At 61.7% G+C, this 57,671-nt stretch carries 50 protein-coding genes, 1 tRNA gene and 2 pseudogenes (1 of these 53 running past the window's edge); 26 read left to right on the forward strand and 27 right to left on the reverse strand.

Annotated elements, in window-relative coordinates; genetic code table 11:
• Positions 1 to 522: 522 nt before the first annotated feature.
• The 3 genes from I554_RS0109510 to I554_RS0109520 all read left to right on the forward strand — a co-directional run bounded on the left by I554_RS0109510 (position 523) and on the right by I554_RS0109520 (position 4,263).
• Positions 523 to 1,008: a (2Fe-2S)-binding protein gene (locus I554_RS0109510; RefSeq protein ID WP_024576641.1), complete on the forward strand. Its 486-nt coding sequence runs from the start codon at positions 523 to 525 to the stop codon at positions 1,006 to 1,008.
• A gap of 82 nt (positions 1,009 to 1,090) precedes the next feature.
• A complete protein-coding gene (locus I554_RS0109515; protein WP_024576642.1) occupies positions 1,091 to 3,445 on the forward strand; it encodes a xanthine dehydrogenase family protein molybdopterin-binding subunit in 2,355 nt (784 codons plus the stop codon).
• Positions 3,446 to 3,462: 17 nt separating this feature from the next.
• Positions 3,463 to 4,263, forward strand: coding sequence for a xanthine dehydrogenase family protein subunit M (locus I554_RS0109520; RefSeq protein ID WP_024576643.1), 801 nt, complete (start codon positions 3,463 to 3,465; stop codon positions 4,261 to 4,263).
• A 67-nt stretch (positions 4,264 to 4,330) separates the two neighbouring features.
• Here the strand turns inward: I554_RS0109520 and I554_RS0109525 are convergent, their stop codons facing one another.
• Entirely contained in the window at positions 4,331 to 4,747 is a 417-nt protein-coding gene (locus I554_RS0109525; protein ID WP_024576644.1) for a DUF1236 domain-containing protein, read from the reverse strand.
• A 251-nt stretch (positions 4,748 to 4,998) separates the two neighbouring features.
• Here I554_RS0109525 and I554_RS0109530 point away from each other — a divergent pair, with 251 nt between their 5' ends.
• Positions 4,999 to 6,993, forward strand: a complete 1,995-nt coding sequence (locus tag I554_RS0109530) for a DEAD/DEAH box helicase (RefSeq protein WP_024576645.1) — start codon at positions 4,999 to 5,001, stop codon at positions 6,991 to 6,993.
• Positions 6,994 to 7,083: 90 nt separating this feature from the next.
• Here the strand turns inward: I554_RS0109530 and I554_RS0109535 are convergent, their stop codons facing one another.
• Positions 7,084 to 8,022 (reverse strand): NAD(P)H-binding protein, encoded by a 939-nt coding sequence (locus I554_RS0109535; RefSeq protein ID WP_024576646.1) that lies wholly within the window; start codon positions 8,020 to 8,022, stop codon positions 7,084 to 7,086.
• Positions 8,023 to 8,069: 47 nt separating this feature from the next.
• Complete coding sequence (locus I554_RS0109540; protein WP_024576647.1) at positions 8,070 to 8,306, reverse strand: DUF2798 domain-containing protein; 237 nt, start codon at positions 8,304 to 8,306, stop codon at positions 8,070 to 8,072.
• 72 nt (positions 8,307 to 8,378) lie between these two features.
• Between I554_RS0109540 and I554_RS25965 the strand changes: the two genes are divergently transcribed.
• A complete protein-coding gene (locus tag I554_RS25965; protein WP_081710758.1) occupies positions 8,379 to 8,930 on the forward strand; it encodes a TetR family transcriptional regulator in 552 nt (183 codons plus the stop codon).
• Between the two features lie 21 nt (positions 8,931 to 8,951).
• Here I554_RS25965 and I554_RS26850 read toward each other — a convergent pair.
• Both I554_RS26850 and I554_RS0109555 read right to left on the reverse strand, forming a co-directional pair.
• Positions 8,952 to 9,095, reverse strand: a pseudogene (locus I554_RS26850) (chromate transporter); the annotation flags it as partial.
• A 392-nt stretch (positions 9,096 to 9,487) separates the two neighbouring features.
• Positions 9,488 to 10,210 (reverse strand): Crp/Fnr family transcriptional regulator, encoded by a 723-nt coding sequence (locus tag I554_RS0109555; protein ID WP_024576649.1) that lies wholly within the window; start codon positions 10,208 to 10,210, stop codon positions 9,488 to 9,490.
• A 327-nt stretch (positions 10,211 to 10,537) separates the two neighbouring features.
• On the opposite strand from I554_RS0109555, the gene I554_RS0109560 reads away from it, so the two are divergent.
• Positions 10,538 to 13,693: an adenylate/guanylate cyclase domain-containing protein gene (locus I554_RS0109560; RefSeq protein WP_024576650.1), complete on the forward strand. Its 3,156-nt coding sequence runs from the start codon at positions 10,538 to 10,540 to the stop codon at positions 13,691 to 13,693.
• 35 nt (positions 13,694 to 13,728) lie between these two features.
• Here I554_RS0109560 and I554_RS0109565 read toward each other — a convergent pair whose 3' ends face one another.
• Genes I554_RS0109565 through I554_RS0109575 form a run of 3 tightly spaced genes read right to left on the reverse strand, consistent with a single transcriptional unit; the run spans position 13,729 to position 18,694 of the window.
• Positions 13,729 to 15,177, reverse strand: coding sequence for a Dyp-type peroxidase domain-containing protein (locus tag I554_RS0109565; protein WP_024576651.1), 1,449 nt, complete (start codon positions 15,175 to 15,177; stop codon positions 13,729 to 13,731).
• A gap of 14 nt (positions 15,178 to 15,191) precedes the next feature.
• Positions 15,192 to 17,219, reverse strand: a complete 2,028-nt coding sequence (locus I554_RS25970) for a hypothetical protein (RefSeq protein ID WP_024576652.1) — start codon at positions 17,217 to 17,219, stop codon at positions 15,192 to 15,194.
• Entirely contained in the window at positions 17,216 to 18,694 is a 1,479-nt protein-coding gene (locus I554_RS0109575) for a cytochrome P450 (protein ID WP_024576653.1), read from the reverse strand. Before I554_RS0109575 ends, I554_RS25970 begins: the two co-directional genes overlap by 4 nt.
• A 421-nt stretch (positions 18,695 to 19,115) precedes the next feature.
• Between I554_RS0109575 and I554_RS0109580 the strand changes: the two genes are divergently transcribed.
• Complete coding sequence (locus I554_RS0109580) at positions 19,116 to 19,385, forward strand: hypothetical protein (protein ID WP_024576654.1); 270 nt, start codon at positions 19,116 to 19,118, stop codon at positions 19,383 to 19,385.
• Between the two features lie 105 nt (positions 19,386 to 19,490).
• On the opposite strand, the gene I554_RS0109585 is transcribed toward I554_RS0109580, so the two are convergent.
• Both I554_RS0109585 and I554_RS0109590 read right to left on the reverse strand, forming a co-directional pair.
• A tRNA-Ser gene (locus I554_RS0109585) sits at positions 19,491 to 19,580 on the reverse strand.
• 211 nt (positions 19,581 to 19,791) lie between these two features.
• Complete coding sequence (locus I554_RS0109590) at positions 19,792 to 20,868, reverse strand: ROK family protein (protein ID WP_024576655.1); 1,077 nt, start codon at positions 20,866 to 20,868, stop codon at positions 19,792 to 19,794.
• A 334-nt stretch (positions 20,869 to 21,202) separates the two neighbouring features.
• On the opposite strand from I554_RS0109590, the gene rplU reads away from it, so the two are divergent.
• The 3 genes from rplU (at position 21,203) to I554_RS0109605 (ending at position 22,742) form a co-directional block, all read left to right on the forward strand.
• Positions 21,203 to 21,694, forward strand: coding sequence for a 50S ribosomal protein L21 (gene rplU, locus I554_RS0109595; RefSeq protein ID WP_024576656.1), 492 nt, complete (start codon positions 21,203 to 21,205; stop codon positions 21,692 to 21,694).
• Between the two features lie 56 nt (positions 21,695 to 21,750).
• On the forward strand, positions 21,751 to 22,020 hold the full coding sequence (rpmA, locus tag I554_RS0109600; RefSeq protein ID WP_006023191.1) for a 50S ribosomal protein L27: 270 nt from the start codon (positions 21,751 to 21,753) through the stop codon (positions 22,018 to 22,020).
• Between the two features lie 134 nt (positions 22,021 to 22,154).
• Positions 22,155 to 22,742, forward strand: a complete 588-nt coding sequence (locus tag I554_RS0109605) for a GNAT family N-acetyltransferase (RefSeq protein WP_024576657.1) — start codon at positions 22,155 to 22,157, stop codon at positions 22,740 to 22,742.
• A 45-nt stretch (positions 22,743 to 22,787) separates the two neighbouring features.
• Here I554_RS0109605 and I554_RS25515 read toward each other — a convergent pair.
• Positions 22,788 to 23,715 (reverse strand): annotated as a pseudogene (locus I554_RS25515) (DMT family transporter).
• Positions 23,712 to 24,626: a DMT family transporter gene (locus tag I554_RS0109615; RefSeq protein ID WP_024576658.1), complete on the reverse strand. Its 915-nt coding sequence runs from the start codon at positions 24,624 to 24,626 to the stop codon at positions 23,712 to 23,714. Before I554_RS0109615 ends, I554_RS25515 begins: the two are co-directional and overlap by 4 nt.
• A 224-nt stretch (positions 24,627 to 24,850) precedes the next feature.
• Here I554_RS0109615 and obgE point away from each other — a divergent pair, with 224 nt between their 5' ends.
• The 10 genes from obgE to I554_RS0109665 all read left to right on the forward strand — a co-directional run bounded on the left by obgE (position 24,851) and on the right by I554_RS0109665 (position 35,043).
• Positions 24,851 to 25,927 (forward strand): GTPase ObgE, encoded by a 1,077-nt coding sequence (gene obgE / locus I554_RS0109620; RefSeq protein ID WP_024576659.1) that lies wholly within the window; start codon positions 24,851 to 24,853, stop codon positions 25,925 to 25,927.
• 48 nt (positions 25,928 to 25,975) lie between these two features.
• Positions 25,976 to 27,121 (forward strand): glutamate 5-kinase, encoded by a 1,146-nt coding sequence (gene proB, locus I554_RS0109625; RefSeq protein ID WP_024576660.1) that lies wholly within the window; start codon positions 25,976 to 25,978, stop codon positions 27,119 to 27,121.
• A 159-nt stretch (positions 27,122 to 27,280) separates the two neighbouring features.
• Positions 27,281 to 28,573 carry a glutamate-5-semialdehyde dehydrogenase gene (locus I554_RS0109630; protein WP_024576661.1) on the forward strand — a complete coding sequence of 431 codons (1,293 nt, stop codon included), beginning with the start codon at positions 27,281 to 27,283 and terminating at the stop codon, positions 28,571 to 28,573.
• 44 nt (positions 28,574 to 28,617) lie between these two features.
• A complete protein-coding gene (locus tag I554_RS0109635; protein WP_034461818.1) occupies positions 28,618 to 29,238 on the forward strand; it encodes a nicotinate-nucleotide adenylyltransferase in 621 nt (206 codons plus the stop codon).
• A 161-nt stretch (positions 29,239 to 29,399) separates the two neighbouring features.
• On the forward strand, positions 29,400 to 29,795 hold the full coding sequence (rsfS, locus tag I554_RS0109640; RefSeq protein ID WP_024576663.1) for a ribosome silencing factor: 396 nt from the start codon (positions 29,400 to 29,402) through the stop codon (positions 29,793 to 29,795).
• Positions 29,796 to 29,850: 55 nt separating this feature from the next.
• Entirely contained in the window at positions 29,851 to 30,333 is a 483-nt protein-coding gene (rlmH, locus tag I554_RS0109645; RefSeq protein WP_024576664.1) for a 23S rRNA (pseudouridine(1915)-N(3))-methyltransferase RlmH, read from the forward strand.
• Between the two features lie 133 nt (positions 30,334 to 30,466).
• Complete coding sequence (locus I554_RS0109650) at positions 30,467 to 31,765, forward strand: peptidoglycan DD-metalloendopeptidase family protein (RefSeq protein ID WP_051358590.1); 1,299 nt, start codon at positions 30,467 to 30,469, stop codon at positions 31,763 to 31,765.
• Positions 31,762 to 33,105, forward strand: coding sequence for a S41 family peptidase (locus I554_RS0109655; RefSeq protein WP_024576665.1), 1,344 nt, complete (start codon positions 31,762 to 31,764; stop codon positions 33,103 to 33,105). The genes I554_RS0109650 and I554_RS0109655 overlap by 4 nt, the downstream gene beginning before the upstream one ends.
• A gap of 144 nt (positions 33,106 to 33,249) precedes the next feature.
• The gene (locus I554_RS0109660) at positions 33,250 to 34,443 is read left to right on the forward strand and encodes a divergent polysaccharide deacetylase family protein (protein WP_024576666.1); all 1,194 of its coding nucleotides are present in this window, start codon (positions 33,250 to 33,252) and stop codon (positions 34,441 to 34,443) included.
• A gap of 99 nt (positions 34,444 to 34,542) precedes the next feature.
• Positions 34,543 to 35,043: an RNA pyrophosphohydrolase gene (locus tag I554_RS0109665; protein ID WP_024576667.1), complete on the forward strand. Its 501-nt coding sequence runs from the start codon at positions 34,543 to 34,545 to the stop codon at positions 35,041 to 35,043.
• 65 nt (positions 35,044 to 35,108) lie between these two features.
• Here the strand turns inward: I554_RS0109665 and I554_RS0109670 are convergent, their stop codons facing one another.
• The 5 genes from I554_RS0109670 to I554_RS0109690 all read right to left on the reverse strand — a co-directional run bounded on the left by I554_RS0109670 (position 35,109) and on the right by I554_RS0109690 (position 40,053).
• Positions 35,109 to 35,519 (reverse strand): F0F1 ATP synthase subunit epsilon, encoded by a 411-nt coding sequence (locus I554_RS0109670; RefSeq protein WP_024576668.1) that lies wholly within the window; start codon positions 35,517 to 35,519, stop codon positions 35,109 to 35,111.
• Between the two features lie 5 nt (positions 35,520 to 35,524).
• Positions 35,525 to 36,955 carry a F0F1 ATP synthase subunit beta gene (gene atpD / locus I554_RS0109675; RefSeq protein WP_024576669.1) on the reverse strand — a complete coding sequence of 477 codons (1,431 nt, stop codon included), beginning with the start codon at positions 36,953 to 36,955 and terminating at the stop codon, positions 35,525 to 35,527.
• Positions 36,956 to 36,995: 40 nt separating this feature from the next.
• Complete coding sequence (locus I554_RS0109680) at positions 36,996 to 37,871, reverse strand: F0F1 ATP synthase subunit gamma (protein WP_024576670.1); 876 nt, start codon at positions 37,869 to 37,871, stop codon at positions 36,996 to 36,998.
• 89 nt (positions 37,872 to 37,960) lie between these two features.
• Positions 37,961 to 39,493 carry a F0F1 ATP synthase subunit alpha gene (gene atpA / locus I554_RS0109685; RefSeq protein ID WP_024576671.1) on the reverse strand — a complete coding sequence of 511 codons (1,533 nt, stop codon included), beginning with the start codon at positions 39,491 to 39,493 and terminating at the stop codon, positions 37,961 to 37,963.
• Positions 39,493 to 40,053, reverse strand: a complete 561-nt coding sequence (locus I554_RS0109690; protein WP_024576672.1) for a F0F1 ATP synthase subunit delta — start codon at positions 40,051 to 40,053, stop codon at positions 39,493 to 39,495. The genes atpA and I554_RS0109690 overlap by 1 nt, the downstream gene beginning before the upstream one ends.
• Positions 40,054 to 40,235: 182 nt before the next feature.
• On the opposite strand from I554_RS0109690, the gene I554_RS26855 reads away from it, so the two are divergent.
• From I554_RS26855 to I554_RS0109705, 3 genes are all read left to right on the forward strand, one after another.
• A complete protein-coding gene (locus tag I554_RS26855; protein ID WP_152527624.1) occupies positions 40,236 to 40,619 on the forward strand; it encodes a hypothetical protein in 384 nt (127 codons plus the stop codon).
• A gap of 18 nt (positions 40,620 to 40,637) precedes the next feature.
• Entirely contained in the window at positions 40,638 to 41,705 is a 1,068-nt protein-coding gene (locus I554_RS0109700) for a methyl-accepting chemotaxis protein (protein ID WP_024576673.1), read from the forward strand.
• A 372-nt stretch (positions 41,706 to 42,077) separates the two neighbouring features.
• Positions 42,078 to 42,518, forward strand: coding sequence for a septal ring lytic transglycosylase RlpA family protein (locus I554_RS0109705; protein WP_024576674.1), 441 nt, complete (start codon positions 42,078 to 42,080; stop codon positions 42,516 to 42,518).
• Positions 42,519 to 42,596: 78 nt separating this feature from the next.
• Here the strand turns inward: I554_RS0109705 and I554_RS0109710 are convergent, their stop codons facing one another.
• Positions 42,597 to 44,771, reverse strand: coding sequence for a primosomal protein N' (locus tag I554_RS0109710; protein ID WP_024576675.1), 2,175 nt, complete (start codon positions 44,769 to 44,771; stop codon positions 42,597 to 42,599).
• A 174-nt stretch (positions 44,772 to 44,945) separates the two neighbouring features.
• Between I554_RS0109710 and I554_RS0109715 the strand changes: the two genes are divergently transcribed.
• From I554_RS0109715 to I554_RS0109725, 3 genes are all read left to right on the forward strand, one after another.
• Positions 44,946 to 45,857 (forward strand): tyrosine recombinase XerC, encoded by a 912-nt coding sequence (locus tag I554_RS0109715; RefSeq protein ID WP_152527629.1) that lies wholly within the window; start codon positions 44,946 to 44,948, stop codon positions 45,855 to 45,857.
• Between the two features lie 96 nt (positions 45,858 to 45,953).
• On the forward strand, positions 45,954 to 46,544 hold the full coding sequence (locus tag I554_RS0109720) for a DUF4337 domain-containing protein (protein WP_024576677.1): 591 nt from the start codon (positions 45,954 to 45,956) through the stop codon (positions 46,542 to 46,544).
• A 19-nt stretch (positions 46,545 to 46,563) separates the two neighbouring features.
• The gene (locus tag I554_RS0109725) at positions 46,564 to 47,415 is read left to right on the forward strand and encodes an NAD-dependent epimerase/dehydratase family protein (protein WP_024576678.1); all 852 of its coding nucleotides are present in this window, start codon (positions 46,564 to 46,566) and stop codon (positions 47,413 to 47,415) included.
• Between the two features lie 7 nt (positions 47,416 to 47,422).
• Here the strand turns inward: I554_RS0109725 and I554_RS0109730 are convergent, their stop codons facing one another.
• The 9 genes from I554_RS0109730 to mdh all read right to left on the reverse strand — a co-directional run.
• On the reverse strand, positions 47,423 to 47,950 hold the full coding sequence (locus tag I554_RS0109730) for a hypothetical protein (RefSeq protein ID WP_029659479.1): 528 nt from the start codon (positions 47,948 to 47,950) through the stop codon (positions 47,423 to 47,425).
• A gap of 44 nt (positions 47,951 to 47,994) precedes the next feature.
• Positions 47,995 to 49,398, reverse strand: a complete 1,404-nt coding sequence (gene lpdA / locus I554_RS0109735) for a dihydrolipoyl dehydrogenase (RefSeq protein WP_024576680.1) — start codon at positions 49,396 to 49,398, stop codon at positions 47,995 to 47,997.
• A gap of 32 nt (positions 49,399 to 49,430) precedes the next feature.
• Positions 49,431 to 50,174: an SDR family oxidoreductase gene (locus I554_RS0109740; protein ID WP_029659480.1), complete on the reverse strand. Its 744-nt coding sequence runs from the start codon at positions 50,172 to 50,174 to the stop codon at positions 49,431 to 49,433.
• A 24-nt stretch (positions 50,175 to 50,198) separates the two neighbouring features.
• Entirely contained in the window at positions 50,199 to 50,840 is a 642-nt protein-coding gene (locus I554_RS0109745) for a LysE family translocator (RefSeq protein WP_024576682.1), read from the reverse strand.
• Positions 50,841 to 50,844: 4 nt separating this feature from the next.
• A complete protein-coding gene (odhB, locus tag I554_RS0109750; RefSeq protein WP_024576683.1) occupies positions 50,845 to 52,089 on the reverse strand; it encodes a 2-oxoglutarate dehydrogenase complex dihydrolipoyllysine-residue succinyltransferase in 1,245 nt (414 codons plus the stop codon).
• 101 nt (positions 52,090 to 52,190) lie between these two features.
• The gene (locus I554_RS0109755; protein WP_024576684.1) at positions 52,191 to 55,142 is read right to left on the reverse strand and encodes a 2-oxoglutarate dehydrogenase E1 component; all 2,952 of its coding nucleotides are present in this window, start codon (positions 55,140 to 55,142) and stop codon (positions 52,191 to 52,193) included.
• A gap of 136 nt (positions 55,143 to 55,278) precedes the next feature.
• Entirely contained in the window at positions 55,279 to 56,163 is an 885-nt protein-coding gene (sucD, locus tag I554_RS0109760; RefSeq protein ID WP_024576685.1) for a succinate--CoA ligase subunit alpha, read from the reverse strand.
• 4 nt (positions 56,164 to 56,167) lie between these two features.
• Positions 56,168 to 57,364 carry an ADP-forming succinate--CoA ligase subunit beta gene (gene sucC / locus I554_RS0109765; protein WP_024576686.1) on the reverse strand — a complete coding sequence of 399 codons (1,197 nt, stop codon included), beginning with the start codon at positions 57,362 to 57,364 and terminating at the stop codon, positions 56,168 to 56,170.
• 102 nt (positions 57,365 to 57,466) lie between these two features.
• Positions 57,467 to 57,671, reverse strand: the 3' portion of a protein-coding gene (gene mdh, locus I554_RS0109770; RefSeq protein ID WP_024576687.1) for a malate dehydrogenase. The gene runs 764 nt beyond the window's last position; 205 of the gene's 969 nt are visible here — the last part of the coding sequence; its start codon lies off the right edge, out of view — the gene reads right to left on this strand; the stop codon is at positions 57,467 to 57,469.

Consider the following 57,671-nt stretch of genomic DNA (forward strand, 5'->3'; position numbering starts at 1 on the left):
TGGAGCGCCGCAAGGCGATGCGCTTTCGGAAGACCATCGCCTCGCACGCGATGCCGGAAGCGAAACGATACAAAGGTGCGCCTTGCGGCGCTCCATGCCCCTCGTTTTGAGGGCGCGAACGAGGCAGGCCTCGCGCGCGCTGAGGGGGGCAAAACCAAAGCTCACCTCGCGCTGTTAGAGCGCGAGAGCGATGACGCGCGCCTTTCGTTGGCGCGAATGGGGCAGGCCCCACGCGCGCCTGCTGTTTGAAAATTGAATCTGGAAAATGACGATGAGCCGCTGAAGGCTGGTGAGAGATTGGGCATGCCATCGCAATCCCAAGTCCGCCATCACCGGACAATTCCTTTCGCATCTGCGAGATCAACACCGAGAGACATCGCGCATCGAACGCGACGCGCTTCACGCTCAGATGATCGTGCGATGACACCCGCGACGAAAATCGACGTTGCAAAGTTTTGCGCGCCGGTTGTTAATTAGAACAATTACAAAAAACGTTTTCTGGAAATCACTGGGGAGGTGCTTGTGTCTACAATCAAATTAACGGTCAACGGCAAGGCGGTCTCTGCCGATGTCGAGGATCGGACTCTGCTGGTCCATCTGCTGCGCGATCATCTCGGTCTCACCGGCACACATGTCGGATGCGACACCAGCCAGTGCGGCGCCTGCATCGTCCATATTGACGGACGCGCGGTGAAGTCCTGCACCACCCTGGTCGGCCAGGCCAATGGCGCCAATGTCACCACCATCGAAGGCATCTCGAAAGGCGACACCCTGCATCCGATGCAGGCCGCTTTCCGCGACAATCATGGCCTCCAGTGCGGCTACTGCACGCCGGGCATGATCATGTCGGCGATCGACATCGTGCAGCGCCATCCCGGCGGCCTCGACGAGGAAACCGTTCGTCATGAGCTCGAAGGCAACATCTGCCGCTGCACCGGATACCACAACATCGTCAAGTCGGTGCTCGACGCCGCCGGGCGCATGAAGGTTGCCGCCGCCGCGGAATGATCCGCGACGACTCAATAATCAGATGTGCAACTGCCCGCGCTGCTCGCGCGACCAAGGCAGCCCTTATGGAAAGGTCGGGATTATGAGTGTTGAAGGTATCGGCGCACGAGTCACGCGCAAGGAAGACAAGCGTTTCATCACCGGCAAGGGCAAATACACCGACGACGTCCGCCTTCATGGCATGACTTACGCGTCGTTCGTCCGCAGCCCGCACGCCCACGCGAAGATCAAAAGCATCAATGTCGACGCCGCCAAGGCCATGCCGGGTGTTGTTGACGTGTTGACCGGCCAGCAGCTTGTCGATGACAAGATCGGCAATCTGATCTGCGGCTGGATGATCCATTCCAAGGACGGCTCGCCTATGAAAATGGGTGCATGGCCGGCGATGGCGCAGGAAACGGTACGCTTCGTCGGAAACGCCGTCGCAGTCGTCATCGCAGAAACCCGCAATCAGGCGCGCGACGCGGCCGAGGCCGTCGAGGTGGATTACGAAGTTCTGCCGGCAGCCGCGGACATCCGCTCCGCCATCGCATCCGGCGCGCCGCAGCTTCACCCCGAAGCTCCCGGCAACGTCATCTATGACTGGAGCATCGGCGACGAAGCCGCCACCAACGATGCGTTCAAGAAAGCCGCCAACGTGGTGGCCATGGATATCACCAACAACCGGTTGGTGCCGAACGCGATGGAGCCGCGAGCGGCGGTTGCCGAATACGACTCGGCGGAAGAACATTTCACGCTCTATACGACATCGCAAAATCCGCACGTCGCCCGCCTCGTGCTGTCGGCGTTCTATAATGTCGCGGCCGAGAACAAGCTGCGCGTGATCGCGCCTGATGTCGGCGGCGGCTTCGGCTCCAAGATCTTCATCTATCCGGAAGAAATGGTGGCGCTGTGGGCCTCCAAGCGCACCGGCCGCCCGGTAAAATGGACATCCGACCGCACCGAGGCGTTCCTGACCGACGCACACGGACGCGATCACATCACCAAGGCCGAGATGGCCTTCGACAAGGACAACAAGATCATCGGCCTGCGGGTGAAAACCCACGCCAATCTCGGCGCTTACATGTCGCTGTTCTCGTCGTCGGTGCCGACCTATCTCTACGCCACGCTGCTCTCGGGCCAGTACAACATTCCGAACATCTATGCCGAGGTAGTCAGCGTCTACACCAACACCACGCCGGTCGATGCCTATCGCGGCGCGGGCCGTCCCGAAGCCAGCTTCGTGATGGAACGGTTGATGGAAACCGCGGCGCGGCAGCTCAAGGTCGATCCGGCCGAACTGCGGCGCAGGAATTTCATCACCAGCTTCCCGCATCAGACGCCGGTGATCATGGCCTATGACGCCGGCGACTTTAACGCGTCGCTCGACGCCGCGCTGAAAGCCATCGATTATGCCGGCTTCCCTGCACGCAAGGAGAAGGCGAAGAAGGAAGGCAAGCTGCGCGGCATCGGCTTCTCGTGTTACATCGAAGCCTGCGGCATCGCGCCCTCCAAAGCCGTCGGCAGCCTTGGCGCTGGCGTCGGGCTGTGGGAATCCTGCGAGGTGCGGGTCAACCCGGTCGGCACCATCGAAATCCTCACCGGCTCGCACAGCCATGGTCAGGGCCACGAGACGACGTTTGCCCAGGTGGTCGCGGACCGTCTCGGCATTCCGATCGGTCAGGTCTCCATCCTCCACGGCGACACCGACAAGGTGCAGTTCGGCATGGGCACTTACGGCTCACGCTCGGGCGCGGTCGGCATGTCCGCCATCGTGAAGGCGATGGAGAAGGTCGAGGCCAAGGCGAAGAAGATCGTCGCGCACCAGTTGGAAGCCTCCGAGAACGACATTGTCATCGAGAACGGTGAATTCAAAGTCACCGGCACCGACAAGGCGATCGCGCTGCCGATGGTCGCGCTCGCCGCCTACACCGCGCACAACCTGCCGGATGGCATGGAGCCCGGTCTGAAAGAGACCGCGTTCTACGATCCGACCAACTTCACCTTCCCCGCGGGCGCCTATGTCTGCGAGGTCGATGTCGATCCCGGCACCGGCAAGACCGATATCGTCAACTTCGTCGCCGCCGATGACTTTGGGCGCCTGATCAATCCGATGATCGTCGAAGGACAGGTTCACGGCGGCATCGCACAGGGCGTCGGACAGGCAATGCTCGAAGGCGCGGTCTACGACAAGAGCGGTCAGCTCGTGACGGCATCGTTCATGGACTACGCCATGCCGCGCGCCGACGACCTGCCCTCGTTCAAGATCTCGCACACAATGACGCCGTGCCCGAGCAACCCGCTCGGCATCAAGGGATGCGGCGAAGCCGGCGCGATCGGCTCAACGCCCGCGGTGATCAATGCGATCACCGACGCCATCGGAACCAACAAGCTTGAAATGCCAGCCTCGCCATCGCGGGTATGGCACGCGATCCATCAGCAACAGGCCGCAGAGTAAGGACGGGGAGACGCATCATGTACGAGACAACCTATCACCGTCCTTCAAGCGTCGATGACGCCGTGGCCCTTTTCAAGAAGGGCTCCGATTCGAAGTATCTCGCCGGCGGCCACACCTTGCTGCCGGTGATGAAGCAGCGCCTGGCCCAGCCGTCGGATGTGATCGACCTCGCCCGCATTCCGGGACTGACAGGCGTATCGGCCACCGCCGATGCGCTCGTCATCAAGGCGGCGACAACGTACTACGACATCCTCTCAAGTGCGGACGCCAAGAAGGCGATCCCCGCCATCGTGCATCTGACCTCGGTGCTCGGCGATCCCGCCGTGCGTTATCGCGGCACCATCGGCGGTTCGATCGCCAACAACGATCCGGCGGCGGATTTCCCCGCAGCCCTCGTGGCGCTCGACGCCACGGTGAAAACCAACAAGCGCAGCATCAAGGCGGATGATTTCTTCCAGGGCCTGTTCACCACCGCGCTGGAAGACGGCGAGATCATCACCGAGGTCTCGTTCCCGATTCCGGCGAAAGCGGCCTACGCAAAAATGCGTCACCCGGCTTCACGCTTCGCGCTCACCGGGGTCTTCGTCGCTAAAACGAAAGCAGGGGACGTGCGCGTTGCCGCCACCGGCGCTTCGCAAAACGGCGTGATGCGCGTCCCTGCCATCGAGGCGGCACTGAAAGCCAACTGGTCCCCCGGCGCCATCGACGGCGTGACGATTTCGGCTGACGGGCTGATGGAAGACATCCACGGTTCGGCCACTTACCGCGCCAACCTCATCAAGGTGATGGCGCAGCGCGCAGTTGCTGCGGCGGGCTGACAAGTCCGTCTGCAAAATAAAGGCCGCCCTGCGGGGCGGCCTTTCTGTTTTTACGAGAGATGGGAGCTTACTCGACGATCTGAACCACGCGACGGGTCCGCGGATCGACCAGCACCGTGCGGTCGTTCACCACCGTGTAGCGATAATCGCGGACGCCATACTCTTCTGGAATGTCGTAGTAGGTCACGCCTTCCTCTGGAAGAACGACACCGACGGCGAGATCGTTCTGATACCGATAGGATGGGCGACGCTGCTCGACCACGTAACTATGGAAGCGCGGGCGCTGATCGACGCCGAGAACGCCGGCCACGCCGCCGACAACACCACCAACGGTCCCGCCGACAATCGCCCCGACCGGCCCGCCCACGCGTTCGCCCTCGCGAGCCCCGCGTTCGACGCCGCCCGGAACACCCTGCGCCGAGGCTGCGGCCGGAATGAGCGCGCTCGCAGAAATCATCGCCAAAGCAATTATGGTTCTCTTCATGTCTAAAACTCCCGGTTAAGAATTCTCGGGAAGCACAAGTAGCTGGCAGCCTGATAGTTCCTGCCACGGTGGCCAGATCGCGGAATGGCCTTATTCTGATGGCAACCACCGCACTTATTGATGGCTCTTTGATCAAAACTGGCCTAAAGCACCCCCAATTCATCGATTTCTTTGAAACTGCCGGATGCGCGCACCGTGCGTGCATTGAGGCGTTTCTCATTCATGGCGACAACGCCAGCCAAGGTCTCAACGTGAAATCCCTGTCCGCAAGTCCCCCGCTCGCCCGCGCCCTGGCCGAGCGCAATTACAACGATGCAACGCCGGTTCAGACCGCCGTCCTCGCCGCCGATGCCATTGGCCGCGACCTTCTGGTGTCTGCGCAAACCGGCTCGGGCAAGACTGTCGCCTACGGGCTCGCGATCGCCAACGACATGATGGGCGATGCCGAACAACTGCCGCGGGCAAGTGCGCCACTCGCGTTGATCGTCGCACCGACACGCGAACTGGCGTTGCAGGTTCACCGTGAACTGGAATGGCTTTACGCCTATGCCGGTGCGCGCGTCGTCTCCTGTGTCGGCGGCATGGACCCGCAGCGCGAGAAACGCGAGCTGGAAGCAGGTGCGCATATCGTGGTCGGTACGCCGGGGCGGCTGTGCGATCACATCCGCCGCAAGCGCCTCGACGTCTCCGAACTGAAAGCCGTCGTGCTCGACGAAGCCGACGAGATGCTCGATCTCGGCTTTCGCGAGGACATGGAGTTCATCCTCGAGACCACGCCGGACACACGGCGGACGCTGCTGTTCTCCGCGACCCTGCCGCGCACGATTCTCTCCATCACCAAGCAATATCAGAACAACCCCTTCCGCATCGAAGTGGCTGGCGGCGACGGCGGCCACGCCGATATTGAATATCGCGCGATCCGTATCGCGCCGGGCGACGTCGAACATGCCGTCGTCAATGTGCTTCGGTTTTTCGAGTCCCCCAGCGCGATCGTGTTCTGCAACACCCGCAACGCGGTAAACCATTTGCAGGCCGCGCTGCTTGAGCGCGGTTTCTCCGTGGTCGCGCTGTCCGGTGAACTGACCCAGAACGAGCGAACCAAGGCACTGCAATCCCTGCGCGACGGACGCGCGCGGGTCTGCGTCGCCACGGACGTTGCGGCGCGCGGCCTCGACCTGCCCAGTTTAGGCCTCGTCATTCATGCCGACCTGCCGAACGATCCCGAAGTGCTGCAGCATCGGTCGGGCCGCACCGGACGCGCAGGCAAGAAGGGCATCAGCGTGATGCTGGTGATCCCCGCACGCAAACGACGCGCCGAATTGCTGCTGAACATGGCGGGCATCGATGCGGTATGGGGCACTTCTCCCACCGTGGAGGAAATCCGCGCGCTCGACCAGCAGCGTATGCTGCAGGACGCGCTGTTTGGTGAAGCGACCACCGAAGACGATCTCGTTCTGGCGCGCGCACTGCTCGCCGAGCGTTCGGCTGAAGACATTGCAGCGGCGTTGGCGCGGCTCTATCGCTCGCGCCTGCCCTCGCCCGAAGACATTCTCGATCCCGGCCAAGGCGGGGCGCGCTCGCGCGAGGATCGCGGCGCAAGGCGCGACAGCCGCGAGTCGCGCGGCGACGACCGCGCACCGCGCGCGAAGTCGAAATCACGGGGCGAGATGCCGGAAGGCAGCGTGTGGTTCCGCGCCGCCATCGGTCGCAACAAGAATGCCGAGGCGCGCTGGCTTCTGCCGATGATCTGCCGCCGCGGTGGAATCGGCAAACAGGACATCGGCGCCATTCGCATCTTCGACGGCAGCACCGAATTCGAGATTTCAGCAACCGCGGCCGATGAATTCGCCGCGAAGATCAAGCGCCCCGACAAGGAAGACAATATCCGCATCGAGGCGCTTCCGAACGGACCACAGGGCGACAGCGGCACGTTTGAAAAACGTCCGCGCAAGCCGCCGCACAAGGACAAGGATCTCGGCGCCAAGCCGCGCCGTAATGACGAGCCTCGTTACGACGCGAAACCTCGTTACGACGACAAGCCGCGCTTTGAGGACAGACCCCGCTACGACAAACCCAGGCACAGCGGAAAACCTCAGCGGGACGATGCCCGCCGGTTCGAGAGTCCGCCTCCGCGCGGCAAAGGCCCGAAGCCTGGCAAGAAAGCCGACCGCCAGGATTGGCCCGATGTCGAGAGGCCGACGTTCAACAAAAAGCCGAAGAAAAAGAAACACCGCAAGGGCGCGTAAAACTTGACGCTTGCGATCATCCATCTCGCGCATCACTGACGGGCTCGTCCAGGAAGCCCGTCAGGTAAGGCGCCACGCTCGCTGAGAGTTTCACGAATGCGCAGGTTCCCGCGGTTTGAACTCAGCCGCATGGAGCTTCACGAAGTCGCGCATGCTCGTCGGTGGCTTGCCGGTGAGCTTGCGCATGGTGTCCGTCATGCGATCGTAACGTCCCTGCCGGGTCAACTCGACCATCGCCGAAAGATGGCTGACGACGTGCTCAGGAAACCGCGCCTGCCGAAGACCTTCGCTCCACGCCGGGAGCGGGACGTCGCGATATCGGATAGGCCTGCCGAGCGCCTCTGAAAAAATGCGCGCATAATGGTCCAGATCGGCCGATTCCGGCCCTGTCAGATCGTAGATCTGTCCGATATGCGGTGCGGGGTCGTCGAGGATTGCTGCCACCGCGCTTGCCACATCGACTGCAGAGATCGGCGAAATCTTGCCGCCTCCCATCGGCAGCATCAATGCGTCCGAGGTCCGCACGCTAACGCCGGCAAGGACAAGAAAGAAGCCTTCGAAAAAGACTGTCGGCCGCACCGTGACAACCGGCAGTCCCGACCAGGACAGAGCCTGCTCCGCGAGCCAATGCAGCTTGTGCTGAGGGCTCTCGGTGCTCTCGTTGATACTCATTTGCGAGACCGTCATCTGCGACATGTTCACGAAAGCCTCGACGCCGTGGTGGCGCGCCACCGCAGCGGTGTTGATCGTGGCTTCCAGGTAGGCCGCCGAGACAGACATTCCGAAATAGATCCGCCCGCAACCTTCGATGGCGCGGTGCATCGAGTCGAGGTTTGTCAGGTCGCCTTTTACGACCTCTGCACCGAGCCGCCGCAGGACGTCGGCGCGCTCGTCCTCACGGCGAACCAGGGCGCGCACCTTGTGCCCCTTTGCGAGCAGGAATTCGGTGACGTTGCGGCCGACGCCGCCTATGGCGCCGGCTGCGCCGGTCACGAGGATTGGTTTGTTGAGTTTGTATTTCGTCGTCATGATGCTGACCTTGGATTACGTTCAAAAATGCGAACTGGGGCGATACGTTAGCGCGTCGGCACTCCGGCCTGCCGCATGACGAAGCGCTGGATCGGTGGGATGAGGATCATCAACATCGGTACGATTGCGACGTAGCTCGTTGCCGCGGCCTTCAGCCAACGGAACGCGAAATCGGGCTGGAAGCCATAGTTCAAGGCGAGACCGATGAACGACATGCTGGTCGAGGTGATCAGGCCGGTGATCAGGGAGATCGTGGGTCCGATCAGTTTGGGGGGAAGGGCCATTTGCCTGCTCCTGGGGATGGGTTATTATTTAAACGACGTATAACTTATACAATGTAAAAGCAATAGGACCCGATGCCACGAACCGCCGATCCGGAGCTACCTCACAAAATCTTGAGGGCCGCCGACGCCCTGTGGCAGTCAGGCGGCGAGGAAGCGGTAACGATCCGCGGCGTGGCGGCGAAAGCGGCGACCACGACGCCGACGGTCTATAGCCATTTCGCCGACCGGGAGGCGCTGCTGAAGGCATTGCGCACGCTCGCCTTTCAGCGCTTCTCGGCCTATCTCGCAAAATCGCGCGACTTCCGGGACGCGTGCGTGCGACATCTCGAATTCGGCACCAGCCACCCTCGCGATTATGAATTGCTCTACGGGCGCGGCTGGATGGAGCGTGTCACAACAGATGCGCAGGGGGCAGAGATCAAACGATACACCGCCCATCTCGTGCGCGCCGGCGTGGATGAAAGCAGGGCCGCGAACGTCGCGTATCCTGTCATGATGATGCTGCACGGCGTGGTGATGCATCGGCTCCTGAACAAGAAGCCGAGCCCCTTGGGCCGGACGATTGCTGCGGCCTGTCTAGAAGCCTGCATGACGCTGCTCGAAAGCGCGCGGCAGCGGAAATAATCGAGGCCTTCTTTGCCGGGTTTATCCAAGCACCCCGGCGAAGTGAAGCGCAACGCCTGCCGCCGCGCAGGCGGCAAGGGTCTGCAACAGACCGGCATTGAAGCGGAATATCGCAACCGCCGCGGCGACGGAAAGTGCAAGCGCCCATGGGTCGACGCTGGTGAGCGGCAATCTGTGACTTGGTTCACATACCGCCACAGGGATTGGGGTTACTGAGTTGCCTTTCGTTAAAGGAGGCAACCATGCACACCCCGACAGGAGAACTGACCCATTCCGGGTTGGGCAGTCGACGGAACTGGACGGCATGCTGGAGATGGTCTGTTTCAGTCCTGGCCCTCGAATTCGCCTTGGTCATGGCCCTGATCGGATTCGCGGTAAGCTCGCGCTCAACCTCGCCTGTAAAGGCATCCTCGCAAGTCGAACAGGCGCAACAGACCCCGGCTGCTGCCCGCAAGGCATGCCCACTGGGTCACGCCCAGAAAACACGAAGTCTATGATGGCCGATCGCTGACCGATCCAGCCTCTTCTCGTTGACGCCTGTCCTAAGCTCCAGCGCGTCAATCCTGCGACCGTTCCGCCATACCCTTCAACGAATCGACGTCGATAACGGTGATCGATCCCCGCTGAAGGCGGACCAGCTTCCGGTCAGCCCATTCGTGCAGTTGCTTGTTGACGCTTTCTCTCGACATACCGAGCATCTCGCCAATTTCTTGCTGCGTGATGGTGATTTTTCTGTCCAGCGCAGCGCCCGGCCTGTCGATCAGCCGGATGAGCGCCTTGGCGAGCCTGCCTGACAGGTCGGGAAATATGACTTGCTCCACATGCTCGCTGATCCAGCGCAAGCGGACACAGAGCAGTTCTATCACCTTTGTTGCCAGCACCGGCTGGCTGGCCAGCAAGGCCAGAAAGTCCCTCCGATCAATGACAAACAACTCGCAGTCCGCGTTCGCAATCGCATCGGCGGTCCTGGCAAGACCATCGAGAACCGCGATCTCCCCAAACATCTCCCCTGCATCAACCATATTGAAAATGGCGCCGCGGCCGTCGGCGGACGAGACGCCGATTTTCACCGTGCCGCTGATAATGAAAAAGAGACTTTGGCCACGATCCCCTTTTGCAAAAATTGTCGCGCCACGTTTGAACGTTCTCTTTTTGGCATAGTGGCACAGTTGATCCAGCGCCTCAGTGCCGAGGTCGCGAAACAGCGGATGGTTGCGCAGGACCCTCGTCTTGTCGGCGGCGGATCGGGCTGTTGCTGGCGTGTCGTCGTCCTGAAGCATCGGCGTATGGCCTGGTTACAAAATGAATAAATTTCTTCCGTTCGGCGAACCTCGCGGTCGCCGAAATGGAGCAATGCAAGCTTCGTTGAAATTTCAACCAAATGCAGCTTCGAAGCTACGCCCTCTATACCACAATCGCGGTATCCCCTTGGCCTCCGGCCCATTTTTTGGGCGTCCGAAACCAGCCAAGGGGCGGGTTCATCTTGCTATTGCCGAAGGAACCCTTAAACCTAGCGTGGGCTCAAAAACTGCGGGGCTGCCATGATTACAGGGCAGCGTGGCTTGATCGGCGGCACGGATCATCGCTGTAGCTACTGCGGTTTCGTTATGGAACCGACAGCCCGGTTTTGCGGCGGCTGTGGACGCCCAAAAGCCCGCTCCAGCGACACGGCGTCGCACGCGCTTTCCTTCCTGCAATCGAACATACCCACAGACCTTGCCGATCGCATCCTGCGCTCGGGCGGAGCGATGCTCGGTGAGCGCAAGCACGTCACGGTCGTTTTTGCAGATGTCCGCGATTCAACGGCCCTGATCGATCATCTCGATCCCGAGGAGGCGCTACAGGTTCTCGGCCCCGTCCTTAAAACCTTGATGGATGCAGTCCACCATCACGATGGCTTCGTGAACCAGACACTCGGCGACGGGATCATGGCGCTGTTCGGCGCTCCAATCGCGCGGGAAGACCACGCCGTGCAGGCGTGCAGCGCGGCGCTCGCGATGCGGACCGCCGTCGGCGAACTCAATCAAAGGACCGGACGGGATATCGCCATCCGTATCGGCATGAATTCCGGTGAAGTCGTCATCCATTCGATCGGCAACAACCTGGCGATGAACTATGACGCAGTCGGAAAGAGCGTCCATCTGGCTGCACGAATGGAAGAGCTTGCTGCACCAGGCAAGATTCTGCTGACCGCGGCGACCCATGACCTTGCGAAGGGCTTTGTAACGGTTCAGCCGCAGGGATTTGTGGATGTAAAAGGCGTCTCCGAAGCGGTTGAAGTTTTCGAACTCACGGCCATACGGATCAGAACACGATGGCAGGTCCGGTCTGCACGCGGTCTCAGCGTTCTCGTGGGCCGCCAGAACGAGCTGCGCAGCCTGAGAGGCGCGCTTGAGAGTGCCGCAGCCGGAAATGGACAGTCGGTGAGCATTGTTGGCGCAGCCGGACTGGGAAAGTCCCGTCTGATACACGATTTTATCCGGAATGTTTCCGACGAATGGACCGTTCTTGAGACCGCCTGCCCCTCGCAGCGAACGAGTTCAAGCTATTACCCCATCGGCCTGTTGATCAGAGCGATGTTCGGGGTTGGCATCGATGACAGTCCCGAGACCGTCATTGGCCGCGTCAGGGAAGGCATTGGACGGCTGGGCAACAATCTGTCGGGTTTTCTCCCTCCTATTCTCTCGTTGCTGGATCTCAACGCAGACGATGAAGAGTGGAAGAAACTGGAGCCGTCCGAGCGGCGGCTCAAGACCATGGAAGCCGTCAGATCGCTGGTTATTCACTACACGCGGTCGAATCCCTCTGTCATTCTGGTCGAAGATCTTCACTGGGCCGACGCCGAGACGAAGCTCATCCTGCAAAATCTGGCCGGGGCGCTGGACGGGACACGGGCCCTCCTTATCGGAACGCAGCGTCCCGAGGGCGGATCGCTGGATCGCGGCACGACCTGCCTCGACCTGTCACCGCTTGACGACGAAACTTCTCACCAGCTGATGGACTGGCTGATGGGAGACGACAGCAGCCTCAGCCCGTTAAAGCGGAGAATACTGGCGCAGTCCCAGGGTAACCCGCTGTTCATGGAAGAACTGGTCCAGACGCTCAAGGAAACGGGATTTCTTCGGGGTCAGCCGGGCAACTATCAGGCCGTCAAACGGAGCGGCCGCGCGGAAATTCCACAAACCATTCATTCGGTGCTCGCGGCCCGCATTGACCTTCTGGACGGATTTCCAAAGTCGCTGCTCCAGACGTCAGCCGTCATCGGCATGGAGATTTCCGTCGCCCTGCTCTCGGAAATGCTGGACGTCACCCCTGCAGAAATTTCCGGCGAACTTCGAACGCTGGAGGCTGCCGATTTTCTCCGGAAGATCAGAAGCACCACGTCGGCCGATTATTCATTCAAACACGAACTCACACGTGAAGTTGTATATGGCACGATGCTGCTGGGCCTTCGACGCTCGCTTCACGCCAAAGCCATCGACATCATTGAAACGCGATTTCCCGATCGCCTTGACGAGTACATCGATCGGCTTGCCGACCATGCGTTCAAAGCCGAGCTTTGGGAAAAGGCCGTCCCTTATCAGCTGCGCAGTTGCCGGCGCGCCGTCAAACGCGGTGCCAATCAGGACGCTATCAGCATCTACGAGCGCGGCCTGGAAACCCTGTCACATCTGGCGGACTCTTCCGCCAAGATCAAAGCCGAAATCGATTTCCGCCTGACGCTGGTGATTGCGCTCGAACCGCTCGGCAAGCATCGCCAGATCGCAGACGTCTTGCGCGAGGCGAGCCGTCTGGCCGACGCTTCGGGAGACCCCCTGCGCACAACCGCGGTCAACTGTCAGCTTGCCGTAGCGTTGTGGCGACTCGGAGAGCACGCGCCCGCGATGGCGGCCGCCGAAATGGCAAGCCGCATCGCGGACAAGATCGGCGATCCATCGCTCCAGTTTGCTTCACTTCTCATTGTCGGCATTGTTCATCACGAACTCGGCAATTTCGCCACATCAATCGAGATGCACGAGAAATGCATTGCGATCGAAACCCCCGAGCTTGACCAGAAGCGCGCCGGCTGGGCTGCCTATCCCAGTGTCCTTCTGCGAACCTTCATGGCGGATTCCCTGATTGAACTTGGCGACCTTCCCCGCGCGGAAAGTGTGGCGGAGGACGCCAGCAGGCGCGCCGAAATCCTGGATCACGCCTATTCTCGTGCCAACATTAATCATGTGCTCGGCCGGTTGCGAACATCTCAGGGACGGCATGCCGAGGCGCTCCCCCTATTGCGCGAAAGCTGGCAGACCTGTCTCGATCTCGAAATGGTCCAGATGTATCCGGTGTTCGCAGCCCGCATGGGTGAGGCTCATCTTGCAACGGGCGACATCGAGACCGCCCTCAATATCCTGTCGATCCCTGAACGGCTCGACGTGCCGCTGGCGGAGCATTCGTTCGGCTGGCGCTATCTTTTCATCGCACAAGGCCGGGCCCTGCTCGCTGCGGGCCGTCTTGCGGAGGCGCAGGCTGCAGCCGAGCGCGCCCTGGCGCTTGCAGAACAGCGCGGAGAACCGCCGCAGCAGGCCTATGCGACACATCTGCTCGGTGAAATCGCGCGCGCCGGCAATCCGCAGAATCGCACCTTGGCAAACACCTACTTCAAGCGTGCGCTCATGTTCGCAGAAAAATGCGGCATGAAAGCCATGATGGCTGCCTGTCGCCATGCGATGGAGAACACAGCCGATCGAAACAAAGAGCCCAGCATCGCGGACAGATAGAACGCTTCGCACTCTCCGGCCTGCTTCGGCTGAATCTACCTTGCCAGCGCGCGAACGGCTTCAATCCCCGGCAGGAAAAAGTAGGCGCCACCGCGGACCCGGACGAACGGGCGCGAACGATCGATATGGTGGTTGTTCGGCCGATCCTGAATGCTGGCTACGTCCCCGGGGCAACTGAAATGTCCAAGCGGATCTGTACCGGCGTAAAGACCACCGAAGTGCGTGTTGTTAAGCCATGAATGCTGGATCATCTCGAATTGCCCGGCAATATCCGCGTTGAGGGCGATGAATGACATTCCACGCGCCGCCTCCCCGTTTGCACCGTCTTCGGAAAGTCTTTCTCCATAGGGCCTGCCGCGCCTGATGATACGATGCATCTTTGAAAGTCGCAGGGCTGTATCTGCATCCGGACCGATCGTGTCTCGCGGATTCGCGCGGCGGATGTGAGCGCCGATCGGGCATGCCATCCCGAAGCGATCTTCGAAGTGGTAGAGAAAATCATTGCGCGGCGACGCACCCGCCCGCCGCTCGATCGGAACCAAGGGATGGCCCTGGCGCGTTCGCCCGACAAGCTGCGAGGCAATCATTTCCTGCGCCGGCTCATCGGTTCGCCCATAAACGCGCTCAGCCGTCTTCGCGACGAACTCATTGAAAGCCGGCACGTCCTGCTCCAGCTGCCGGAACACGAGGTATGTTCCGTTATGCCGAATGTCTACGCTCCCTTCAGCCTTCACACCGGAAACGTCGAAGATGCTGGAGCGGCGCTCGTTCTTGTAACCAAGGACGAATTCACCGGGCTTGACGAGAAGAATCCGCCTCTCCTCCGGAGTCAGCCTTTTGTTGTGGTCGTTATCGCTGGTTCGCTTCCTTCCGTTTCTTGTCGTCCTCGGAGAGCCCTCAATCAGCGGCTGTGAAATGCCGTCTGTAAATCCAAAGTGCTCCTTGCGATCGTCGTAGATCCGGCCGCCGATGATCAGCGGCTTGCCATTCCGCCGCACTGCCGGCGCAGCAACGTCCCCCATGGCCTCGATCTCGGCATCGACGAACGATCGCAGCTTCGTTTCGTCGGCCGCGTAGAGCAACAGCATTCCGTCGATGCTCTGACTCTCTTTCCAGCCGCCCCATTCCCAAAATTCAGGCGAACTGTCGCCTGTATCTCCGAGAACATTCGACCGGCGTGGAAACTTCGTTTCCGCAGTCGGCTTCGGGGCCATCCCTTCGAGAAACTCGAGAGAGAAGTCATTCAGCACCTTCTCACTGACGCGAAGATGCTCCAGGCCATGCGCCGTCAGCGCAAGGTTGATCGCCTGTTGACCTCCGCTCGCCGTCGCGCGCGTGAGCCGATCTGACAGCCGCCGGAGCCATTTCTTCGCGACTCCAATCTCGCCCGGCACGAAGTGCCAGAAGACGTAAGCGGAAAACGGCAGTTTCGGATAACCGCTCAGCACCAGCCTCTGAACGTCATCCCATTCAACCTTCTCCATGGCAGCGACCCATATCAGAGGCTCCGGAATATCGTGTCGGTCTCGCTGTAGTTCAGCGGCTTGAACAGCGATTGTCTCAGCTCGGTGTTGGCATTGACATTGATGACACTGAGCGTGGGATACGCGCTGTACCAGGCAATCGTCTCAACCTGGCTTTGACGGACATAGGCCTTGAAAGGCTGCTCGGCTTGCGCGCCTCTCCAGAAGAGAAATTTCGACGCGGGGAACCCGTAGGATTTTCCGTCCGCTGTGACAAACGTGTTCGACCAGATGGCATTGAGGCCCTTGACCGCCGCCAGATCGATGAACTCGTTGAGATAGCTTTCCCACGCTCCGCCATAATTATCGAGAAACAGGAGCCGCTTGCCGCCGTCAATCATCACCCACCGTGCCGACAGGATCGTCGGTATGCCGCCGAGCTCGCCGCGATTGAACCAGAAACGCGACAGCAGATTGATGGCAAACAGCGCGAGGCGCAGCAGCCAGCATCGAATGAAGCCCGGCTTCACAGACGTGATGCTGGCCAGATGATTCTGATACCGGTTGATACCACCTTCCTCGCGGACATACTTCCGGGCGTTCTCCCGGGCACGCGCGATGAGTCCGGCCGGCTCGGAAAAATTGCGCCTATCCCTGATCTCAAGCGTTCGTATGAGCCCGAAGATAAAAAGCCCAATGACATAATAGGCCAGGATGCCGATGAGGCCGTAAGCCACGGTGACAAGCACGGCAAAAACGATCGACCGCGCGATTGTCGCGATCTGCTCGCTGACGGCAAACGGCAGGTGACGCGCGATGAGCAGAACGCCAACCGCGATCACGATAACCATCGCGAATCTGTCCAGATCAAGCAGCAGCCGCCGGACATTCTCACGAACGGCATCATATGGCCGAAGCTGAACGGCAAGCTTCAGGGATGTTGCCCAGTAGTTCAGAACCGCCAGGAGCAACACGACAATGACGAGACGGCCAATCGCCGCCCAGAGACCGGGCTGCACTGCGCCGCCAGATCGAACCGCGGTCATTCCCGAAATGACGGCCAGCACAACAGAGCCAGCAAGAAAGACGATCAGCGCGTATCTGACGATCACCGCGATCTGCAACGGAAAGCGGTTGATAAAGAGCTGATCGTGAGGATTCCTGGTCCAACTGGTCAGGAAGAGCTCAAAGATGCGGACGATCAGCCACACGCCAGTCAACGCAATCAGGGTATGAAGGATCGCGGGCTCGATCGTGATGTGGCTGGCAATCCACGGGAACCACGACACCATAAAGTTGCCGATGCTTGCCCCGATGCGGCTCACATGCTCGAACGCCCGAACGATATGGCCGTGCAGCACAAACGGCCCCCAGGAGAACAGCGCACCTACAGCGATGCCGGTCGCGCAGACCACAACCAATGCCGCAATGACGGCGGCAGCAACGATCAGCGGACGCTGCCGTATCTCCCAAGGCGTCGGCGCAATTTGTTCGGCCCAGCGATTGTCGTCCTGCCCGCGAATGACATGGCGTCGCACCTCGTCGAGAAGTCCCACCGAGCGCGCGGGGATGGCATCACCCGGCCGGCATCGTTTTGAAAGGAACGTGACAATATCGCGACGGAGAAGACTCTCGCCCTGAATTTGCGCCACCGTGCGACCCGGACTGCCGCTAAAGAAAGTGTTCGCGCCGACATCATGGTTCACAAGATATTCTGCAATCAGGAGAGGCGCGGCGAGCCCGGAAACCGGATAGTCCGAACAATGCCGATAGGTCTCATGCATGCCTTGCGGCGCGATCTTCAGCAACTCATTCAGAAAGTCCTCTCTGGACCCGTCGAAGGTCGCCTCGAATACGAGGCTGGGAGCGAATTCGCCGTCGGCATCGAGGATGACAAAACTGCAGAAGTGCAGGCTTGCGATCTTGTCGAACCGGAACAACGGTCTGCACTCCATCAGGTCGCCGGAAAGGCGCGGCTCGGCGTTGTCGCGCAGATGCTGACGGCACGCGTCCACGCGGCCGGGGTCGAGCGGCGTGATGATCGTTGTGTAGTTCGGGCTCACCGTTTCTGCGCCCCGGTGGTTTGCGTGTTGAATGTGAGGACGAATGAGTATGGCGCCGGCCCTTCGTAGCGGATCTGGCCATCGGAACCGGGCGCGCGCGCGAGGCCGGGCAGACGGAGCAATGCCCGCGCCATCTCCATGAGAGCGCTCTCGGCAACGTATCTGCCGAAGCAGCGGCGCTCGCCGTCGCCAAAATGAATGTAATTCTTCAGCGGCCGCTGCGGATCGAACCGCGACGGGTCTGAAAATGCATCGGGATCGAACATGGCGGCCAGTGGCGCCGCCAGAACGCGTGCGCCCGCCGGCACGATGCGCACGCGCCTGGTTCCGTTTGCGACGATTGTTTCGCGTGGACAATCGCGCACGAGCAGGGGCAGCATCGGCCGGAACCGGAGCGCCTCATAAATGTAGTGTGTCAGCGCCTCGCGGGACTTCGCCACACGCTCCGCCGCGAAACGCCGATCACTGTCCGATGCTCCGCTCGCGAGGCGCTGTTCTTCCGCTTCCGCATGATCGAGCGCGATGGCCAGCTTCTGCGCTTGCCGCAAGGCATCGGGCCGGGCCACGAGCTGATCGACCATCTGCGAGGTCCCGCGAACCACCGTTGCAAGACCGGTCGCAACCAGACCGGTCAGGTATCGCCGTATCCAGTCTTCATCGAACCACTTTGGCGTGCCGCCGGCATGCAGCAGCGCCGTCAGGCGCGTCAGCAGATTGTCGGGAAGTTCGCCTTGGCGTGACGCGCTGATTGCCGACCTGACAACCGCAATCTGCTCCAGCAGCTGCTGCGTCAGGGCAGCCATATCGTCGCGCGATTCGATCCACGGATTTGAACCGACCGGAGGATTGACCATGATAATCCCGGCCAGGTTACGCGTGGCGCGCGCCATGCGGCGCTTGTCGTTTTTCAGCGGAGCAACGCCGAAATAGTCGGCGGCAATGCGAATGACCGCGGGCTCCGCAAGCTCGGCGACCATGTCGATCCGGCCGTTATTGGCAGCGGTTATCCGCTCGCGGCATTCTTCAGCGACCACTTTCCTGATTGTCTGCGGATCGATCTCCCGCCTGACCACACTCTGAAGCAACCCCCGCTCGCGCGCGTGTTGCTCGCGCCAGTCAACCGTCATCAGAAACGGACCCCACGGCATCCCCGGATCGATCACCTCGCCCAGTGTGAAGTCATCGAAGCGCCCGAGAACCTCTCGAACATCGCTCATCTTGGTGAGAACGACGAGCTTGCCGAAGATCGAAATCGGACGCACACGGCGCAGCAGCGTGAAGACAAGCTTGAGAAGCCAGAGATGGCAAAAGATGTAGGAGCTGAACCGGTAGCTCGCCCTTTGCCGGGCAAGCGAGATTCTTTGCAACAATCGGGTCAGTACGCCGCCATCGGTCGCCCGCCTTTCGCGGCGAGGAGCCGCAGAGGAATGGCGATGTGGACCTTCGATCATTGAATCAGGAACGTGCGTGCTCATGACGACATCCCGCAATTATCGCTGGCAATGAACGCGCTAAAAATCTGGATCGGCAATCGATTGGTCTGCGCAGTCGACAGCAAGATATCATCTCCACCAGAGGACGACCAACACTTAGAGATTGATCCGTGAGAAGCAGATGGCACGGTTTCCGGAGGGCAAAAACATCGGCGTACACTCTGCAAATCTTCAATGACGCCAACACCTTGGGGGATATCGGCGCGCGGCGCTCCGATAGAGCTCGATTGCCTCTCGCTCTTGAAAAATAGCCGCTCGGGGTGGCTGTCGAATGTGAGCTCGCTCACATTCGCCGCGCAGTTTCTGCCGCGGCGAGATGATGGAATTTTGCGATCTGTGGGTCAGGTCACAGACAGATTCGCACCCTTGTTGAAGGGTTCATGGCAGCCAATAGGAGGCTGCCATGAAAAACAGGCTCAGCTACAGCACCCGCCGCTTCGTCTTCATCGTTGGCGCATTTTGCGCTTATGGATTACTGGCCGGCGGCCTGATCATTCTCAACGCGAACAACCCGCACGCCAAAGGCGAAGCCACTTTCGATACCGCGACCATGGATTTTCCGTCATCGAACGCGGCGCCGGCTGCAAGGGCGGCGATAGCCGCGCTTCCCATTCAGGAGCTTCACCGCAAGACGACAAACCTTCCCGTTGAAGTTTTTGCCGATCCGAACTGACGCCAGCTGCCGCCGGATGCACCGTGCGACACTCGCCCTATGCATCCGCGCGCAGGCGGGGGACCTTGAGTCGCAAAGCCGGGAGTTCTGGCGTTCAGGGAATTTTGGCGGAGAGGGAGGGATTCGAACCCCCGATAGGCTTGCACCTATGCCGCATTTCGAGTGCGGTGCATTCGACCACTCTGCCACCTCTCCAGGTACCAAAACGGCGGTTTCCGCCGGGTCGCGGGCCGAGTTCTATGCGAGGATGCCCGTCCAGACAAGGCGCTGTCGGTCTTTTCAGGCCTGAGAATGACGGGCAGTCATGCCCGCAGGGCGGATCTTCGGTCTTGCCCGATTAACGCCACCGGCCGCGAGGGCAATCTTGCCGCCTCAGCCCTCTTTTCTAAACAACGCCGTCCCCATCTCAGCCTTTCTTCTTCTCTCTCGGGTTGCGCATGGTGAAGCGGGCATTGCCGAGACCGGTGCCGATGGTGAGGATTCCCCAGCGCATATAATCCTGCATAAAGGGAATTTCGCTCAAGCCCTGCACCACGCCGTCGTTGTGCATCAGGACAGCGGTGTCGTGATCGCCGATGCTGGGGATCAGGTCGATCAGGCTAGCGGGCAGATTGAACTTGCTGCTTTCCCAGTTCCCCGGCAGATTCTGCGCGCCCTTTTCGATCGACCCGTCGGCATCGATCGCACCGGGACACGAGACGCCGATAAAAGGCGCCAGTTTCAGGCCCTCATTCTCTGCCTGTTTCAGCAGCCCTTTCAGCATTCCGGCCAGCTTTTTCACCGCTCCCTCTCGGGTCGGCTCATCATCGGCATGACGCCAGAGTTCGGATTTCCAGACCGAGGCTTTCGACAGATCCGGTGCCTTCTTCTGGCGGGTTTCAACCACGCCGCAACGGATGTTGGTGCCGCCAATATCGACCGCGAGAAGGCTGTCGTGACCCTCGAAAATCCATGACGGTGCCAGATGCGCACAACCGATCAGCGCCGCTTCATCGGGATGGAAGCGAATCGGAATCAGGCTGACCTTCGCACCTTCCGCCTTGAGAATGATGTCCGCCCGCGCGATCGCCAATTCGCCGATCCGGCTCTGCCGGAAGCCGCCACCGACAATGATCGCTTCCGTCTTGCCCCATGCCTTGGTTTTGAGGAAGCGCCCCGTGACATAGGCCAGTTCCTGGGCAAACTCCTCAATGGCGCTGTGGATCAGCGCCGAGGCTTCGACATCCTCGCCGAACAGAATGTCGTCGAGCTTTTTCTTGCTAATGTCTTCGGTGGATTTGGCGCCCAGCGGGTCGTCACCGTTTTTCTTCAGGGGCTTGCGCCATTTGTCGAGAATATCCTGAAAAGCGCCCTTGCTGGCGCGGTCGCCCAGAAATCCGTCCTCATCCTTGAGCTCAATGTTGTAGCTGTCGATGTCCACGGACGGCAGGCGCGCCGCCCCATGTTTACCAATGCCGGCGATCGTCAGCGTGTCTTCAGCCATATCCGGAAGCCCCTTAACTGTTGCGAGGTATAACGACCGGGGAACCGGATTGTTTCGGGGGCGGGTTGCCGCAGCGCTCGCGGAGGCCCAAAACGCCGGAAAATCGAGCCAAATGGCTCAGAAAAGGCCCTTTTTCGGGCTGCTTTTTCTTGACTCGTGGTCTTCTGCGGCTATAACACCCGCAACCCGGCGCGGGATTTCTCGCGCCGTTTGTTTTTGCGCGGCCGCAGCCTCGACGTTGTAGCGACGCAGACAATTGAACCCATAGCGACTGAACAAGAAGCCGGGCCGGATTTCATCCGAGCATCGGAATCGAACACGAAGGAAAAAAACGATGTTCGCAGTCATCAAAACCGGCGGCCGGCAGTTCCGTGTCGTTCCTGATGATGTGCTCGAGATTGGCAAGATCGCCGGCGATGTCGGAACGATCGTGCAACTTGGCGAAGTAATGGTGGTGGGCGGCGACACGCCGGTCCTCGGCGCGCCGTTCGTGAGTGGCGCATCCGTGGCGGCCGAAGTGCTGGACCACAAGCGCGGCCCGAAGGTGATTTCCTTCAAGAAGCGCCGCCGCAAGAATTCGAAGCGCAAGCGCGGCTATCGCGACGAAATCACGGTGATCCGCGTCACCGAGATTCTGACCGACGGCAAGGCTCCGAGCGTGGGTCCGCGCCCGAAGAAGGAAAAGAAGGTCGAAGCACCATCCGCCGAGGGTGATGCTCCCGCCAAGGCTGCGAAGAAGGCTCCGGCCAAAAAGGCAGCTCCGAAAGCTGCCGCAAAGGCCCCCGCCAAAAAGGCAGCACCGAAGGCAAAGAGCGACAAAAAGTGAAATGATTCCGTCAAGGAATCGGTCTATACACTAGACGCAAGTTTGGAGACGGAGCGATGGCTCACAAAAAAGCAGGCGGTTCTTCGCGCAACGGACGCGACTCAGCTGGCAAGCGCCTTGGCGTCAAGGCGTTCGGCGGCGAACACGTGATTCCGGGCAATATCATTGCCCGTCAGCGCGGCACGACCTGGCATCCCGGCCTTAACGTCGGCATGGGCACGGACCATACCCTTTTCGCCAAGATCGAAGGCAAGGTCGAATTCCGCGCCAAAGCCAACGGCCGCACCTTCGTCTCGGTTATTCCGATGGCGGAAGCGGCTGAATAAACGGTAGACACATCGCGTCTGCCGGGTCTCGTTGAACCGGCAGAGCGCCAGAAGGCTCGAAAGGGGAGACGGGTAAACCGGCCTCCCCTTTTCGTTTGCGCCCGTTGGGGACGGGCACATGAAGGAGCCTTGTCATGTTGCTGGAAAAGCCAACGCCCATCTTGCTGGAATCAAGAGCCGTCGTCCTCGAGACCGATCGGCTGGTGTTGCGTCAGCCGACGCTCGCGGACGTAAAAGCCATTGCGCATGTCGTGGGTGACAAGCGTGTGGCCGTTAATCTGCGCCGCGTGCCGCATCCCTATTCGCTGGACGATGCCATCAGCTTCGTGAACACCGTCGCAGGCACTGTCGATACCGTTTTCCTTGTCGAGCGCGAGCGTACCGCGGTCGGGCTTGTCGGCCTGAGTTGGGAAGACGAGAACGCGCCGGAACTGGGTTACTGTTTTGGCGTCGATCACTGGGGCAAGGGCTTTGCCACGGAAGCCGCGCGCGCCGTGATCGATTACGCCTTCGAGGAATTTGCCATCGACGAACTGCTGGCTGGCGCGCGCGTGCTGAACCCGGCCTCGCGTCACGTGCTGGAGAAGTGCGGCTTCCAGTGGACCGGCGTCGAACTGCACCGCTTCCTCGCGCTCGGATCGTCGACACCGGTCGATCGCTTCAAGCTCGAGCGCGGCGTGTGGTCGTCGATCAAGAGCTGGCGCAACTCGACGCGGCGGTGAGCCGACAAGGCATGATCCTCTCCGGAGCGCCGGGAGGATCATGCACTAAACCACCGTGGGCGGATTGGGCTCAGGCTCGCGATGCATGACCGCGCGCTCGCGCAGGAAGATATAGATTCCCGCACAGGCGACGATGGTCGCCCCTATTATCGTGTTCGGTGACGGCACATCGCCGAACACCAGAAATCCCAGCACAACCGCCCACACGATCATCGTGTACTGAAACGGCGCCACCACACTGGCAGGCGCCAGAATCAGCGACCGGTTGAGGCACAGCACGGCAACCACATTTGACCGTGCCGCTGATCAGCAACAGAACAACGATCAGCCATGTCGGCGGAAGGAAGATGAACGCGGACATGACTCCGCCGAAGACAAACGAGCCCACCACCTGGGTCATGGCCAGAAGAAAGTTGGACGTGCCGCGCACATAACGCGTCACGATCATGAACACCGACTGGCACAGACAACCCGCCAGCGCGATCAAGGCCGGCCAGGAAATGGCTGCGCCAGTGGGGCGCAGCGCGATGATGACCCCCACGAACCCCACGACAACGGCCGTCCAGCGCCGCCAGCCGACCTGCTCACGCAGAAAAATCGCGGAGAAGGCTGTAACGAAAATCGGCGCGGCCAGATAGCAGGTGGTGGCGTCCGCCAGCGGGATGTACTTGATGGCCGTGAAGAACAGCATACCGTCGGCAACGGACATCGCCATGCGCAGCACCTGCAAACCGGGCCGCGGCACATGGCGCATCGCCGCGAAATTGTCGCGGGCAAGAAACGGCATCAGCGTTGCGATGGCAGCAAACCCGCGGATGAAGAACAGCTGCGCCGGCGGATAGGTCGCAACCATCACCTTGCTGAAGACATTCACCAGCGAGAAAATCGTGATGGCCGCGAGCATGAATAGAATGCCCGCCAGCCTGGATGATCGCGGCGCGGCCCTTCGCAGGCTTTGCAATGAAAGGCTCATCCGGGCGGAGGCACCACGACCGGCTCCTCACGAACCAGGTCGCGTTCGCGCAGGAAGATGTAGAGGCCGGCCAGGATGATGACCGCAGCACCCACCAGCATCGCCACCGAGGGCACATCACCGAACACGACATAGCCGAAGATCACCGCCCAGATGATCATCGTGTACTGATAGGGTACGACGACGCTGGCCGGAGCGAGCTTGAGCGAACGGTTGACCCCGAGCGCAGCCACGATGGAAATGCAGCCTGCCAATGCGAAAAGGCCAAGATCCGGCAGGGTCGGCGTGATCCAGCCGAACGGCGCCACGATCACGCCGAACAGAAGCGTTCCGCAGAACTGCGCCGTTGTCAGCACGACATCGGGCGTGCCGCGCAGCGAGCGCGTAATAATCATGAGCGCTGCGAACGACGAACTGCCCGCCAGCGCGATCATCGCCGGCCAGCTGAAGGCTTGCGTGGACGGACGCAGCGCGATGATGACGCCGATGAAGCCGACGACGATGGCGCTCCAGCGCCGCCAGCCGACCTTTTCGCCGAGGAAGATCGCCGAGGCGGCAGTCACAAAAATAGGCGCTGCGAGATAGTAGGTGATGACATCCGCAAGCGGCAGATAGACCGACGCCGCGAAGAATGCCGCAACTTCCAGAGTCGAAAGCACCACTCGGATGACTTGCAGTCCGGGCCTCTGAATGGTCCGGAAGGCGTTGCGGTGACGCCAGATCACCGGCGACAGCAGGATGAGACTCGCCACCGCGCGCAGCAGCAGCAGTTGGCCGACCGTGTAGGTCGCAACAATGAACTTGCCGATGGCGTCGCCGAACGAAAACATCCAGACGGCCAGCAGCATCAGCGCGATGCCTGCAAGCGCGGCCGAGCGGTTGCCGGCCTCTGCCGAGAGTTTTGCGAACATGGCTGCGTCGCCGAGCGTGAATGGGACCAAAATGCGGCTGGACGGGTTGTTTAGGAGGCCAGGACGTTTACCGCAACCGCCGCAAATGCAGCCTTTGGTGCGATATTACGCATGAATCGGTTGCCGCTCGCGCACCCATGGCGCATACATTGGCGCACACGCCCGGAACGCGATTGAACGCGGCAAACCGGGCCTTTTGCCGATCAAGGCGCAATGGAAAACCAATGAAGTTTCTCGACGAAGCCAAGGTCTATATCCGCTCCGGTGACGGCGGAAACGGCTGCGTGGCATTTCGTCGCGAGAAGTTCATCGAGTTTGGCGGCCCGTCGGGCGGCAATGGCGGACGCGGCGGCGATGTCATTGTCGAAGTCGCGGACGGCCTCAACACGCTGATCGATTATCGCTACCAGCAGCACTTCAAGGCGCCGAAGGGCGGCCACGGCATGGGCTCAGACCGTCACGGCGCGGGCGGCAAGGACATCGTGCTCAAGGTGCCGCTCGGCACGCAAATCTTCGACGAGGACCGCGAGACGCTGATCCACGACTTCACCGAGGTCGGCGAAAAATTCGTCCTGGCGAAGGGCGGCAATGGCGGCTTCGGCAACGCGCACTTCAAGACTTCGACCAATCGCGCACCGCGCAACGCCAACCCCGGCCAGCCCGGCGAAGAGCGCTGGATCTGGCTGCGGCTGAAACTGATTGCGGACGCCGGTCTGGTCGGATTGCCCAACGCCGGAAAGTCCACCTTCCTCTCGGTGGTCAGCGCGGCAAAGCCGAAGATCGCCGACTATCCGTTCACGACCCTGCATCCGCAGCTTGGCGTCGTCGGCATCGACGGACGAGAATTCGTGCTGGCTGACATTCCGGGACTGATCGAGGGCGCGCATGAAGGCGCAGGCCTCGGCGACAGGTTCCTCGGTCACGTCGAGCGCTGCCGCGTGTTGCTCCATCTGGTCGATGCGACATCCGAACATGCCGGCAAGGAGTACAAGACCGTTCGCACCGAACTGGAGGCGTATGACGAGAATCTCGCCGACAAGATCGAGATCGTCGCGCTGAGCAAAATTGACGCCGTCACGCCGGAACATCTCAAGGATCAGAAGGCGCGGCTGAAGCGGGCGGCGAAGAAGACGCCGCTGCTGCTCTCGAGCGTGTCGCGCGAAGGCGTGCCGGAAGCATTGCGCGCACTGTTGTCCGTGATCGGCGAAGCGCCGGTATCGGCGAAAGCGAAGAAGGCGACTGAGAGCCCGGCGGACCCGGAGCCGGAGCAGCCGTCAGGCTGGACACCGCTCGGCCGCTGACGCTCTCATTCGCAATTCAACTTAAGCCCATTACACGCTGATTTTCCGATGTCGAATCCCGAACTGAATAATTTCCGCCGCATCGTCGTCAAGGTCGGATCGTCGCTGCTGATCGATTCCAGCGCCGGCGAAGTCCGCGCATCATGGCTGGCCGCACTCGCAGCCGATCTCGCCAAGCTGCATCACGCAGGCAAGGATGTGCTCGTTGTTTCATCGGGCTCGATCGCACTCGGCCGCAGCCGCCTGAAATTGCCGAGCGGCCTGCTCAAGCTCGAGGAAAGCCAGGCCGCCGCCGCCGTCGGCCAGATCGAACTCGCGCGCATCTGGTCCGGTGTGCTCGGCCATTACGGCATCGGCGCCGGACAGATCTTGGTCACGTTGCAGGACACCGAAGAGCGGAGGCGCTATCTCAATGCGCGCTCCACCATCTCGAAACTTCTCGAGTGGCGCGCCGTGCCGGTGATCAACGAGAACGACACCGTCGCCACCAACGAAATCCGTTATGGCGACAACGACCGTCTCGCCGCGCGCGTCGCCACCATGACCAGCGCGGATCTGCTCATCCTCCTTTCAGACATTGACGGTCTCTACACCGCGCCGCCGTCGGCGAATCCGAACGCCAAGCTCATTCCTGTCGTCGAATCCGTCACCGCGGATATCGAGGCGATGGCAGGCGCGGCCGAATCCGAACTGTCGCGCGGCGGCATGCGCACCAAGATCGAGGCCGCGAAGATCGCAACCTCCGCCGGCACGCACATGCTGATCGCATCGGGCAAGATCGAACATCCGCTGCAGGCCATTGCCGATGGCGGGCCCTGCACATGGTTTCTCACCCCGGCCAATCCCGTCACTGCGCGCAAGCGCTGGATCGCAGGTTCGCTCGAGCCGAAGGGTACGCTCACCATCGACGCAGGTGCGGTCGCGGCATTGCGAGCAGGCAAGAGCCTCCTGCCGGCCGGCGTGATCCGGGTCGACGGGCAGTTCGCCCGCGGGGACGCCGTGGTGGTGCGCGGCCCGGACACCCATGAGATCGGCCGCGGTCTTGTCGCCTATGACGCGGACCATGCCGACCAGATCAAGGGACGCTCGTCCTCGGACGCAGCGCAAATCCTCGGCATCAGTGGCCGCGCGGAAATGATCCATCGCGACGACCTGGTGGTCGGCGGCCCGCGCGGCACCGACAGCGCGAAATAGCGCTCCCGGGCAAACCCGAGCACGGCCAATGGCCTAGCGGGGCGCCCCCTCGGCCACTGACCCATCCCGCCGGGCAGCCATGTTCCCGGCGGCTCGCCGGGTCCGAATTTCTGTGCTAGAGCATGGCCTTACAGGCATTCCAACCCCACATAGACCGACATGTCCGCTCCGCTCAAAGCTCTTGATGGCGCTCCCGACCTGACCGCGCTGATGGCCAATCTCGGCGTTGGTGCATGCCGCGCCGCGCGGACGCTGGCGCTTGCCCCGAGCGAGCAGAAGGATGCCGCACTGGCTGCCATGGCGGCAGCCATTCGCGCCAATGCCAAAAAGATTCTGGCCGCCAACGCTGAAGACGTCGCCGAGGCGAAAGCCGGTGGAATGAGCAGCGCGTTCGTCGATCGTCTCGCGCTCAATGAGGCGCGCATCAAGGCGATGGCCGACGGCATCGATGTGGTGCGGGCGATTCCCGATCCCGTCGGCATCGTCACCGAAAGCTGGGCACGGCCCAACGGGATGACCATTGAGCGCGTGCGCGTGCCGCTCGGCGTCGTCGGCGTGATCTTCGAGAGCCGCCCCAATGTGGCGGCCGACGCCGGCGCGTTGTGCCTCAAGTCCGGCAACGCCGTGATCCTGCGTGGCGGCTCGGACAGTTTCCGGTCGTGCCGCGCGATTCATCAATGCCTGGTCGAAGGCTTGCGCAAGGCAGGACTTCCCGAAGAATCCATTTCGCTGGTGCCGACCCGCGACCGTGCGGCAGTTGGCCTGATGCTCGGCGGCCTTAATGGTGCGATCGATGTCATCGTGCCCCGCGGCGGCAAGAATCTCGTCGCCCGCGTGCAGGACGAAGCACGCGTGCCGGTGTTCGCCCATCTCGAAGGCGTCAATCATGTCTATGTCGACAAGGCGGCAGCACCAGACATGGCCAAGAGCGTTGTGCTCAATGCCAAGATGCGCCGTCCCGGCGTCTGCGGCGCAGCGGAAACGCTGCTGATCGACAAGGCGGCCGCCGACAAGCAGCTCAAGCCGCTGGTGACAATGCTGCTCGACGCCGGTTGCGAAGTGCGCGGCGACGCGGACATTCAGCGCGCCGACGCGCGCGTGAAGCCTGTGTCCGACGAAGACTGGGCCACCGAATACGAAGACGCCATCATTTCCGCGAAGCTCGTGAACGGCCTCGACGAGGCCATCGCGCATATCGAGCGCTATGGCTCGCATCACACCGACGCCATCGTCACCGAAGACGCGAAGGCCGCCGAAAGATTTCTCAACGAGGTGGATTCAGCCATCGTGCTGCATAATGCCTCGACGCAGTTCGCCGACGGCGGCGAATTCGGCTTCGGTGCGGAAATCGGTATCGCCACTGGCAAGTTCCATGCGCGCGGCCCCGTCGGGGCCGAGCAACTCACCAGTTTCAAGTATCGCGTCCACGGCACAGGACAGACACGCCCGTGAATTGCGCGCCCGTGAGCGACGCGCCAGAGACCGCGGCAGTTCACTTGCCCCGCGCCCTTCCGCTTCATGCCGACGGAATGCGCATCGGCCTGCTCGGCGGATCATTCAACCCGCCGCACGACGCGCATCGCGCCATCAGCCTGTTCGCGATGAAACGGCTACAGCTCGACCGCATCTGGTGGCTGGTGTCCCCCGGCAATCCGCTCAAGAACAACGGCTCGCTGCACGCACTGCGCGAGCGCATGATCGCCGCACAGAGAGTTGCGAACCATCCGCGCATCGATGTCAGTTGTCTCGAAACCGTCATCGGCACCCGCTACACTGCCGACACGATTTCGTATCTGCGCCGCCGCTGCTCCGGTGTTCGCTTTGTATGGATCATGGGCGCTGACAATCTCGCGCAATTCAGCCGCTGGGAAAACTGGCAGCACATCGCCAGCATGGTCCCGATCGCCGTGGTCGACCGCCCGCCTGACAGCTTCCGTGCCCTTTCCTCCATCGCTGCACAAACGCTGATGCCCTACCGCATCGACGAGCGGAGTGCGGGAACACTGGCGCGCCGGCGGGCCCCAGCCTGGACCTTCCTCACCGGGCTGAAATCCAGCCTGTCCTCGACGCGGCTGCGGAACCCGGACGGAAGCTGGAAGGATGCCGGTTCGCGATGACGTTTTCCGGCAACAGCAAAGCGCAAATTATCGCTTCGATATCTGGAAGATTGAAACCATTAACCCCACATGCGTATGATGAAGGTGGGCGCCAGGATTCGGCGCTCGCGATACAGTGAAAGGAATGGTCCCTGACCACATCTGTATTGTCCAAGGCAGCCTTGTCGAAGCCTCGTGCTGAAGCGACGCCTGCTCCCGTCTTGAAGGCGCGACCTGACGCCGACGAGACGCTGAACCTGATCCTCTCCCGCCTTGACGACATGAAGGCGGAAGAAACGATCACCATCGACCTCCGCGGCAAATCCTCCATCACTGACTACATGATCGTGACCTCCGGGCGGGCCAACCGTCACGTCGGCGCGATTGCGGAAAACGTGGCGAAGGGCCTCAAAGAAAGCGGAATCGCAGCCCCTCATATTGAGGGATTGCCCAACTGCGACTGGGTGCTGATCGATTCCGGCGACGTGATCGTGCATGTGTTCAGGCCGGAAGTCCGCGAGTTCTACAATCTCGAGAAGATGTGGACCTCGGACAAGCCGGCGGCAAAGGCCCGCTGAGAAGCGGTGAGCCTGCACGTGTTCATGTGCTTGCGCGCATGTTAGTTTGCGCGCCATGCGCATCGTTGTCATCGCCATTGGCCGCCTGAAACAAGGCCCGGAGCGGGAGCTTGCTGATCGTTATCGCGACCGGTTCGATGATATCGGCCGCAAGCTCGGATTTCGCGGCCTTGAGATTCATGAAATTCCGGAAAGCCGCGCGCGCGACACTGCGGCCCGCATGGCGGATGAAGCCGCCGCGATCTCAGCACTGATTCCTGACAAATCGTCCATCATCGCGCTCGACGAACGCGGCGAAACCATCGACAGCGCAACGTTCGCGCGGCATCTTGGCCGCTGGCGGGACGAATCGGTTCCAACCGCTGTTTTTTTAATCGGCGGAGCGGACGGACTTTCGCCTGAATTGCGGCGCAATGTGAACCTCAGCGTTGCGTTTGGCAAGGCGACATGGCCGCATCAGATGGTGCGCGTCATGCTGCTGGAACAGATTTACCGGGCCGCGACGATTTTATCCGGCCACCCGTACCACCGCGCATAGTATAATCTGGCGTGTATTCTGTTCGCAAAAACCAGTGCCAACTGAAATACGCGCATGAAAGATCCAACCGCACGTGACTGACGCGACAGGCTATGCACGCTCGCTAACACCGCGCCGGCTTTCGCGCGGGGCAATGTTGTCGCTGGTGGTTTCAGCCTTGCATCTTGCAGGCATCGCTCCGGCTGTCGCACAAAGCGCAGCCAAACAGATTACCGCTCCCGATCCCGAAGCAATCAAGCAGCGCACCCAGGAGCTGGAGGCCGCGCGCGAACAACAGAAAAAGGCCGCCGAGCTGGAGAAGAAGCTCAAGGCCGATATCGCTGCTATCGGTCAGGATCGTTCCAAGCTGAACCAGCAACTGATCGGCATCGCCTCGCAGGTGCGCGATGTCGAAGGCAAGATGGCGGATACGGAAGGCCGGCTGCGTCCGCTGGATGCACGCGAGCTTCAGATTCGCGCCTCGCTCGAATCGCGCCGCGATGAAATTTCCGAGGTGCTCGCGGCCCTCCAGCGTGCCGGACGCCGCGCACCGCCGGCGCTGTTTGTAAGACCTGAAGACGCGCTGCAGTCGCTACGCACCGCAATGCTGCTGGGCGCAGTGGTGCCGGACATGCGCGCGCGGGCCGCCAAGCTTGCCAGCGATCTTGGCGAACTGGTTAGCCTGCGCAAAAATATTTCGGAAGAACGCGACCGGCTCGCGCGCGACCGCGACAAACTGAACGACGATCGTGCACGGCTCGCGGCGCTGGTGCAGGAACGGCAGAAAACGCAGACGGAGGCGGAAAAGGACATGGAGGCGGAGCGGCAACGCGCCATCGCGCTGTCCAGACAAACTGAAAGCCTCCAGGATCTCATCGCCAAGATGGAGCAGGACGTGAAAGCGGCGGCAAAGGCCGCAGCGGCGGCCGAGCTGAAGGGCACCCCGGCGTCCCTCAATGGCAAGCCCGATCTGGGCGCTTTGAAGGATTCGGCGCGGCTGAGCCCGGCGATCGCCTTTGGTTCCGCGAAAGGACTATTGCGAATTCCGGTTAACGGCACCCGGATCCGCAATTTTGGCGGTTCCGACGGCACGGGAGGCCAAGAAAAAGGCATTTCCATCGCCACCCGGCCGGGCGCGCAGGTCACAACACCTTGTGATGGCTGGGTTGTTTACTCCGGCCCCTTCCGGAGCTACGGACAACTCTTGATCCTCAATGCGGGCGGCGGGTATCATGTGCTTATCGCCGGTATGGAACGTATTTCGGTCACGATCGGACAGTTTGTTCTAACAGGAGAACCGGTCGCGACGATGGGGACCACGTCTCAGGTCGCGTCAATTCTGGCGGCAGCGTCTAGCCAGCCTGTGCTCTACATCGAGTTCCGTAAGGACGGCGCTCCAATCGATTCTGGTCCATGGTGGGCCGCAAGTGAAGGCCAAAAGGTTCGCGGATGATGCGCAAGACTTCCCTGGTTCTCCTCAGCGTCGCAGCAGGCGCAGCGGCAACACTCCTTCTCACCCAGCCGCGCTCGGCCCTGGTGGGATCGACCGCACGCGCGGCGTCCTCCGACACGTACCGTCAACTCAATCTGTTCGGTGATGTGTTCGAGCGTGTGCGCAGCGACTATGTCGAGAAGCCGGATGACAGCAAGCTCGTCGAGACCGCGATCAGCGGCATGCTTACCGGCCTCGATCCGCACTCCAGCTACATGGATGCGAAGAGCTTCCGCGACATGCAGGTGCAGACACGCGGCGAGTTCGGCGGCCTCGGCATCGAAGTCACGATGGAAGAGGGCCTGATCAAGGTCGTGTCGCCGATCGACGAGACACCGGCTTCAAAGGCCGGCATCATGGCCAACGACATCATCACGCAGCTCGACGATGAGGCCGTTCAGGGTCTGACCCTGAACCAGGCCGTCGAGAAGATGCGCGGCCCGGTCAACACCAAGATCAAGCTCAAGATCATCCGCAAGGGCCAGGACAAGCCGCTCGAGATCACGCTGACGCGCGACAACATCCGGGTGCGTTCGGTGCGCGCGCGCGTCGAGAGCGATGACATCGCCTATATCCGAGTCACCACCTTCAACGAGCAGACCACCGAAGGCCTGAAGCGCGAGATGGCGAACCTGACCAACCAGATCGGTTCGGACAAGCTCAAGGGCTACATCCTCGACCTGCGCAACAATCCGGGCGGCCTGCTTGAGGAAGCTGTGTCGGTGTCCGACGCGTTCCTCGACCGGGGCGAAATCGTTTCGACCCGTGGCCGCAACGCCGAGGAAACCCAGCGCCGCACCGCCAAGCCCGGCGATCTCGCCAAGGGCAAGCCGGTGATCGTGCTGATCAACGGCGGCTCGGCATCTGCGTCGGAAATCGTCGCTGGCGCATTGCAGGACCACAAGCGCGCCACGCTGCTCGGCACCCGCTCGTTCGGCAAGGGCTCTGTGCAGACCATCATTCCGCTTGGCTCCGGCAACGGTGCGCTGCGGCTGACCACTGCGCGTTACTTCACGCCATCGGGCAAGTCGATTCAGGCCAAGGGCATCATCCCGGATATCGAAGTTCTGCAGGATGTGCCGGACGATCTGAAGTCGAAGACCGACACCAAGGGCGAAGCTTCGCTGCGCGGCCATCTCAAGGCTGAAGGCCAGGAAGAGACCGGGTCGCAATCCTACGTGCCGCCGGATGCGAAGGACGACAAGGCGCTGAAGATGGCTGCGGACCTCCTGCACGGCATCAAGCAGACCACGTCGGCTCCCGCTCCGACCGACAAGGCTTCGAACAAGGCCGCGAACTAAGCGCGCCAGTATCTCCCATCCGATCAGGGCGGCCCTCGGGCCGCCCTTTTTGCTGACCCGATCCCAGCGGAACCAAGCCTTTGCGGGCCGCCCTATCGGGGGCCGTGGTAGGATTCGGCGATTGATTCGCGAGGGTTGAGGGCAGTGACCACCGACGATCTGAGCGCCCCGCTCGGACAGGATCGACCGCGCAAGCGGCGATACCGGCTTCCGTTCACGGCACCGCAGGCGATTGCGGGGCTGCTCGGGCTGTTTCTGGTGGTCTTTCTCGGCTTCGCGATTTTCAACCAGAATCCGATGGGCGGCGAGCCGCTGGCGAAGGTGGCCTACGATCCCGCCAAACTGCCCGCAGAGACCGCTCCAAAGCCGGCCAGCACCACACCCGCGGCGCCGAAAGAAGCCACGGCACCGCCGGCCAGCGGCCAGCAGACGGTGACCATCATCGACGGTTCCAGCGGGGCACGGCAAAGCGTGGTCGTGGGCGCAGGTACGGACGCTCCGGCCAATGCGGATGCACCGCCAGCCGTGATCGCAGGCGTCAATCCAAAGCTGCTGGAAACGTCGCGCTATGGCATGATCCCTGTGGCTGCGGACGGGCTGAAGCCTTTCCGGGCCTATGCGGCTGGCAGCGACGCCGAGCGCGCCATGGCCGCGAAGAAGCCCGTCATCGCGATCGTCATCTCCGGACTTGGCGTCGGTGCGGCGAAAACCGCTGATGCTATCACCAAGCTTCCGGGGTCCGTGACGCTTGCTTTCACGCCCTACGGATCAGACCCCGGCAAGCTGGTCGAGCGCGCCCGCGCGCAGAAGCACGAAGTTCTGTTGCAGGTTCCGATGGAGCCGTTCGACTATCCGGACAACGATCCCGGCCCGCAGACGCTGCTGACGACACTGTCCGCCGAGCAGAACGCCGATCGCCTCGCATGGCACATGAGCCGCTTTCAGGGCTACGTCGGCATCGCCAATTTCATGGGATCGCGCTTTGTCGCAACCGACACAGCGATGCAACCGATCGTCAAGGAAGCTGCAAGGCGCGGCCTCGCCTGGCTTGACGACGGCAGCGCGCCGCGCAGCGTCGCCAGCGTAATCGCGGAAGGCCAGTCAATGCCGTTCGCAAGGGCCGATGTCAGCATCGACACCGTGCCGACACCCGCGGAGATTGACCGCGCGCTGGCGCGGCTGGAGACGCTTGCGAAGGAACGCGGAACGGCCGTGGGGGTCGCATCGGCGCTGCCGATCTCGATCGACCGTATCGGAACCTGGGCCCGGCAACTGGACGGCCGCGGCATCGCGCTGGTGCCGTTGACAACAACCATGCTGAAACCAAAATCAAGCTGATGGCCGACCGGAACCCATCACCGGGCAGATGGTCACGCGAACGAGAGAACAAGACGCGATTGGTGCTGATACCGGTCGGGGATCAAAGGCTTTAGCAGTATGGCGCGTTACGACGATCTGCCCTACCGGACCTGCGTCGGGATTACCCTGATCAACCCGGAGGGGCTTGTATTCATCGGCCGCCGCATCGGCGGCCCGGAACATGTCGACCAGACTCATGTCTGGCAGATGCCGCAAGGCGGCGTCGACAGTGGCGAAGATACCTGGGCCGCCGCCAAGCGCGAGCTCTATGAAGAGACCAACGCCCAATCGGTCGAAAAGCTTGGCGAAGTTTCCGAATGGCTCACCTACGACATCCCGCGCACGGTGGCCGGACGGGCCTGGAAGGGCCGCTTCCGCGGTCAGAAGCAGAAGTGGTACGCGATGCGTTTCACCGGCAAGGACAGCGAGATCAATGTCGCATCACCCGCCGGTCACAAGGCGGAGTTCATCGACTGGCGCTGGGAGCCGATGAAGAATCTTCCCGAGCTGATCGTGCCGTTCAAGCGCCCGGTTTATGAGCGCGTGGTTCAGGAATTCACGAAATTTGCGGGAAAATAACCTGTCGCACGAATCAAAAAAGCCCTGCGTTGCAGGGCTTTTTACGTTTCCGATCAACCTGATGTTCAATGCATCGCGGTTGCACTGACGACCTGACGCTGAATGGTCTTGAAGTGATCGAGCCGCTCGATCGCCTGATCGAGGACCGTGCCTTCCTTCTCCTTCAGATCCTCTTCCATCTGAGCGATGCTGTCGGCGAAAGCCGCCAGGTCCAGCTCCGCCACCGCCGTCGCGGTGTCCGCAAGAACCGTGAGGCCCTTGTCGGAGATTTCCGCAAGGCCGCCGAGCACGATGACCTTCTCGTGCTTGCCGCCAGCGGTAATCGTCATGACGCCAGGACGGATGGTCGTGACCAGCGGCGAATGCCCGGCCATCACGCCGAGATCGCCCTCGACGCCGGGAAGATCGACCTGCTCGACTTCGCCCGAGAAGGCGATTCGTTCAGGCGATACGAGATTGAAGTGGAAGGTCGCCATCGTGATTACGCCGCTTCCGCTGCGAGCTTCTTGCCCTTCTCAACGGCTTCTTCGATGGTGCCGACCATGTAGAACGCGGCTTCCGGCAGGTGATCGTACTTGCCGTTGCAGAGATCCTTGAAGCCCTTGATGGTATCGGCGAGGTCGACGAACTTGCCCGGCGAGCCGGTGAAGATTTCAGCGACGTGGAACGGCTGCGACAGGAAGCGCTCGACCTTGCGGGCGCGAGCCACGGTCAGCTTGTCCTCTTCGGACAGTTCGTCCATGCCCAGAATGGCGATGATGTCCTGCAGCGACTTGTAGCGCTGCAGCACCTGCTGGACGAGGCGCGCGGTCTGGTAGTGCTCTTCGCCGACGATCAGCGGCGAGAGCATGCGCGAGGTCGAGTCGAGCGGGTCCACCGCCGGATAAATACCCTTTTCAGAGATCGCACGGTTGAGCACGGTCGTTGCGTCCAGATGGGCGAACGAGGTTGCCGGCGCCGGGTCGGTCAAGTCGTCGGCCGGAACGTAAATGGCCTGCACCGAGGTGATCGAACCCTTGTTGGTGGTGGTGATGCGCTCCTGCAGCGCGCCCATGTCGGTGGCGAGCGTCGGCTGATAACCCACCGCTGAAGGAATACGGCCGAGCAGAGCGGACACTTCCGAACCTGCCTGGGTAAAGCGGAAGATGTTGTCGACGAAGAACAGCACGTCCTGGCCCTGATCGCGGAAGTGCTCGGCGACGGTCAGGCCGGTGAGGCCGACGCGGGCGCGGGCGCCCGGAGGCTCGTTCATCTGGCCGTAGACGAGGGCGCACTTCGAACCCTGGCCGCCGCCCTTCTTGTTGACGCCCGATTCGATGAACTCGTGATAGAGGTCGTTGCCTTCGCGGGTACGCTCGCCGACGCCTGCGAACACGGAGTAACCGCCGTGCGCCTTCGCGACGTTGTTGATCAGTTCCTGAATCAGCACGGTCTTGCCGACGCCGGCGCCGCCGAACAGGCCGATCTTGCCGCCCTTGGCGTAAGGCGCCAGCAGGTCGACGACCTTGATGCCGGTGACGAGAATTTCAGCTTCAGTCGACTGGTCGGTGTAGAGCGGCGCTTCCTGATGGATGGCGCGGTCGCCTTCGGCCTTGATCGGGCCCTGCTCGTCGACCGGCTCGCCGACGACGTTCATGATGCGGCCCAGGGTGCCGTCACCCACCGGCACCTTGATCGGCGCGCCGGTGTCTTTCACTTCCTGGCCGCGGACCAGACCTTCGGTGGTGTCCATCGCGATCGCGCGCACGGTGGATTCACCGAGATGCTGTGCGACCTCGAGCACCAGACGGTTTCCCTGGTTGGTGGTTTCGATGGCGTTGAGAATGGCCGGCAGATAGCCGTCGAACTTCACGTCGACGACGGCGCCGATAACCTGCGAAATGCGTCCGGTCTGATTGGCGGGTGATGCCATGGGATAGTCTCCTTAAAACTCGGTCTGTGCGGCGGTCGGCTCAGATGGCTTCGGCGCCGGAGATGATTTCGATCAGTTCCTTGGTAATCATCGCCTGGCGGGTGCGGTTATAGATCAGCGTCTGCTTGCGGATCATGTCGCCGGCGTTGCGGGTCGCGTTGTCCATCGCGCTCATCTGCGCGCCGTAGAACGACGCGTTGTTTTCGAGCAGCGCGCGGAAAATCTGCACCGCGAGATTGCGCGGCAGCAGGCTCGAAAGAATTTCGTCTTCGGCAGGCTCGTAGTCGTAGATCGCGGCCGCGCCGGAGGTTTCCTTTTCCTCGAGCAGCAGCGGAATGATCTGCTGCGCGGTCGGGACCTGAGCGATCACCGACTTGAAGCGCGAATAGAACAGCGTGCAGACATCGAAGTCGCCCGCCTCGAACATCGCGATCACCTGCTTGGCGATGTCCTCGGCATTCTTGAAGCCGAGCACCTTCACCGAGCGCAGCTCGACATGCTCGACGATCTGCTTGTCGAACTGACGGCGGAGCTGCTCATAGCCCTTGCGGCCGACGCAGAAGAACTTGACGTCCTTACCCTGGTTCATCAGCGACAGCGCCCGCTCGCGCGCCAGGCGCACGATGGACGAGTTGAACGCGCCCGAAAGGCCGCGCTCGCCGGTGCAGACCAGCAGTAGGTGAACCTTGTCGTTGCCGGTGCCCTTCAGAAGCGCCGGTGCGGAGTCCGAGCCGGAGGCCGCGCCCGCGATATTGCTGATCACGGCGTCCATGCGCTCGGCATAGGGACGCGCCGCTTCAGCCGCGGTCTGGGCACGGCGCAATTTCGACGCCGCAACCATCTGCATGGCCTTGGTGATCTTCTGCGTCGCCTTGGTGGAGGCGATGCGGACACGCATGTCCTTGAGAGACGCCATTCTTTATCTCACCCTGACGATCCAGCCGGACAGCGGATCGCAACCCCGATTTCGCCGCGCGCGATATTGATCGGCGCGGCGATGATTTCTTAAGCGAACGTCTTGGCGAAGCCTTCGACGGCAGCCTTCAGCTTCGCGGCGTTGTCGTCGGACAGGTCCTTCGAGTCGCGAATCGCGTTGAGAAGATCGACGTGCTTGCCGCGCAGCAGCGACAGCAGGCCTTCTTCGAACTCACGCACCTTGGCGACTGGAATAGCGTCGAGGTAACCGTTGACGCCGGCGTAGATCACCACGACCTGCTCTTCCATCTTCAGCGGCGAGAACTGCGGCTGCTTCAGGAGTTCGGTCAGGCGCGAACCGCGCGCCAGCAGGCGCTGGGTCGAAGCGTCGAGGTCGGAGCCGAACTGCGCGAACGCCGCCATTTCGCGATACTGCGCGAGCTCGCCCTTGATCTTGCCGGCGACCTTCTTCATCGCCTTGGTCTGGGCCGACGATCCGACGCGCGACACCGACAGACCGACGTTCACCGCGGGACGGATGCCCTGGAAGAACAGATCGGTTTCAAGGAAGATCTGGCCATCGGTGATCGAAATCACGTTGGTCGGAATGTAGGCCGACACGTCGTTGGCCTGGGTCTCGATGACCGGCAGCGCGGTCAGCGAGCCGTTGCCGTGGTCGTCGTTGAGCTTCGCAGCACGCTCGAGCAGGCGGGAGTGCAGGTAGAACACGTCGCCCGGATAAGCTTCGCGGCCCGGCGGACGGCGCAGCAGCAGCGACATCTGGCGATAAGCGACGGCCTGCTTGGACAAGTCGTCATAGATGATAACTGCGTGCATGCCGTTGTCGCGGAAGTACTCGCCCATGGTGCAGCCGGTGAACGGCGCGAGGTACTGCATCGGAGCCGGGTCCGAGGCGGTCGCCGCGACGACGATGGAATATTCCAGCGCGCCCTGCTCTTCGAGCACCTTCACGAACTGCGCGACGGTGGAGCGCTTCTGGCCGATCGCGACATAGACGCAATACAGCTTCTGGCCTTCCGGAGCGCCCGCCACGTTGAGCGGCTTCTGGTTGAGGATGGTGTCGAGCGCGATCGCGGTCTTGCCGGTCTGACGGTCGCCGATGATCAGCTCGCGTTGGCCGCGGCCGACGGGGATCAGGGCGTCGATCGCCTTGAGGCCGGTCGCCATCGGCTCATGTACCGACTTGCGTGGAATGATGCCGGGTGCCTTGACGTCGACGCGCTTGCGCTCAGTCGCCTGGATCGGGCCCTTGCCGTCGATCGGATTGCCGAGCGCGTCGACGACGCGGCCCAGAAGTCCCTTGCCGACCGGCGCGTCCACGATGGCGCGGGTGCGCTTGACGGTCTGGCCTTCCTTGATCTCGCGGTCGGCGCCGAAAATAACGATACCGACGTTGTCGCTTTCAAGGTTCAGCGCCATGCCGCGCGTGCCGTTCTCGAACTCGACCATTTCGCCGGCCTGGACGTTGTCCAGACCATAGACGCGGGCGATGCCGTCGCCGACCGAGAGAACCTGACCGACCTCAGAGACTTCGGCTTCCTGGCCGAAATTCTTGATCTGGTCCTTGAGGATTGCGGAAATTTCCGCGGCGCGGATGTCCATCAGCCTGCCTCTTTCATCGCGTGCTTGATCGAATTGAGTTTGGTGCGAAGCGAGCTGTCGACCATGCGGCTGCCGAGCTTGACGACAAGCCCGCCGATGATCGACGGATCGATCTTCACGTTGAGATCGACGTCCTTGCCCGACACTGATTTCAGTGCGGCCTTGAGAGCGTCGAGATTGGTATCGCTGAGCGGCTCGGCGACGGTGACTTCCGCGGTGGCCTCGCCCTTGAACTTGGCGACCAGCGCGCGGAACGCCCTAATGACATCGGCGACTGCGAACAGCCGGCGATTGGCGGTCAGGACCTTCAGGAAATTCGCGGCGATGCCGCTGATGCCGGCCTTGGCCAGCACGGCGCCAAGCGCCTTGACCTGTGCGTCGGCGGTAAACACCGGGCTGCGCACCAGCCGCAGGAGGTCAGGGCTGTCGGCCAGCATGGCAGAAAACTTGTCGAGGTCGGCCTTCACGGCATCGACCGACTTCTGATCGCGCGCCAGTTCGAACAAAGCCGTCGCATAACGGCCGGACACGCCAGATACGGAGGGATCTTCAGCTGCCACAAAAATCTCTTCTAGCTGTCGAATGACCAAGGAAACGACCGTCGCTGGAGAACGGCGTCGGTCACGACACCAAGCGATCCAAGTCCTTGGAATTCAAGCGGGACTTCGATTTCTGGCCGGAGCGATCTACCCAGCAGCCCAAAATCGCGGTTTTGCTAACATAGGGCGCGCGCAGGTGCAACATGACGGCGATTGCGAACGCATTTTTGCTGGCGCCGCTTTGTCGCACGCTTCACGTCACACTTGCTGCTGCGCGGAAAGAATTCCTCGGCGCGGGAGCGGCCTGCTGTTCGCGATCCATCGCCGCCATGCCAGCTTCTATTCCGGGCACCCTGATGAATGCAGTCGCATCCAGCGCGTCCGCATCGAACTCCCCATTGCATGATGCTCAATTTCGAGTCCGAAAGCGCAGAAAAGCAGCACATGCAGAGGCTAACTATTTGAAACTAAGGATTAATTTCTACAATACGCGATTGTTCTTAGACTGGGATCAGTCATCATTGCGCATCGCACAAAAGCGATTCGGACCGGCAATGGCGCCGGCCCGTCACGGCTTCGGCTCGTGAAGCAATACGTGGTGAGCAATGCCGCTTCCAAAATCAGCCGGTCCGCGCGCCGGCGAAAACACCGTTTCCATTTCCGAACTCATTGAACTGACCAACGACCTGCGAACCAGCGCAGCCGACAAGATCAGCGGCATCCAGCGCGTCACCGGTTCGCTCCGGATGCTCGCATTGAACGCGATGATCGAAAGCGCGCGCGCCGGCACCCATGGCCGCGGATTCTCCGTGGTCGCCGCCGAGGTGCGCGAAATCGCCGCCAATGTCGGGCTGATTTCCGAGCAACTACAAAGAGAGCTGACGGCGCAGATCGATTCATTGAGTGCTCACACCCAGTCCATGGCCAATGCGGCGATGGGCACGCGCATGGTTGATCTTGCGCTGAATGCCATCGAGATCATCGATCGCAATCTCTATGAGCGAACCTGCGATGTGCGCTGGTGGGCCACCGACAGCGCCGTCGTTGACTGCGCGGCAAACGTCACGCCGCAGTCGGTCGCTTACGCTTCAAAGCGGCTGGGCGTGATCCTGAACGCCTACACAGTCTATCTGGATCTCTGGCTCTGCAGTTTGCACGGCAAGGTGCTGGCGAACGGACGGCCCGATCGCTATTCGGTCGCGGGTCTCGATGTGTCGCAGGAGCCGTGGTTCGTGCAGGCGTCTCGCCTCGCGTCCGGCGACGATTATGCGGTCGGCGACATCAGCGTGGCTCCGGGACTGAAAGGCGCGCAGGTCGCAACCTATGCGGCGTCGGTGCGGGCCGGCGGCGAGAGCCATGGCGCCCCTCTTGGCGTTCTGGCGATCCATTTCGACTGGGCGCCTCAGGCCGAGACCATTGTCCGCGGCGTCCGTATCGAACCGGAGGAAAAAGCCAGAACCGCCGTGCTGCTGGTGGACGCGCATCACAGGGTCATCGCCTCATCCGAAGGGACAAACACCCTCGACCAGCATTTTCAGATCGAGACCGGGAACCAGTCCCATGGATTTTACACCCGTCCCGACGGCACCAGCGTCGCGTTCCATGCCACCCCCGGCTACGAGACCTATCGCGGACTCGGCTGGCACGGCGTGATTGTGCGCCGACCTGACTGATTCGCCTGAAACCACTCCTCCCGACGAACCAAGCAGCGGCAAGTATCCTTGGGCTGCCCGTTTTACGCATGGAGCATTGCACACTGCGCATGCAGGAAACCATTTGGGCGATTTTGCGTTTACTTCCAGCTGCCAACAATTTTGTGAACTCTTCAGTATAGAAAAGTATAGTTTCCTTACGTCCTTCTAAAAACCAAGTAATCCAGTAGCTGGTAAGGCTATTCTCATTTTTCAGCCAAATACGTGATGATTTAAGGAACGAAATCCATCGCCGTGCTTATGCCTCATTATGGAATGATCCATCCAACCACGTAAGCGCTGGCTCGATTTAGCCAGACGTTGGATGAATATACCAGAACGAGGGACAACTATATGATCGCCGCTATCAAGCGCGTGCCGGGGCAACCCGTGAAAAATCGGAATGCCTCCATCGCTTTGATCGCCGTCGGCATGCTGGCGCTGGGCGCCACCGCAAGCGAAGCCGGCCACCGCAAATCATCCTGGCGCGATGCCAACGCCTCCATCGGCTCCGGCCGCACATTTTCGGGCAAGGCATCTTTTTACGGCAACGAGTCAGGCAGCAAGACTGCGTCCGGCCAGCGCTTTAATCAGGAAGCCATGACCGCTGCCCACCGGACCCTGCCGTTCGGTACCCGCCTCAAGGTCACCCATGGCAGCCGCAGCGTTGTCGTGACCGTCAATGACCGCGGCCCGTTCATCAAGGGCCGCGTGCTGGATCTGTCGAAAGGCGCCGCCCGCGCCGTCGGCCTCACCGGCCGTGGCGTCGGCCACGTGGTCGCAGAAGTTCAGTAAGCGTTGAGTAACAGTGAGTCGCGTAAAGTTGCGTTGAAAAGGCCGGTGCCGGTTGCACCGGCCTTTTTCATACGCTGATTAGAGAAAACTCTGCGGATCGATATCGATCTCAAGCTTGAGATTACCCTTGGTCTTCGGCCCAACTGCGAGCCAGTCCCGCATATAGGCGGACAGGTCCATGCTGCGCACCGACTTCACCAGGATGCGAAACCGGTAGCGGCCCTTGATGACCGCGAGCGGCGCTTCCGCAGGGCCAAGCACCTGGACGCGCTCGTCGAGGGGCGCCGCGGATGCAAGCTTGCGCGCAAAACCTTCGGCGGCCGGACGATCGCCTGCCGAAATGATCAGCGACGCCAGCCGCCCGAACGGCGGATACAGCGCGCGTTCGCGCGCCTCGATTTCGCTGGCATAAAACGCCTCGCGATCCGATGCGACCAATGCCTTCATTACCGGGTGTTCGGGCTGATGGGTCTGGAGATAGCCGACGCCGCGTCCCTGTTCGCGCCCGGCGCGGCCGATCACCTGATTGAGCAGCTGAAACGTGCGCTCAGCGGCGCGCGGATCGCCGTTGCCCAAACCAAGATCAGCGTCCACGACACCGACCAGATTGAGCCGCGGAAAGTTATGTCCCTTCGCCACCAGCTGCGTGCCGATGATGATATCGACGCGGCCCTCGGCGATTTCATTCAGTTCCGAACGCATGGTCTCGATGTCGGTGATAAGATCGCTCGACAGCACCATGGTGCGCGCGTCCGGAAAAAGATTCGCAGCTTCTTCCTGCAGACGCTCCACGCCGGGACCGATGGCGGCGAGGGATTCCTCAGCGCCGCAGTGCGGGCACTGATGCGGGCGCGGCATCGAGAATCCGCAGTGATGGCAGACCAGCCGCTGGCGAAAACGGTGATCCACCAGCCACGCATCGCAAATGGTGCAGGCGAAGCGATGTCCGCAGGCGCGGCACAGGGTCAGCGGCGCGTAGCCGCGCCGGTTCAGGAACAGCAGCGCCTGTTCCCTGCGTTCAATCGCGATCTTGATTTCTTCAGCCAGGCGCGGCGAGATGAACCGCCCACGCGCAGGGCCCTCGCGCTTGAGATCGATCGCCTCGATCTGCGGCATGTGCTGGCCGCCGAATCTCGACGGCAACGCGACGCGGCGATAGCGGCCCTTGCGTGCGTTGACTTCGGACTCAACCGAGGGCGTCGCCGAACACAGCACGACCGGAATTTTCGCGATGGAGCCGCGCACCACCGCCATATCGCGCGCGTGATAGTGCGCGCCTTCGTCCTGTTTGTAGGCCTGGTCATGCTCCTCATCGACAATGATAAGTCCGAGATCGGCGTAAGGCAGGAATAGCGCAGAGCGCGCACCCGCCACCACCGGTGCATCGCCCGCCGCGACCGCAGCCCAGTTGCGCGCGCGGGTGCGCGGCGTCAGTTCCGAATGCCATTCGATCGGCCGCACCCCGAAGCGCGCGCTGAACCGATCGAGGAATTGCCCGGTCAGCGCAATCTCCGGCATCAGGATCATGGTCTGCCGGCCGCACTTGATGTTTTCCGCCACCGCCTCGAAATAAACTTCGGTTTTTCCGGAGCCGGTTACACCATCGAGCAAGGCGACCTGAAACTCGCTCTTCGATACGAGTTCTTTCATCGCATCCGCCGCAATGCGCTGCTCTGGCGAAAAGTCGGGCTCTGCGAACGATGGGTCCGGCGATGGCGGCGCCATGTCGCGCGGCATCGGCTCGATGACCAGCGTGCCTTCATCGACGAGACCGTCGATCACACCGGCGCTGACGCCGGCTTCTCTCAACGCATCGGATTTCGAATGAAGCAATCCGTCTGACAGCACATCGATCAGGCGGCGGCGCGCCACCGTCATGCGCTGCGGCGGCGCGCCAACCAGCCGCACACCCGGACGCACGCGCTCAGGCCCCAGATGCTCGCCCATGCGCAATGTCATCCGCAGCACCATGCCGCGTGCCGACAGCGTGTAGTTGGAAACCCAGTCGACGAAGCTGCGCAACTCGGATTTGAGCGGCGGCACGTCCAGCTTGGCGCCGGTATCTTTCAGACGATTGTGCAGCCGGGGATCGGGGTTCGGATTGTCTGCCCAGACCACCGCCGTGACATCGCGCGGTCCCAGCGGAACGCTGACCACATCCCCCGGATTCAGCTCGACGCCCTCGGGAACGCGATAGGAATAGGTCTGGTTCAGGGCCACCGGCACAAGGACGTCGACAACTCGTCTTGCCATGGCCAAGGGGGTCCAGATTAAGGGGTGAATAAGGAAAAGGGTGCGATAAACCGATTCCTGTCAAGCGCAGGTATCTCAGACATGGGTATCGCGAGACATATGATGGTCAAAGCCGTCCCTGCAACCGAAGCCAGCCCGGAAGGCGCACAGCTCACCTGCGCTGCGCCGGACCTCATGGCCGAGATCACGCACTGGCTGTCCCATCTGCGCGCGGAACGGCGGCTGTCGCCCAAGACGCTGGAAGCCTATGCCCGCGACCTGCGCCAGTGCCTCGTGTTCCTGAGCGAACACTGGGGTGGCCTCGTCACCCTGAAACAGTTCGCCGCCATCGAAGCCACCGATGTGCGCGCGTTCATGTCGTCGCGGCGCTCAGACGACATCGGCGGGCGCTCGCTGATGCGCGCGTTGGCAGGCCTGCGCTCGTTCGGGCGGTTTTTGGAGCGCGAAGGCAAGGGCAAGGTCGGCGCATTGTCCGCAATCCGCGCGCCGAAGATCGGCAAGAGCCTGCCGAAGCCGATTCAGATGACGTCCGCGCGGCAAATGACCGACGCTGACATTCGTGCGGGGGAAAATCGCGAGCCATGGATCTGGGCGCGCGACGCCGCGGTGATGGCCCTGCTCTACGGATCGGGCCTGCGCATTTCCGAAGCGCTCGGCCTCAAGAAGCGCGACGTGCCGCTGCCCGGCAAAGGCGATGTAATCGTCGTCACCGGCAAGGGCAACAAGACCCGCATGGTGCCGGTTTTGCAAAATGTGCTGTCCTTGATTCAGGATTATGTCGCAATGTGCCCGCACACGATTGCACAGGACGGCGCGATCTTTGTCGGCGCACGGGGCGGCCCGCTCTCGCCGCGCATCATCCAGTTGACCATCGAGCGGCTGCGCGGGGCACTCGGGCTGCCCGACAGCGCAACACCGCACGCGCTGCGTCATTCCTTCGCCACTCATCTGCTGACACGCGGCGGCGACCTGCGCGCCATCCAGGAATTGCTCGGCCATTCGTCACTCTCGACCACGCAAATCTACACCGGCGTTGACGCCGACCGGTTGCTGGACGTCTACAAGACCGCTCACCCCAGAGCGTGACACAAATAAGTCGTGTCTTGTCATCGCATCGCCTCTTGCGTGCGAACCGCAGTTCGGTCAATCGTTGCTCGATTTTGACCGGGAGGACGTTTTACGATGGGCGCACATGAAAGCATGGAGCACGCGGAGCATGCCGAGCACGCTTCCGGCTCCAACAAGAAGATCGCATTGCTGATTGCCGTGATTGCGCTTTTCCTCGCGTTCTCCGAGACCCTCGGCAAGGGCGCCCAGACCGAATCCATCAGCAAGAACGTCGAGGCCTCGAACCTCTGGGCCTTCTTCCAGGCCAAGAGCATCCGGCGCACGACGGTGCAGGCAGTGGCCGAACACGCCAAACTCAGCCTTGGCCTGTCGGGCGACGATGCCCAGAAGGCGGCGCTGGCCAAGCAGATCGACGACTGGAACAAAGCTGCGGCCCGCTATCGCTCCGAACCCGAGACCGGCGAAGGCTCCGAACAGCTCGCCGCCCGCGCCAAGAAGGCCGAGGAAGCGCGCGATCTCGCCATGGCGCGCTATCACCATTACGAGGTGGCATCTGCGGCTTTCCAGATCGGGATCGTGCTGGCTTCGGCGACCATCATCACGGGCATGGTCGCGCTGGCCTGGGTGGCGGGAGCGCTCGCACTTACCGGACTGGCTTTCACCGCAATCGGACTGTTCGCCCCCCATGCCGTGCACCTGATGTAGCCGCTCGCTGCAATAGGAGATGCAAAGCCTTGTCCTTGGCGCAACCGGGCTTGTAGGCCGCCACATCGTCAAACAGCTGATTGCGGCGGGCGAACATCCATTCGCCCTCTCGCGATTGCCGCATACCGATACACGCGACATCCAATGGTTCGCCGGCGACCTTGAAGACGCCGGCGCTCTTTCATTTCCGCCGTTCCAGACGCTGTATTGCACAGCGCACTGTCATTTTCTTCCAGGCGCGCTGCCTTCGTTTGCACGCAGCGGCCTCCGGCGCGTCGTCTTCTTCACATCCACCAGCGTTCTGACAAAGCTCTCCTCTGCCGATGCACAGGAGCGAAAGCAAGTGCAGATGCTTGCAGACAGCGAGCAACAAGCCATAGCGGAATGCGGAAAGCACGGCATCGCGTGGACAGTCCTGCGGCCGACCATCATTTATGACGAGGGCCGCGATCCAAGCATCTCGCGGCTGGCGCGACTGATCGCAAGATTTGAATTCTTCCCGCTGGCGGGACTTGGCAAGGGGCTTCGCCAGCCGGTTCACGCCGAGGACCTCGCCATTGGCGCGTTGCAGGCGGCGGCGAGTGAAGCCGCGATCAACCATACCTACAATGTCCCCGGCTCTGAGACCGTCACGTATCGTGAAATGATCGGACGCATTTTCGACGGCCTCGGCAAACCGCGCCGGATCATTCCGATGCCCCCATTGCTGTGGCGCGCTGCTTTCCACATGGCGCGCCGCGCCTTTCCCAACGCGAATGCCGAGATGGGCGCGCGAATGTCAAAGGACCTTGTTTTCGATGGCTCGAGCGCTGCACGGGATTTCGGCTGGAGGCCGAGACCTTTTCATCCACGGTTCGACCGCACAGGATGACCCCGTTTCACGATGATGATCGCGACGCCTGCATTCGCCGGCGCAACCGCGCGATAAAACCGGGCGACGCGCGGCGGCGAAAGCGCCTCATCCATTGCGCAATGGCCCGCTTGAATGGCGCGACGATCGCCACCGCCCGCGCGCGCAGATCGAGGATGAATTCATAGAGCGCGCGGAACCAGCCCATCCGCAACAGCTTCTCGCGCGTCACGTCGAACACGAACGCGACGATCCCGACGCCAAGAACTTTCTGAAGAATGATCAGCGTGGTCGCACCGACGAAGTACTTGTGCGCCAGCAGCCATGCCGCAACGAAATTGAGCGGAAAAAGAACAACCACTGGCACCGCGAACACGATCAGCGTGAGCGCCGGCGACAGATGCTCGATCCGGTCTGCAAGCCACGCCTTCAGGCGCGGCAGCGGAATCAGCGCGACAACGCGCGCAATGATCGGCTCGACGCGGTCCCACAGCCACGCCTCGAGCAGAAAGATCAGCGCGAGCAGAACCCAGAGCGGACGAAGCAGCCGGCGCATGATGGATTCTCATCCCTCATGACCGGCTGAATGCCGGTCAGCCATCACATATGGATAGCGCGCTTTCCGACCGCAAGCGCGGCTTCCTTGACTGCCTCGGAACGCGTCGGATGGGCATGGCAGGTGCGGGCGAGATCCTCGGCGGAACCGCCAAACTCCATCAGCACCGCGGCTTCGTGGATCATTTCGCCGGCTTCCGCACCGACGATATGAGCACCCAGCACGCGATCGGTCTTCGCATCCGCAAGAATCTTCACAAAGCCATCGGTGGTCTGATTGACCTTGGTGCGCGCATTCGCGGTGAAGGGAAATTTCCCAACGGTGTAAGCCACGCCGGCCTGCTTCAGCTCTTCCTCCGTCTTGCCGACGGATGCGACTTCCGGGAACGTATAGATCACGCTCGGGATCACATCGTAATTGGTGTGACCGGCCTGCCCTGCGAGAATCTCCGCAATCGCGATGCCCTCGTCCTCGGCCTTGTGGGCCAGCATCGGCCCCGCGATCACGTCGCCGATGGCATAGATGCCCTTTACATTGGTCTGGAAGTGTCCGTCGGTCTGCACCCGGCCGCGCTGATCAAGCTCGACACCCGCCTCCTTGAGCCCAAGACCTTCGGTGTAGGGCACGCGTCCGATCGCCAGCAGCACGACATCGGTCTCGATCACTTCCGCCGCGCCACCCGCGGCCGGCTCGACACTGACCTTCAACCGCTTGCCGGAGCTATCGACGCCGGTGACCTTGGATCCCAGCTTGAACTCGACGCCCTGCTTTTCCAGCATACGCTGGAAAGACTTCGCAACTTCGCCGTCCATGCCGGGAAGAATCCGGTCGAGGAATTCAACGACGGTGATCTGCGTGCCGAGACGGCGCCACACCGAGCCGAGCTCAAGGCCGATCACACCCGCGCCGATCACCAGCATCTTCTCGGGCACCTTGTCGAGGACCAGCGCGCCGGTGGACGAAACAATGCGCTTCTCGTCGATCTCAACGCCCTTCAGCTTGGCGACATCGGAGCCGGTGGCGATGACGATATTCTTCGTCTCAAGCACCTGCTTCTTGCCGTCATTGCCAGTCACCTCGACCTTGCCTGCGCCGAGGATGCGGCCCGTGCCCTCGTAGGGATCGATCTTGTTCTTCTTGAACAGGAAGGCGACGCCCTTGGTGTTGCCGTCGACACCGTCCGTCTTGAACTTCATCATGGTCGGAAGATCGAGCTTCGGCTTGCCGACGCCGATGCCCATCTTCGGCAGCATGTGTGTGACTTCCTCGAAACGCTCCGAAGCCTGCAACAGCGCCTTGGACGGAATGCAGCCGATGTTGAGGCAGGTCCCGCCATAGGTCGCGCGCTTCTCGATCACCGCGACCTTCATGCCGAGCTGCGCTGCGCGGATCGCGCAAACGTAACCGCCGGGACCGGTGCCGATAACGATAAGATCATAAGAAGCCATGGGATTATCCTGTACTCGCAGAGAAGTTGAAATTAGCGGCCGCCGGAAACATCGACGATTGTGCCAGTGACATATGACGCCTCGTCCGACATCAGCCAGACGACGGCGTTGGCGATTTCATCCGCGGTCCCGACACGCTTCATCGGCACCGTATGCGCCAGCCGGTGCGCGCGATCCGGCTCACCGCCGCTGGCGTGGATTTCCGTATCGATCAGTCCCGGACGAACCCCATTGACCCGAATGCCTTCGGCGCTGACCTCGCGCGCGAGCCCGACCGTGAACGTATCGATCGCGCCTTTCGATGCGGCATAATCGACATATTGCGCCGGCGAGCCGAGCGTCGCTGCCACGGACGAGAGATTGACGATCACCCCGCCACTGCCGCCGTGCTTGCTGGACATGCGCTTGACGGCTTCGCGCGCGCACAAAATGCTGCCAACGATATTGACGTTCATCATGCGGGTAAGACGCGCGGCGGACATTTCATCGACGCGAGCGGTCGCATCGACCACGCCGGCATTGTTCACAAGGGCGCCAAGCTTGCCGAATGCGTCCGCCTGTTTGAAGAGATCGAGAATGTCGGCTTCATTGCCGACGTCGCATTTCACGGCAATGGCCTTGCCATTGCTAGCCGCAATCTTCCCGACGACCTCGTCGGCGGCGGCCCTGTTGCTGGCATAGCCGACCACCACCTTGTAGCCGCGCTTCGCCGCGGCCAGCGAAGTCGCGCGACCGATACCGCGGCTCCCTCCAGTGACGATGGCGACGCTATCCATCAGAACCAATCCCCTGCACGAACGTCAGTTTGCTTTTTGAAGCGCGATACGAACGCCCAGCCCGATCAGAACCAGACCGGTCGCGCGATCGATCCAGTGCCCGATCCGCTCATAGCCGGTGCGCATCGAACGCGTCGTCAGAAACACCGCGACAAGGCTGAACCAGACCGCAAGAAACACGGCCAGCGCGGCCCCGTAAGCGAACTGCGTCATCACAGGCGTCTCGTGCGAAACAATCGTGGCAAACAGCGAGACGAAAAACAGCGTCGCCTTGGGGTTCAGAAGATTGGTGAGGAAGCCCACGCCGTACGACGTGGCGACATTGCGCGCGCCGCCTATGGGAGCGGTGGCAGTCCTGTCGAGGGTTTGAGGTGAGCGGCGGCTCGCCGTCAACGACCGGACGCCGAGATAAACCAGGTAAGCCGCACCGCACCACTTCACGATGGTGAAGATCAGGACCGACTGCGCAACGATCAGGCCCACGCCGGTTACGGTGTAGGCGACATGGACCATGATCGCCGACCCGACACCGATGGCAGATGCAATTCCCGCCCGTCGCCCAAAACTCACGCTCTCGCGAAGCACACAGGCGAAGTCCGCGCCCGGCGCGATGGCCGCCAACACGAACACACCGAACAACGCGAGGAATTCGGGCGGCAGATGCATCGGCTTACAGATCCAGCACGAGGCGCGCCGGATCCTCGAGGTTTTCCTTGACGCGAACGAGGAAGGTCACCGCTTCCTTGCCGTCGATGACGCGGTGATCATAGGACACCGCGAGATACATCATCGGGCGAATCTCGACCTTGCCGCCGATGGCGACCGGCCGCTCCTGAATCTTGTGCATGCCGAGGATACCCGACTGCGGAGCGTTCAAGATCGGCGTCGACATCAGCGAGCCATAGATGCCGCCGTTGGTGATCGTAAAGGTGCCGCCCTGCATTTCCTCGATCTTGAGCTGACCGTCGCGGGCGCGCCGGCCGTAGTCAGCAATGCTCTTTTCGATCTCAGCGATCGACTTGTGGTCGCAATCGCGCACCACCGGCACGACGAGGCCCTTGTCGGTGCCGACCGCGACGCCGATGTGATAGTAGTTCTTGTAGATCAGGTCGGTCCCGTCGATCTCCGCGTTGACGGCGGGCACGTCCTTGAGCGCCTGCACGACAGCCTTGGTGAAGAAGCCCATGAAGCCGAGCTTGGCGCCATGCTTCTTTTCGAACGCATCCTTGTAGTGCGCGCGCAGGGCCATGACGTTGGTCATGTCGACCTCGTTGAAGGTCGTCAGCATCGCAGCAGTGTTCTGCACGTCCTTGAGGCGGCGCGCGATAGTCTGGCGCAGACGCGTCATCTTCACCCGCTCTTCACGCGCGGCATCGTCGGCAGGCGACGGTGCGCGCACCTGCACGGCGGCGGCGGGCTGATTGAGCGGCGTCGCCAGCGAGGCGGCCTTTTCGATCGCGGCCAGCATGTCGCCCTTGGTAACGCGGCCATCCTTGCCGGAGCCCGGAACGGTCGAGGCATCGATCCCGGATTCAGCGGAGAGCTTGCGCACCGACGGCGCCTGCGGCGCGTCGGCAGGCGGAGATTTCTGTGCCGGGGCGGGGGCTGCGGCCGCAGGCGCAGCAGCCTTCGGCGGCTCAGCAGCCTTGGCCGGAGCGGCGGCAGGCTTGGCGCCGCCTGCGCCGGCGGTGATCTGACCGAGCAGCGCGCCCACCGCAACGGTCTCGCCGTCCTTGGCAATGATTTCATCCAGGGTTCCTGCGAACGGCGCCGGCACTTCGATGGTAACCTTGTCGGTTTCGAGTTCGACCAAGGGTTCGTCGACTGCGACGGCATCGCCGGCCTTCTTGAACCAGCGGCCAATGGTGGCCTCGGTGACGGACTCGCCCAATGTCGGAACGCGAATTTCAGCCATTTCTCTTTCCCCTTGCGTCGTGAACGGCTTCCTGTGCCGTCAGCGCCTCAAATCAAATCGTACTGGATGGAAATGCCCGCGATATGCGGGCATCCAATGGATCAACCGAGAGCTTCCTCGAGCAATGCCTTCAATTGCTGGAGATGCTTCGACATCAGACCGGTAGCAGTTGCGGCCGCGGCAGCGCGCCCGGCATAGCGCGGACGCTTGTGCGCCGAGCCGACCTGGTTGAGTACCCACTCGAGATACGGCTCGATGAAGTGCCAGCCGCCCATGTTGCGGGGCTCCTCCTGGCACCAGACCACTTCGGCTTTCTTGAAACGCTCAAGCACCTGCACCAGCGCCTTGAGCGGCACGGGATAGAGCTGCTCGATGCGCAGCAGATAGATGTCGTCGGTGCCACGCTTCTCACGCTCTTCGAGCAGATCGTAATAGACCTTGCCCGAGCAGATGACGACGCGGCGGATCTTGCCGTCTTCGGCGAGCTTGAACTCGCCACCCGCCTCTGCATCGTCCAGCAGGATGCGATGGAACGAGGTGTCCGTCGCGAACTCCTCGAGCTTCGACACCGCGCGCTTGTTACGCAGCAACGACTTCGGGGTCATGATGATCAGCGGCTTGCGGATCTCACGCTTGAGCTGACGGCGCAAGGCGTGGAAGTAGTTCGCAGGCGTCGTGAGGTTGGTGACCTGCATGTTGTCCTCGGCGCACATCTGCAGAAAGCGCTCCAGACGTGCCGAAGAATGCTCCGGTCCCTGGCCCTCATAGCCGTGAGGGAGAAGGCAGACGAGACCCGACATACGCAGCCACTTGCGTTCGGCCGACGAGATAAACTGGTCGAACACGACCTGCGCACCGTTGGCGAAGTCGCCGAACTGGGCCTCCCAAATCGTGAGCGCATTCGGCTCGGCGAGCGAGTAACCGTATTCAAAGCCGAGCACCGCTTCTTCGGACAACAGCGAGTTGATGACCTCGTAGTGACCCTGGTTGTCGCCGAGATGATTGAACGGCGTGTAACGGCTTTCATCTTCCTGATCGAACAGCACCGAGTGCCGCTGCGAAAACGTGCCGCGCTCGGAATCCTGTCCCGAGAGACGCACACGATGACCTTCCTTGAGCAGCGTGCAGAACGCCAGTGCTTCAGCGGTTGCCCAGTCGATGCCCTCGCCGTTCTCGATCGTCTTCAGACGATTTTCGAGGTAGCGCTGAACAGTGCGGTGAATGCGGAAACCGTCCGGCACCTTGGTGATCTTGCGGCCGATGTCCTTGAGTTCATCGATCTTAATGCCGGTATTGCCGCGGCGCGGATCTTCGCCGACTTCAGCCGACTTGAAGCCGGCCCACTTGCCGTCGAGCCAGTCAGCCTTGTTCGGCTTGTAGCCCGAACCGGCCTCAAGCTCTGCATCAAGACGCGCGCGCCAGTCGGCCTTGGCCTTCTCGACTTCGCCTTCGGTCACGACGCCGTCGGCTATCAGCCGCTTGGCATAGAGATCGAGCGTGGTGGGGTGGGTCGCGATCTTCTTGTACATCACCGGGTTGGTGAAACCCGGCTCGTCGCCCTCGTTGTGACCGTGGCGGCGGTAGCAGAACATGTCGATGACGACAGGTTTGTGGAACTTCTGCCGGAATTCGATCGCGATCTTGGCTGCGAACACCACCGCTTCCGGATCGTCGCCGTTCACATGGAAAATCGGCGCGTCGATCATCTTGGCGACGTCGGACGGATACGGCGACGAGCGCGAATAGCGCGGATAGGTGGTGAAGCCGATCTGGTTGTTGACGATGAAATGGATCGAGCCGCCGGTGCGATAGCCCTTGAGGTCGGACAGCGCGAAGCACTCCGCCACCACGCCCTGACCGGCGAAAGCCGCGTCGCCGTGCATCAGGAGCGGCAGCACCGAGATGCGCTGATCCGGCGGATCGCCGTTCTGGTCTTCCTTCGCACGCGCCTTGCCAAGCACCACCGGATCGACGATTTCGAGATGCGAGGGATTTGCGGTCAGCGACAGATGGATCTTGTTGCCGTCGAACTCGCGGTCGGATGACGCGCCGAGGTGATACTTCACGTCGCCCGAGCCTTCGACCTCATCGGGATTGGCCGAACCACCCTTGAACTCGTGGAACAGCGCGCGATGCGGCTTGCCCATCACCTGGGTGAGCACGTTGAGACGGCCGCGATGCGGCATGCCGACCACGATATCGCGGACGCCGAGATTGCCGCCGCGCTTGATGATCTGTTCGAGCGCGGGAATCAGCGATTCGCCGCCATCGAGACCGAAGCGCTTGGTGCCGGTGAACTTGATGTCGCAGAACTTCTCAAAACCTTCGGTTTCGATCAGCTTCATCAGAATGGCGCGGCGGCCTTCGCGGGTGAAGCTGATTTCCTTGTCCGGACCTTCGATGCGCTCCTGAATCCAGCTCTTCTGCGCCGGATTCGAGATGTGCATGAACTCAACGCCAAGCGTCTGGCAGTAGGTGCGCTGACAGATCGCAACAATCTCGCGCAGCGTCGCGGTCTCGAGACCTAGGACGTGATCGAGGAAAATCTTGCGGTCGAAATCCGCGTCGGTGAATCCGTAAGAGCGCGGATCGAGCTCTTCGTGATCCTTCTGACCTTCGATCCCGAGCGGATCGAGATTGGCGTGGAAGTGGCCGCGCATGCGGTAGGCGCGAATCAGCATCAGGGCGCGCACCGAATCGCGGGTCGCCTGATGGATGTCCGCCGAGGTCAGGTTGCTGCCGGCGGCCTGCGCCTTGGCAGCGATCTTGTCGCCGACGACCTTCTCGACCTGCGCCCAGTTGCCATCGAGCGCGGAGGTCAGGTCGTCCTTCGGCGTGGCCGGCCAGTTGGCTTTTTCCCAGGACGGGCCTTGCGCGTTCTTCGCAACGTCGGACGGCTGATCCTTCAGGCTTTTGAAAAAATCCACCCAGTCCGGATCGACCGACGACGGGTCCTTCTCGTAGCGGGCGTAGAGGTCGTCAATGTAGGTGGCGTTGGCGCCGTCGAGGAAGGAAGTGAGAGCGAAATTGGCATTCGCGTCCTGGCGAGACATGATTGCGTCCTGATGATTGCTATCGCGCGGGAAAATCGGGAGAAATCGCCCGATTTTGGTATCGGCATCGTGTTTGGGCCGCACCTTTTACCCTATTTAGGGCAAAACTTCGCGCTGAAAAGAACCAAGGACTGAACTAAGCTTTCAACCTTTCGAGAAGCGTCGTTCCAAGCCGCGCCGGCGACGGGGAAACCATGATCCCGGCCGCTTCCATGGCAGCGATCTTCGATTCGGCGTCACCCTTGCCGCCGGAGACGATCGCACCGGCATGGCCCATGCGGCGGCCCGGAGGCGCGGTGCGGCCGGCGATAAATCCGACCATCGGCTTCGACCGGCCGCGCTTGGCCTCGTCCTTGAGAAACTGTGCGGCGTCTTCTTCGGCGGAGCCGCCGATTTCGCCGATCATGATGATCGACTTGGTCTTCTCGTCCGCCAGGAACAGTTCGAGCACGTCGATGAATTCGGTGCCCTTGACCGGGTCGCCGCCGATGCCGACAGCGGAGGTCTGGCCGAGCCCGACCTGGGTGGTCTGGAAGACCGCTTCATAAGTCAGCGTGCCGGAGCGCGAGACGATGCCGACATTGCCAGGCTTGAAGATGTTGGCGGGCATGATGCCGATCTTGGATTCCCCGGCGGTGACAACGCCCGGGCAGTTCGGCCCGATCAGCCGCGACTTCGAGCCTGACAGGGAGCGCTTGACGCGCACCATGTCGAGCACCGGAATGCCTTCGGTGATGCAGACGATCAGCGGCACTTCCGCATCGATCGCTTCGCAGATCGCATCGGCCGCGCCCGGCGGCGGGACGTAGATCACCGACGCATCGGCGCCGGTCTTGTCACGCGCTTCCTGCACGGTGTCGAACACCGGCAGGCCGAGATGCGTGGTGCCGCCTTTGCCCGGCGAGGTGCCGCCGACCATCTTGGTGCCGTAGGCGATCGCGCCTTCGGAATGGAAGGTGCCGTTCTTGCCGGTGAAGCCCTGGCAGATGACCTTGGTATTCTTGTCGATCAGGACGGACATCGGCTTACTTTCCCTTCACGGCGTTGACGATCTTCTGCGCAGCGTCGTCGAGATCGTCGGCGGGCAGAACGTTGAGACCGCTTTCGCGGATGATCTTCTTGCCTTCCTCGACATTGGTGCCTTCGAGACGCACCACCAGAGGCACCTGAAGACCGACCGCCTTCACCGCGGCGATGACGCCGCGCGCGATGACGTCGCACTTCATGATGCCGCCGAAGATATTGACGAGGATGCCCTTCACGTTCGGATCTGCGGTGATGATCTTGAACGCCGCCGTGACCTTTTCTTCCGACGCGCCGCCGCCGACATCGAGGAAGTTGGCCGGGCTTTCGCCGTACAGTTTGATGATGTCGAGGGTGGCCATCGCGAGACCGGCGCCGTTCACCATGCAGCCGATGGTGCCGTCGAGCGCGATATAGGCGAGGTCATACTTCGACGCCTCGATTTCCTTGGCGTCTTCTTCCGTGGTGTCGCGCAAGGCGACGATGTCCGGATGACGATAAAGCGAATTGGAATCGAACGACATCTTGGCGTCGAGGCACTTCAGCTCGCCCTGCTTGGAGACGATCAGCGGATTGATCTCCAGCATCTCCATGTCCTTGGCGAGGAACGCCGTATAGAGCTGCGTCACCAGCTTCTCCGCCTGCTTGGCGAGATCGCCCTTGAGGCCGAGCGCCTGCGCCACGGTGCGGCCGTGATGACCCATGATGCCGGTGGCGGGATCGACCGAGAACGTCACGATCTTGTCGGGCGTATCGTGCGCGACCTTCTCGATGTCCATGCCGCCTTCGGTGGACACCACGAACGCCACCCACGAGGTTTCGCGGTCGACCAGCAGCGACAGGTAGAATTCCTTCTCGATGTCCGAGCCGTCTTCGAGATAGAGGCGATTGACCTGCTTGCCGGCCGGGCCGGTCTGGATCGTCACCAGCGTCGCGCCGAGCATCTGCTTGGCGAATTCTTTCACCTCGTCGATCGACTTGGCCAGACGCACGCCGCCCTTGTCGCCGGCGGAGGCTTCCTTGAACTTGCCCTTGCCGCGTCCGCCGGCATGGATCTGGCTCTTTACCACCCACAACGGGCCGCCGAGTTCCTTTGCCGCAGCTTCTGCTTCAGCCGCCTTGAGAATTGGCACGCCGCGCGACACCGGCACGCCGAATTCCTTCAGCACCGCCTTGGCCTGATATTCGTGGATGTTCATGGATTGCCCCAGAGAACCGAAGAGGGAAAAGAGAAAGGCTCAGGCACGATCCGGAAAATACTTTCACCGGATCGTGCGGAATCGGTAACGGCGTCGCGCCGCTTACTTGCCAAGCAGGTCGGGCGCGATCTTCTTGCAGGCGTCAACAAGACCCTGCACGGCGCCGACCGACTTGTCGAAACCTTCGCGGTCCTTGCCGGCCAGCTCGATCTCGACGATACGCTCGACACCCTTCGATCCGATGACAACCGGAACGCCGACATACATGTCCTTCACGCCGTATTCGCCGTTGAGGTAGGCGGCGCAG

It is taken from the genome of Afipia sp. OHSU_II-C1 (genome assembly GCF_000497575.1).
Taxonomy (GTDB): domain Bacteria; phylum Pseudomonadota; class Alphaproteobacteria; order Rhizobiales; family Xanthobacteraceae; genus Afipia.

Bases quoted from the DNA above. Each gene is read 5' to 3' on its own strand.
- I554_RS0109525 (WP_024576644.1), bottom strand. From the start codon at position 4,747: ATGAAGAGAACCATAATTGCTTTGGCGATGATTTCTGCGAGCGCGCTC.
- I554_RS0109630 (WP_024576661.1), top strand. From the start codon at position 27,281: ATGTCCGCTCCGCTCAAAGCTCTTGATGGCGCTCCCGACCTGACCGCG.
- I554_RS26855 (WP_152527624.1), top strand. From the start codon at position 40,236: ATGACGGCGATTGCGAACGCATTTTTGCTGGCGCCGCTTTGTCGCACG.
- rplU (WP_024576656.1), top strand. From the start codon at position 21,203: ATGTTCGCAGTCATCAAAACCGGCGGCCGGCAGTTCCGTGTCGTTCCT.
- I554_RS0109745 (WP_024576682.1), bottom strand. From the start codon at position 50,840: ATGCATCTGCCGCCCGAATTCCTCGCGTTGTTCGGTGTGTTCGTGTTG.
- I554_RS0109515 (WP_024576642.1), top strand. From the start codon at position 1,091: ATGAGTGTTGAAGGTATCGGCGCACGAGTCACGCGCAAGGAAGACAAG.
- I554_RS0109535 (WP_024576646.1), bottom strand. From the start codon at position 8,022: ATGACGACGAAATACAAACTCAACAAACCAATCCTCGTGACCGGCGCA.
- I554_RS0109725 (WP_024576678.1), top strand. From the start codon at position 46,564: ATGCAAAGCCTTGTCCTTGGCGCAACCGGGCTTGTAGGCCGCCACATC.
- sucD (WP_024576685.1), bottom strand. From the start codon at position 56,163: ATGTCCGTCCTGATCGACAAGAATACCAAGGTCATCTGCCAGGGCTTC.
- I554_RS0109730 (WP_029659479.1), bottom strand. From the start codon at position 47,950: ATGCGCCGGCTGCTTCGTCCGCTCTGGGTTCTGCTCGCGCTGATCTTT.
- I554_RS0109555 (WP_024576649.1), bottom strand. From the start codon at position 10,210: ATGCTTCAGGACGACGACACGCCAGCAACAGCCCGATCCGCCGCCGAC.
- I554_RS0109540 (WP_024576647.1), bottom strand. From the start codon at position 8,306: ATGGCCCTTCCCCCCAAACTGATCGGACCCACGATCTCCCTGATCACC.
- I554_RS0109720 (WP_024576677.1), top strand. From the start codon at position 45,954: ATGGGCGCACATGAAAGCATGGAGCACGCGGAGCATGCCGAGCACGCT.
- I554_RS0109580 (WP_024576654.1), top strand. From the start codon at position 19,116: ATGAAAAACAGGCTCAGCTACAGCACCCGCCGCTTCGTCTTCATCGTT.
- rpmA (WP_006023191.1), top strand. From the start codon at position 21,751: ATGGCTCACAAAAAAGCAGGCGGTTCTTCGCGCAACGGACGCGACTCA.
- odhB (WP_024576683.1), bottom strand. From the start codon at position 52,089: ATGGCTGAAATTCGCGTTCCGACATTGGGCGAGTCCGTCACCGAGGCC.
- I554_RS0109650 (WP_051358590.1), top strand. From the start codon at position 30,467: ATGTTGTCGCTGGTGGTTTCAGCCTTGCATCTTGCAGGCATCGCTCCG.
- I554_RS25965 (WP_081710758.1), top strand. From the start codon at position 8,379: ATGCCACGAACCGCCGATCCGGAGCTACCTCACAAAATCTTGAGGGCC.
- I554_RS0109710 (WP_024576675.1), bottom strand. From the start codon at position 44,771: ATGGCAAGACGAGTTGTCGACGTCCTTGTGCCGGTGGCCCTGAACCAG.
- I554_RS0109680 (WP_024576670.1), bottom strand. From the start codon at position 37,871: ATGGCGTCTCTCAAGGACATGCGTGTCCGCATCGCCTCCACCAAGGCG.
- sucC (WP_024576686.1), bottom strand. From the start codon at position 57,364: ATGAACATCCACGAATATCAGGCCAAGGCGGTGCTGAAGGAATTCGGC.
- I554_RS0109560 (WP_024576650.1), top strand. From the start codon at position 10,538: ATGGAACCGACAGCCCGGTTTTGCGGCGGCTGTGGACGCCCAAAAGCC.
- I554_RS0109670 (WP_024576668.1), bottom strand. From the start codon at position 35,519: ATGGCGACCTTCCACTTCAATCTCGTATCGCCTGAACGAATCGCCTTC.
- obgE (WP_024576659.1), top strand. From the start codon at position 24,851: ATGAAGTTTCTCGACGAAGCCAAGGTCTATATCCGCTCCGGTGACGGC.
- I554_RS0109705 (WP_024576674.1), top strand. From the start codon at position 42,078: ATGATCGCCGCTATCAAGCGCGTGCCGGGGCAACCCGTGAAAAATCGG.
- atpD (WP_024576669.1), bottom strand. From the start codon at position 36,955: ATGGCATCACCCGCCAATCAGACCGGACGCATTTCGCAGGTTATCGGC.
- atpA (WP_024576671.1), bottom strand. From the start codon at position 39,493: ATGGACATCCGCGCCGCGGAAATTTCCGCAATCCTCAAGGACCAGATC.
- rlmH (WP_024576664.1), top strand. From the start codon at position 29,851: ATGCGCATCGTTGTCATCGCCATTGGCCGCCTGAAACAAGGCCCGGAG.
- I554_RS0109715 (WP_152527629.1), top strand. From the start codon at position 44,946: ATGGCCGAGATCACGCACTGGCTGTCCCATCTGCGCGCGGAACGGCGG.
- I554_RS0109565 (WP_024576651.1), bottom strand. From the start codon at position 15,177: ATGGAGAAGGTTGAATGGGATGACGTTCAGAGGCTGGTGCTGAGCGGT.
- I554_RS0109615 (WP_024576658.1), bottom strand. From the start codon at position 24,626: ATGTTCGCAAAACTCTCGGCAGAGGCCGGCAACCGCTCGGCCGCGCTT.
- I554_RS0109575 (WP_024576653.1), bottom strand. From the start codon at position 18,694: ATGAGCACGCACGTTCCTGATTCAATGATCGAAGGTCCACATCGCCAT.
- I554_RS0109755 (WP_024576684.1), bottom strand. From the start codon at position 55,142: ATGTCTCGCCAGGACGCGAATGCCAATTTCGCTCTCACTTCCTTCCTC.
- proB (WP_024576660.1), top strand. From the start codon at position 25,976: ATGTCGAATCCCGAACTGAATAATTTCCGCCGCATCGTCGTCAAGGTC.
- I554_RS0109520 (WP_024576643.1), top strand. From the start codon at position 3,463: ATGTACGAGACAACCTATCACCGTCCTTCAAGCGTCGATGACGCCGTG.
- I554_RS0109740 (WP_029659480.1), bottom strand. From the start codon at position 50,174: ATGGATAGCGTCGCCATCGTCACTGGAGGGAGCCGCGGTATCGGTCGC.
- I554_RS0109590 (WP_024576655.1), bottom strand. From the start codon at position 20,868: ATGGCTGAAGACACGCTGACGATCGCCGGCATTGGTAAACATGGGGCG.
- lpdA (WP_024576680.1), bottom strand. From the start codon at position 49,398: ATGGCTTCTTATGATCTTATCGTTATCGGCACCGGTCCCGGCGGTTAC.
- I554_RS0109655 (WP_024576665.1), top strand. From the start codon at position 31,762: ATGATGCGCAAGACTTCCCTGGTTCTCCTCAGCGTCGCAGCAGGCGCA.
- I554_RS0109665 (WP_024576667.1), top strand. From the start codon at position 34,543: ATGGCGCGTTACGACGATCTGCCCTACCGGACCTGCGTCGGGATTACC.
- I554_RS0109700 (WP_024576673.1), top strand. From the start codon at position 40,638: ATGCCGCTTCCAAAATCAGCCGGTCCGCGCGCCGGCGAAAACACCGTT.
- I554_RS0109605 (WP_024576657.1), top strand. From the start codon at position 22,155: ATGTTGCTGGAAAAGCCAACGCCCATCTTGCTGGAATCAAGAGCCGTC.